General features: G+C 59.2%; 45 protein-coding genes and 2 pseudogenes (2 of these 47 only partly in view). 13 read left to right on the top strand and 34 right to left on the bottom strand.

The genetic code is table 11. The features are described from left to right. The 15 genes and pseudogenes from LCW13_RS06680 to LCW13_RS06745 form a co-directional block, all read right to left on the bottom strand. Positions 1-1,112, bottom strand: a protein-coding gene (locus tag LCW13_RS06680) for an IS3 family transposase (protein ID WP_225348121.1) whose coding sequence is annotated in 2 segments (ribosomal slippage) — positions 1-857 and positions 857-1,112 — 1,176 coding nt in all (it extends 63 nt beyond the left edge of the window). Because the reading frame shifts where the segments join, the coding sequence is not laid out codon by codon here. A 60-nt stretch (positions 1,113-1,172) separates the two neighbouring features. Next, on the bottom strand, positions 1,173-1,397 hold the full coding sequence (locus LCW13_RS06685; protein ID WP_087720112.1) for a hypothetical protein: 225 nt from the start codon (positions 1,395-1,397) through the stop codon (positions 1,173-1,175). 105 nt (positions 1,398-1,502) lie between these two features. Next, on the bottom strand, positions 1,503-1,961 hold the full coding sequence (locus LCW13_RS06690; RefSeq protein ID WP_043337196.1) for a hypothetical protein: 459 nt from the start codon (positions 1,959-1,961) through the stop codon (positions 1,503-1,505). Positions 1,962-2,027: 66 nt separating this feature from the next. Next, positions 2,028-3,431: a DUF3141 domain-containing protein gene (locus LCW13_RS06695; RefSeq protein ID WP_209443825.1), complete on the bottom strand. Its 1,404-nt coding sequence runs from the start codon at positions 3,429-3,431 to the stop codon at positions 2,028-2,030. Beyond that, on the bottom strand, positions 3,428-3,727 hold the full coding sequence (locus LCW13_RS17435; protein WP_209443826.1) for a DUF3141 domain-containing protein: 300 nt from the start codon (positions 3,725-3,727) through the stop codon (positions 3,428-3,430). Before LCW13_RS17435 ends, LCW13_RS06695 begins: the two co-directional genes overlap by 4 nt. Positions 3,728-3,776: 49 nt before the next feature. Further along, positions 3,777-3,983, bottom strand: a pseudogene (locus tag LCW13_RS06700) (hypothetical protein); the annotation flags it as partial. Between the two features lie 84 nt (positions 3,984-4,067). Further along, the gene (locus LCW13_RS06705; RefSeq protein WP_043337201.1) at positions 4,068-4,727 is read right to left on the bottom strand and encodes a methyltransferase family protein; all 660 of its coding nucleotides are present in this window, start codon (positions 4,725-4,727) and stop codon (positions 4,068-4,070) included. Further along, on the bottom strand, positions 4,720-4,965 hold the full coding sequence (locus LCW13_RS06710) for a DUF2933 domain-containing protein (RefSeq protein WP_052384922.1): 246 nt from the start codon (positions 4,963-4,965) through the stop codon (positions 4,720-4,722). Before LCW13_RS06710 ends, LCW13_RS06705 begins: the two co-directional genes overlap by 8 nt. Before the next feature lie 2 nt (positions 4,966-4,967). Then, positions 4,968-7,376: a copper-transporting P-type ATPase gene (locus tag LCW13_RS06715; RefSeq protein ID WP_225347871.1), complete on the bottom strand. Its 2,409-nt coding sequence runs from the start codon at positions 7,374-7,376 to the stop codon at positions 4,968-4,970. Between the two features lie 100 nt (positions 7,377-7,476). After that, the gene (locus tag LCW13_RS06720; RefSeq protein ID WP_043337204.1) at positions 7,477-7,731 is read right to left on the bottom strand and encodes an SHOCT domain-containing protein; all 255 of its coding nucleotides are present in this window, start codon (positions 7,729-7,731) and stop codon (positions 7,477-7,479) included. Between the two features lie 201 nt (positions 7,732-7,932). Further along, the gene (locus LCW13_RS06725; protein ID WP_225347873.1) at positions 7,933-8,271 is read right to left on the bottom strand and encodes a DUF5676 family membrane protein; all 339 of its coding nucleotides are present in this window, start codon (positions 8,269-8,271) and stop codon (positions 7,933-7,935) included. Then, positions 8,264-8,617, bottom strand: coding sequence for a YHS domain-containing protein (locus tag LCW13_RS06730; RefSeq protein ID WP_052384923.1), 354 nt, complete (start codon positions 8,615-8,617; stop codon positions 8,264-8,266). The genes LCW13_RS06725 and LCW13_RS06730 overlap by 8 nt, the downstream gene beginning before the upstream one ends. A 1,006-nt stretch (positions 8,618-9,623) precedes the next feature. Next, a protein-coding gene (locus LCW13_RS06735) for an IS3 family transposase (RefSeq protein ID WP_225347874.1) occupies positions 9,624-10,759 on the bottom strand; the annotation gives its coding sequence in 2 pieces (ribosomal slippage) (positions 9,624-10,486 and positions 10,486-10,759; 1,137 coding nt in all). Between the two features lie 70 nt (positions 10,760-10,829). Beyond that, positions 10,830-11,863 (bottom strand): annotated as a pseudogene (locus LCW13_RS06740) (IS3 family transposase); the annotation flags it as partial. A 286-nt stretch (positions 11,864-12,149) separates the two neighbouring features. Next, complete coding sequence (locus LCW13_RS06745; RefSeq protein ID WP_024953445.1) at positions 12,150-12,608, bottom strand: META domain-containing protein; 459 nt, start codon at positions 12,606-12,608, stop codon at positions 12,150-12,152. 198 nt (positions 12,609-12,806) lie between these two features. Here LCW13_RS06745 and LCW13_RS06750 point away from each other — a divergent pair, with 198 nt between their 5' ends. The 5 genes from LCW13_RS06750 (at position 12,807) to LCW13_RS06770 (ending at position 18,009) form a co-directional block, all read left to right on the top strand. Further along, a complete protein-coding gene (locus tag LCW13_RS06750) occupies positions 12,807-13,802 on the top strand; it encodes an ion transporter (RefSeq protein WP_024953446.1) in 996 nt (331 codons plus the stop codon). 426 nt (positions 13,803-14,228) lie between these two features. Next, entirely contained in the window at positions 14,229-14,960 is a 732-nt protein-coding gene (locus tag LCW13_RS06755; protein ID WP_225347875.1) for a TauD/TfdA dioxygenase family protein, read from the top strand. 271 nt (positions 14,961-15,231) lie between these two features. After that, complete coding sequence (gene egtB / locus LCW13_RS06760; protein WP_024953448.1) at positions 15,232-16,551, top strand: ergothioneine biosynthesis protein EgtB; 1,320 nt, start codon at positions 15,232-15,234, stop codon at positions 16,549-16,551. A 90-nt stretch (positions 16,552-16,641) separates the two neighbouring features. Beyond that, the gene (locus LCW13_RS06765; protein ID WP_024953449.1) at positions 16,642-16,983 is read left to right on the top strand and encodes a DUF427 domain-containing protein; all 342 of its coding nucleotides are present in this window, start codon (positions 16,642-16,644) and stop codon (positions 16,981-16,983) included. A 258-nt stretch (positions 16,984-17,241) separates the two neighbouring features. Continuing rightward, a complete protein-coding gene (locus LCW13_RS06770) occupies positions 17,242-18,009 on the top strand; it encodes a nuclease-related domain-containing protein (RefSeq protein ID WP_225347876.1) in 768 nt (255 codons plus the stop codon). A 59-nt stretch (positions 18,010-18,068) separates the two neighbouring features. On the opposite strand, the gene LCW13_RS06775 is transcribed toward LCW13_RS06770, so the two are convergent. The 7 genes from LCW13_RS06775 to LCW13_RS06805 all read right to left on the bottom strand — a co-directional run bounded on the left by LCW13_RS06775 (position 18,069) and on the right by LCW13_RS06805 (position 28,823). Beyond that, a complete protein-coding gene (locus LCW13_RS06775; RefSeq protein ID WP_052384808.1) occupies positions 18,069-19,361 on the bottom strand; it encodes a type II toxin-antitoxin system HipA family toxin in 1,293 nt (430 codons plus the stop codon). Further along, positions 19,358-19,600 (bottom strand): helix-turn-helix domain-containing protein, encoded by a 243-nt coding sequence (locus tag LCW13_RS06780; RefSeq protein ID WP_084589588.1) that lies wholly within the window; start codon positions 19,598-19,600, stop codon positions 19,358-19,360. The genes LCW13_RS06775 and LCW13_RS06780 overlap by 4 nt, the downstream gene beginning before the upstream one ends. A 445-nt stretch (positions 19,601-20,045) precedes the next feature. Next, positions 20,046-22,658 (bottom strand): site-specific integrase, encoded by a 2,613-nt coding sequence (locus LCW13_RS06785; RefSeq protein WP_153635475.1) that lies wholly within the window; start codon positions 22,656-22,658, stop codon positions 20,046-20,048. Further along, on the bottom strand, positions 22,655-25,144 hold the full coding sequence (locus tag LCW13_RS06790; RefSeq protein ID WP_153635476.1) for a hypothetical protein: 2,490 nt from the start codon (positions 25,142-25,144) through the stop codon (positions 22,655-22,657). The genes LCW13_RS06785 and LCW13_RS06790 overlap by 4 nt, the downstream gene beginning before the upstream one ends. 134 nt (positions 25,145-25,278) lie before the next feature. Then, a complete protein-coding gene (locus LCW13_RS06795; RefSeq protein ID WP_225347877.1) occupies positions 25,279-26,103 on the bottom strand; it encodes a hypothetical protein in 825 nt (274 codons plus the stop codon). Between the two features lie 364 nt (positions 26,104-26,467). After that, positions 26,468-27,415 carry a site-specific integrase gene (locus LCW13_RS06800; protein WP_043335828.1) on the bottom strand — a complete coding sequence of 316 codons (948 nt, stop codon included), beginning with the start codon at positions 27,413-27,415 and terminating at the stop codon, positions 26,468-26,470. Between the two features lie 334 nt (positions 27,416-27,749). Next, positions 27,750-28,823 (bottom strand): DEAD/DEAH box helicase, encoded by a 1,074-nt coding sequence (locus LCW13_RS06805; protein ID WP_225347878.1) that lies wholly within the window; start codon positions 28,821-28,823, stop codon positions 27,750-27,752. A gap of 109 nt (positions 28,824-28,932) precedes the next feature. Between LCW13_RS06805 and LCW13_RS06810 the strand changes: the two genes are divergently transcribed. Next, the gene (locus LCW13_RS06810) at positions 28,933-30,267 is read left to right on the top strand and encodes an aspartate aminotransferase family protein (RefSeq protein ID WP_225347879.1); all 1,335 of its coding nucleotides are present in this window, start codon (positions 28,933-28,935) and stop codon (positions 30,265-30,267) included. Positions 30,268-30,664: 397 nt separating this feature from the next. Here LCW13_RS06810 and LCW13_RS06815 read toward each other — a convergent pair whose 3' ends face one another. Beyond that, on the bottom strand, positions 30,665-32,692 hold the full coding sequence (locus LCW13_RS06815) for a TonB-dependent receptor domain-containing protein (protein WP_225347880.1): 2,028 nt from the start codon (positions 32,690-32,692) through the stop codon (positions 30,665-30,667). A gap of 357 nt (positions 32,693-33,049) precedes the next feature. Here LCW13_RS06815 and LCW13_RS06820 point away from each other — a divergent pair, with 357 nt between their 5' ends. Further along, positions 33,050-33,928, top strand: a complete 879-nt coding sequence (locus tag LCW13_RS06820) for an ABC transporter substrate-binding protein (protein ID WP_024952241.1) — start codon at positions 33,050-33,052, stop codon at positions 33,926-33,928. Between the two features lie 106 nt (positions 33,929-34,034). On the opposite strand, the gene LCW13_RS06825 is transcribed toward LCW13_RS06820, so the two are convergent. The 11 genes from LCW13_RS06825 to LCW13_RS06875 all read right to left on the bottom strand — a co-directional run bounded on the left by LCW13_RS06825 (position 34,035) and on the right by LCW13_RS06875 (position 48,999). Continuing rightward, positions 34,035-35,027 (bottom strand): nucleoid-associated protein, encoded by a 993-nt coding sequence (locus LCW13_RS06825; protein ID WP_024952240.1) that lies wholly within the window; start codon positions 35,025-35,027, stop codon positions 34,035-34,037. Positions 35,028-35,107: 80 nt separating this feature from the next. Then, a complete protein-coding gene (locus tag LCW13_RS06830) occupies positions 35,108-36,163 on the bottom strand; it encodes a LacI family DNA-binding transcriptional regulator (RefSeq protein WP_176426456.1) in 1,056 nt (351 codons plus the stop codon). 145 nt (positions 36,164-36,308) lie between these two features. Beyond that, a complete protein-coding gene (locus LCW13_RS06835) occupies positions 36,309-38,027 on the bottom strand; it encodes an alpha-amylase family glycosyl hydrolase (RefSeq protein WP_088743466.1) in 1,719 nt (572 codons plus the stop codon). Between the two features lie 136 nt (positions 38,028-38,163). Then, a complete protein-coding gene (locus LCW13_RS06840) occupies positions 38,164-39,435 on the bottom strand; it encodes an ABC transporter substrate-binding protein (protein ID WP_404813681.1) in 1,272 nt (423 codons plus the stop codon). A 125-nt stretch (positions 39,436-39,560) separates the two neighbouring features. Next, the gene (locus tag LCW13_RS06845) at positions 39,561-41,228 is read right to left on the bottom strand and encodes an alpha-amylase family glycosyl hydrolase (protein WP_404813678.1); all 1,668 of its coding nucleotides are present in this window, start codon (positions 41,226-41,228) and stop codon (positions 39,561-39,563) included. Between the two features lie 38 nt (positions 41,229-41,266). Further along, the gene (locus LCW13_RS06850) at positions 41,267-42,916 is read right to left on the bottom strand and encodes an alpha-amylase family glycosyl hydrolase (protein WP_024950906.1); all 1,650 of its coding nucleotides are present in this window, start codon (positions 42,914-42,916) and stop codon (positions 41,267-41,269) included. A gap of 151 nt (positions 42,917-43,067) precedes the next feature. Then, complete coding sequence (locus LCW13_RS06855; protein WP_175090554.1) at positions 43,068-44,174, bottom strand: ABC transporter ATP-binding protein; 1,107 nt, start codon at positions 44,172-44,174, stop codon at positions 43,068-43,070. 45 nt (positions 44,175-44,219) lie between these two features. Further along, the gene (locus LCW13_RS06860; protein WP_175090568.1) at positions 44,220-45,860 is read right to left on the bottom strand and encodes an alpha-glucosidase family protein; all 1,641 of its coding nucleotides are present in this window, start codon (positions 45,858-45,860) and stop codon (positions 44,220-44,222) included. 26 nt (positions 45,861-45,886) lie between these two features. After that, positions 45,887-46,729, bottom strand: a complete 843-nt coding sequence (locus LCW13_RS06865; protein ID WP_084208934.1) for a carbohydrate ABC transporter permease — start codon at positions 46,727-46,729, stop codon at positions 45,887-45,889. Positions 46,730-46,740: 11 nt separating this feature from the next. Then, positions 46,741-47,715 (bottom strand): carbohydrate ABC transporter permease, encoded by a 975-nt coding sequence (locus LCW13_RS06870; protein WP_175090552.1) that lies wholly within the window; start codon positions 47,713-47,715, stop codon positions 46,741-46,743. A 15-nt stretch (positions 47,716-47,730) separates the two neighbouring features. Then, positions 47,731-48,999: an ABC transporter substrate-binding protein gene (locus LCW13_RS06875; protein WP_225347884.1), complete on the bottom strand. Its 1,269-nt coding sequence runs from the start codon at positions 48,997-48,999 to the stop codon at positions 47,731-47,733. Between the two features lie 423 nt (positions 49,000-49,422). On the opposite strand from LCW13_RS06875, the gene LCW13_RS06880 reads away from it, so the two are divergent. The 6 genes from LCW13_RS06880 to LCW13_RS06905 all read left to right on the top strand — a co-directional run. Further along, the gene (locus LCW13_RS06880; protein WP_107335101.1) at positions 49,423-50,922 is read left to right on the top strand and encodes a carbohydrate porin; all 1,500 of its coding nucleotides are present in this window, start codon (positions 49,423-49,425) and stop codon (positions 50,920-50,922) included. Between the two features lie 638 nt (positions 50,923-51,560). Beyond that, positions 51,561-51,755 (top strand): CsbD family protein, encoded by a 195-nt coding sequence (locus LCW13_RS06885; protein ID WP_043334054.1) that lies wholly within the window; start codon positions 51,561-51,563, stop codon positions 51,753-51,755. A gap of 674 nt (positions 51,756-52,429) precedes the next feature. Further along, on the top strand, positions 52,430-53,461 hold the full coding sequence (locus LCW13_RS06890) for a LacI family DNA-binding transcriptional regulator (RefSeq protein ID WP_225347885.1): 1,032 nt from the start codon (positions 52,430-52,432) through the stop codon (positions 53,459-53,461). Between the two features lie 375 nt (positions 53,462-53,836). Continuing rightward, positions 53,837-54,976 carry a Gfo/Idh/MocA family protein gene (locus tag LCW13_RS06895; RefSeq protein ID WP_225347887.1) on the top strand — a complete coding sequence of 380 codons (1,140 nt, stop codon included), beginning with the start codon at positions 53,837-53,839 and terminating at the stop codon, positions 54,974-54,976. Between the two features lie 138 nt (positions 54,977-55,114). Then, the gene (gene araD / locus LCW13_RS06900; RefSeq protein WP_225347888.1) at positions 55,115-56,842 is read left to right on the top strand and encodes an L-arabinonate dehydratase; all 1,728 of its coding nucleotides are present in this window, start codon (positions 55,115-55,117) and stop codon (positions 56,840-56,842) included. Positions 56,843-56,962: 120 nt separating this feature from the next. Continuing rightward, positions 56,963-57,671, top strand: the 5' portion of a protein-coding gene (locus tag LCW13_RS06905; RefSeq protein WP_215824245.1) for an SMP-30/gluconolactonase/LRE family protein. The gene runs 248 nt beyond the window's last position; only the first 709 of its 957 coding nucleotides appear in the window; it begins with the start codon at positions 56,963-56,965; the stop codon falls past the right edge of the window.

Genomic DNA, 57,671 nt, shown 5'->3' on the forward strand with positions numbered 1-57,671 from the left:
TATCCCATCGTTATGCTTGTGCGGCCTGAGGCTGCTGTAGTAACCGATCATATAATCAGTGACAGATCGCTTCGCCGCAGCGACATCGGGATAGCCGATCTCTGGTATCCATTCCGTTTTCAGGCTTCTGAAGAAGCGCTCTGTTGGGGCATTGTCCCAGCAATTGCCACGGCGACTGAGACTCAGCGTCATTCGGTAGCGCCAAAGCATCTGCCGGAATGCCCGGCTGGTGTACTGGCAACCCTGATCCGAATGAAACAGGATATTCCGTGGCTCTCCACGCGATTCGTAGGCCATGGTCAGCGCTTTCTTTACCAGCTCCGTGTTCGGCGATAGGGACAATGCCCACCCCACGGGTTTACGAGCATACAAGTCGATGACCACTGCCAGATAAGCCCAGCGTGCCCCTGTCCAAATATAGGTAATGTCGCCGGTCCATACCTGATTGGGCTTCTTTACATCGAACTCCCGATCAAGAACATTCGGTATATCCAGGTGTGGCTGATCAGCCTTCTTGTAGGCGTGCCTCGGCGGCTGCGAACTCATCAGCCCCAGCTGCTTCATCCGCCTGCTGGCCCGATAACGACTCAACTGTATTCCTGCCTGCGTGACCATTTTTGCGATGCTGCGAGCGCCGGCAGAGCCGTTACTGACGGTATGCGCCTCGACAACCTGATCCAGCAGCTTCTGCTCAGTCTCACAAGGTCTTCTATCCCGACCACGCCAAGCCCGGTAGCTACTGCGATGCACCCCAAACACCTGACACAAGTGCTGCACCGCGTAGCTCTCTTCAAGTCGCTCGATTATCGAGAATTGCTCAGGGAGTCCGACATCAAGAGAGCGGTAGCCTTTTTTAATATTGCCTTCTCTTCTTCCACTCGCCGCAGCTTGCGCTTCAGTTCCTGGATCTCACGCTGTTCCGGCGTCAGAGCCTCACCTTTCAGCGGCGCCTTGCCTGCTCGCTCAGCCCGAAGCCTGCGTACCCAATATTCCATGGTGGATTTGCCAACTCCCATGGCCTCACACGCCGCCTTCAGCGTGTAACCCTGATCGACCACGAGTTGGGCCGCTTCCAAGCGAAATTCCGGGCTGAACGTTCTCTTCTTCGTCATCATCTGCACCTGACTGTCTCTGTGAGTGATCATACACTCAAAATCAGGTGGCCAGATTCACTATGCCACTACACACCCGATCGCCGCGGCGGCCTCGACGATCTCGGTGGGACGGCCGATGAGCACCGGCTCGGCGATGCCCAGCCTCGCCGCCTCGCGAAGCGTCTCCAGCACGGCGGCCTGGGCCGCGTTGACCACGGCGACGCGGATCGGGTTACCGCCACCGGCTCGCTGAATCAGATCATCGAGCGTCGCAAGGGCCACTGGCGTTGCCGTCTGGGTCATGTCACCTCCTGGGTGTTGGTTAATGTGCGCTGCACGTGCCGGGCGATCATCCGTTCTTCATTAGTGGCTACGACCTCTGCTTAGACGGCCCTGTAGCGTCGACATCTATAGATCCCGAGCCCGGTTGATCTGCTGGGACAGACGCATCGCCTCGTGTTCCTCCAGCTTCAAGAGCTCGCGAACGAGATCCCGAGCCTCGGGGATGTCGGCGCGTCCTTCCAGGTAGCGGTATAGCGCGATGACCTGATCGTGCAGCGAGAAGACTTCCCGGCTGATGTCTTCGAAGCCCATCTCGGCATAGGGCAAATTGCACGCCTGATGGGGTTTGATGGGCGCATGCGACAGATAATCGTAGACCCAGGTGTTTAGGGCCTTGGGGTCGGCCTGCTTCTCGAAGCTGGCCACGGTGTGCTCCAGGACCGCCTCGTGATCGGCGAGATACTCCAGCAGTGATTTGGCCCGTGCCTCCTCCTGCCGGGTGGCACAGTGCCTGAAGCACTCGGCCAACTGGGCATGCAGCTGGCGAGTCCAGTCGATCAGGTCATGAAAGGTCTCGATCTTCATTTATTGCTCTCCATTAGTGGGTTGCTCTATAGGTATTGGCTGTAAACCGGGTCGGCTTCGACTGGGTCACTCGTTCTCGCTCCACCATCCCCCGCCGTAGAGGCTGCGAAACCCCATCTCGTACATGCTGTCGCGGGTCGTGCCGGCAAGCTCCAGCGTCGAGGCGATAGAGTCGCTCAACAGCGTCTCCCATTGCCGATAGGGGGTGTCACTATCGATCGGCGCCGGTGCGGTCTCTACCATCTCGGCCAGCCACTTCACACCGGTCATCCAGGGGGAGAAGCGTTCCGAGTACATCAGCCGGCTGGTCCGCGCCGGATGCAGTTGACGCAGCACCTCGGCTGACCAGGGGGTGGTGTAAAACCGCACCCAGGGCCCGACGAAGGTCTCGTAGAGGGCCACATTGTGCTCGGAGAGCGCTCGCACCCCTTCGAACGCCGGGGCCCGGTCGGGAAAGTTCATGTCTTCCACGCGGCGCTCCTCGAAGCGCACCTGGAACTGGGGCTTGTGACAGTCGGGGTCGCCGGTGGGGTTGTCGATGCGCATCTCGTAGAGGCCAGGGGCCAGGTCATTCAGATTGCCGACGCTCTCGAGGATCGCTCGGTGCTCGAGGCGCGCCACCTTGGAGGAGACGAAGATGCCCAGATGCCCGACGTGGGGATTGAGCAGGTAGACGATACGCTGGTCGGCGGCCTTGAGTGCCGCGGTATCGGGATAGACCGCGGGGATCCAGTTGAGCGCCTGATGGGGCGGGGTGATGTTGTCGCCGCCGGAGGCGAAGATCACCAGGGGGTTGCGGATGCGCTTGAGGTCGACGCTACAGCCGGGGCAGACCTCGAGCTCGCCACGCTCCAGCTTGTTGCCGACGAAAAGGTTCTCGACGATGGCAACGATCTCCTCTTTGCTCAGGCTATAGAAGCCCGTCCACCAGCGCTCGAACTCGAGGAAGCGTTCGCGCTGGCCGTCGATGTCGGCGAACAGCTGATAGTCCTTCTGCCACAGGGTATTCGCAGGCTTGAGGGCTTCGAAGTTGGTGGCGAGGTTCGCACCGTCGAAGCGCCCGTCTCCCAGGTCGGCCATCAGGTGCGTCAGCCAGGCACCGCCAAGCAGGCCGCCGGCGAGGCGCATGGGATTGACGCCGGATTCGCCGGACCAGTAGGAGAGCGGCGAGCCGTTCAGCACCGCCGGCCCGACCAGACCCTCGCAGTCGGCGGAGAGCAGCGCGATGGCCCAGCCCGCCTGGCAGTTACCGTAGAGCACCGGCGGCTGGCCGGGGTGGCGCTCGGCCAGCGTCTCGACGAAGCGGCGCAGGACGTGCAGCACGTCCTCCAGTGTCTGGCCGGGGACGGGCTCGGGGAAGAAGATCACGAAGTAGACCGGGTGTCCCTCGTGGAGCGCCATGCCCACCTCGGAGTCGCGCTTGAAGCCGCCGATGCCTGGGCCGTGGCCGGCACGCGGGTCGACGATCATCCTGGCGGCCTAGTCTCGTCGAGGCAGTCCTCCAGGCAGTCCTCGCCGACCCGGGTGATGCGCAGCAGGGCATAGTTGGCGGGGCGCGCCAGTCGACGGCCATCCACGAGCATCTCGTAATCGAAGTCGAGCAGTGGCGGCTTGCCCGCCTGCTCATGCTCGAGCATGTTGTCCGCGCGCTCACACAGCGTGTCCAGGTAGCGTACGCCGCGTCGCCACAGGTCGGTCTGATAGGCGAGTAGCTCCGTGGCCGGGTGGCTCGGGAGGGTGCCTTCTTCGGGCTCGGGTGCGGTCATCGGGGCGTCCATCTCTGGTGGGGCGGTGGGTTGGCGCTTGCGCGGGGTTTTATGAGCCGTGGGTGGCTTGGTGGTGGATGTTTTGGCGGTCATAGTGGATACCTCTCAGTGTCAGGATGTCGTGGGCGCCGATCTCGATCCGGGACTCGGACAGGAAGCGGTACGGCGGAACCTTCAGGTTGATCGGCGCCGGCACCGCCTTGAACACGCGTCCGGCGAAGTCGAACTGGGAGCCGTGGCAGGGGCAGAAGAAGCCCCGGGCGAGTCGTCGCTGACGACCACGATCGTGCCGACGAGAAAAACGTCTGCTTTTCATGACTGCACCTCTGGGATTTTGTCCTTACAGGCGCCAGCCACTCGTACTCGCCATCCGCAGGTGCGGAATGAAGCGTGGCGTGCGGGCCGCGTAGGTCTGCCATTTGTCGCCAAACTGGCGCGCTACGTCGCGCTCTTCGTGGATCGCCAGTCGTGAGTACATCCACACCAATACCGGGAACATGACCAGGGTCAGCAGGGTGGGCCACTGCAGCAGGAAGCCGGTCATCACCAGCACGAAGCCGGCGTACTGGGGATGCCGGACATGGGCATAGAGCCCGGTGGTGGCCAGTTCTCCCCGCCGCTGGGCGGTATAGAGTGACCGCCAGCCGGCGGCGATGAGCCAGAAACCCGCGGCGATGAACACCATGCTCAGCAGATGGAACGGCCCGAAATGCGGGTTGGCCTGCCAGCCGAACAGCATCTCCAGCAGGTGGCCCGCATCGTGGCTGAACCAGTCCACCTCCGGGTGGCGCGACTGCAGCCAGCCGGAGAGGAAGTAGAGGGTCAGCGGGAAGCCGTACATCTCCGTGAACAGCGCCACCAGGAAGGCGCTGAAGGCCCCGAACGAGCGCCAGTCGCGGCGCGTCTGCGGCTTGAAGAAGCTGAAGGCGAAGAAGATGAAGATCGCCGAGTTGAGAATGACCAGGCCCCACAGCCCATAGGCGGGTACGTCATCACTCATCGCGTCCTCCCTTGTGATCATCATGCCCGCCATGACCCCCGTGGCCTCCATGTCCGCCGTGCATGAACACATGCATTAGCGGACAGGCGAGCAGGATCAGCCAGGGCAGGGCACCGAGCAGGTGCACCTTGTGCTCCTCCCAGAGCAGGAAGCCCATCACCGCCAGGGCGATCGCCACCATGAGCCAGAAGCTGCCTTTGCTGGGTCCTCGCTCCAGCCACCCCTTTTCGTCATGCATGATCAAATCCTCACCCGGCGCAGGCGCAGCGAATTCATCACCACCGACAGCGAAGACGCGCTCATCGCGAAGGCGGCGAACATCGGCCCGATCAGGATGCCGAGGAACGGATAGAGGATCCCGGCGGCGATCGGTACGCCGGCCCCGTTGTAGACCAGGGCGAAGAACAGGTTCTGCTTGATGTTGCGCATGGTGGCCAGCGACAACTTGCGGGCCCGAACGATGCCGTCGAGGTTGCCCTTGACCAGCGTGAAGCCGGCGCTTTCGATCGCCACGTCGGCGCCGGTGCCCATGGCGATGCCCACATCGGCCTGGGCCAGGGCGGGAGCGTCGTTCACCCCGTCGCCCGCCATGGCCACCTTGCGGCCTTGTTCCTGCAATTCGCGGATGATGCGGGCCTTGTCCTCGGGCAGCACGTCGGCGCGGATCTCATCGATACCCAGTCGCCCGGCCACCGCCTTGGCCGTCCGCTCGTTGTCGCCGGTGGCCATGATGATGCGAAAGCCAAGTTTGTGCAGCGCCTTCAGGGCCTCGGGGGTGGTCTCCTTCACCGGGTCGGCGACGCTGACCAGGCCGGCGATCTGGCCATCGAGCACGACGAACATCACCGTTTCGCCTTCATCGCGGCGGGCGTTCGCGGTCTCGGAGATCCGGCCGCCATCGAGGCCCAGTTCGGCCATCAGCTTGGCGTTGCCGAGGGCCACCGACTGGCCGTCCACGACCCCCTTGACGCCCATGCCGGTCACGGCTTCGAAATCGGTGGCATCGGCGAGGGATACGCCACGTTCTTCGGCGCCGGCGACGATGGCCTCGGCCAGTGGGTGTTCCGAGCCACGTTCGAGGCTGGCCGCCAGGCGCAATACCTCGGCCTCGTCATGCCCTTCCTCGGGCAGCACCGCCACCAGCTTCGGCTTGCCTTCGGTCAGGGTGCCGGTCTTGTCGACCATCAGCGTATCGACCTTGGCGAAGCCTTCCAGCGCCTCGGCATTCTTGATCAGTACGCCGGCCTGCGCGCCGCGTCCGGTGGCCGTCATGATCGACATCGGCGTGGCCAGCCCCAGTGCACAGGGGCAGGCGATGATCAGCACCGCCACCGCCGAGACCAGCGCATAGGACAGCGCCGGCGCCGGCCCCCAGATCGCCCAGGCGATGAAGGAGAGGATGGCGACGCCGATCACCGCGGGCACGAACTTGCCCGCCACCTTGTCGGCGAATTTCTGGATCGGTGCGCGGCTGCGCTGGGCGGCAGCCACCATCTCGACGATCTGGCTGAGCATGGTGTCGGCGCCGATGCGGGTGGCCTCCATGACCAGGCTGCCGTTGCCGTTGATCGTGGCCCCGGTGACCTTGTCGTCTTTGACCTTTTCCACCGGCACCGGCTCGCCCGAGATCATCGACTCGTCGATCGAGGAGCGGCCCTCGACCACCACGCCGTCCACCGGCACCTTGTCGCCGGGGCGCACCCGCAGGTGGTCGCCCACCTGCACGTCTTCCAGCGCGACCTCTTCTTCGCTGCCGTCGGGCCGGATCACCCGCGCGGTCTTGGCGGCCATGTCCATCAGCGCGCGGATCGCCTTGCCGGTGCCTTCACGGGCGCGCAACTCCATCACCTGACCCAGCAGTACCAGGGTGACGATCACCGCCGCGGCCTCGAAATAGACGCCGACGGTGCCGTCTTCCCGGCGAAAGCCGTCGGGGAAGACGCCCGGCACCAGCACCGCCACGATGCTGAACAGATAGGCCGCGCCGACCCCCATGCCGATCAGGCTGAACATGTTGAGGTTCATGGTGCGGAAGGAGTTGTAGCCGCGCACGAAGAACGGCCAGCCCGACCACAGGATCACCGGCGTGCTGAGCACCAGCTCGATCCACATCGCGTTGCGTTCACCGAAGAAGTCGCGAATGGCCCCGAGGCCCAGGTAGGGGCTCATCGTCAGAATCAGGACCGGAAGCGTGAGCACGGCCGCGACCCAGAAGCGTCGGGTAAAATCGACCAGCTCGGGATTCGGCCCTTCATCGCCGACCGTCGCCGATTCCAGCTCCAGACCCATACCGCACAGGGGGCAGGCACCGGGAGTGGTTTGGCGCACCTCGGGGTGCATCGGGCAGGTGTAGACGGCGCCGGCATGCCCGGCCGGCACCTTGTCGTACTTGCCGCCGTGGGCCGGCGCGGAGGCCCCATGACCATGCCCGTCATGCGTCTGCGAGTCGTCGCTTCCCACGGGCACGAGGTGCATGCCGCACTTGGGGCAGTCACCCGGCTGGTCGGAGACGACCTCCGGGTGCATCGGGCAGGTGTATTGGGCGTCACCCTGGCTGCCGGCGGCGTGTTGGTCCGTATCGCCGCTGCCTAGTGTCGGTGCCTCGTGCGAGGCATGCCCGTGACAATGGTCGTGTTGGTGTTGCGTCATGGAATCGTCTCCGTCGCTTCCGCGTCTTGATTCAACCTCGTGGCCCTATCTCGATAGGGTCGAAACTAATAGTGCCGTATCCAATAATCAGGAGGTGCGATCAAAGCAGAAGATCGCGCTTGCGTTGCTCGTACTCCTCGCGGTCGATTTCTCCCCGGGCGTAGCGTTCTTGAAGAAGGTCCAGGGCCGTTGGCCGCCGTTGAGAAAATGGCTCGCCCCGGCCTCGGGTCAGGCCACGCACCAGGAGAACGGCCAAGGCAATGACGATGCCCCAGAACAACACCATCATGAGCCCGCCGAAGAGCATATGCCCCCAGCCGTAACTCCCCATATACGCCATCATGTCGCCCCACATGGTCGGATCTCCTTTTCTTGTTACTTACTTTGCCCTGACGTCAGGCTAAAGCCTGCGGGTAACCCAAGGGTCAAGAGAAGGTAGAGATGAAAGTAGGCGGCTCTTGATCCCGGACAGTTTCCGACCTCTTCAGTGGAATGGAATCAACGCCGCACGCATGCGTTGAGGCCTTCGGTATTGAGTGATGGATTCGTTCATGGCCTACGCTCCGCTGTGTCGGTTGAGGCGTGTGACAAAGAAGTTGTATAGCGGGCCGAAGACCAGGGCGATGTACCAGCCGTAGCCGAAACTTTCGACCAGCCCCAGGAAGAAGCTTGACCAGCTGAGCCAAGTGAAGCCTGGCAACAAGCGCAGCCAGCTCTTATACATCGCCTGGTCGGGAAACAGCAGATCGAAGCCGACGCAAAGGATGAAGGTTACGGCCAGGAACAGCCCCAGGCTCATCCCGAGTGCGATCATGGGAATCCGCGGCGTTGCCTGAACCGGCAAGCGAGTTCCTGAACGGGGCTTGGCTGTCAACGGAGCATTGGCATCAGGCATCTTTGTTCTCCGGTTGGAGGGGCGAGGCCGTTGCACCAGGGACGAGATACTGTTCGGGCGCGGCCTCGAAGCGCTCCCGGCAGTCACGAGAGCAGAAGTAAAAGACGTGGCCATCGTGGACGCTTGGCTTGGCCCCTTTCGTTCTGACGGTCTTGCCGCAGACGGGGTCGACGTCCTCGGCTGGCGGAATCCACTCCAGCCCTTCAGTTGCACGTTGATTCCCTGGGCTATCGTTGTCGTGTTTGGTCCTGCCATGGCTGTGCCCCATGACGTGGGCGCCACAGCCGAACCGCATCATCAAGAAGAGGATTGCTGCCCAAAGCAGGAAGTAAAACAGTGCGTCCATAAAGTCTTCCTCGTGACGTCCGCTAAGCCGTACCCGATACCGAGCACTCGGGTGTGGTTGCGAATGTGCATGCACTTCTCATGGTGGGAAGAGTCTCTGCACACACAGCGGCCACTCCGGCAGTTGCCTGGATCAATGTGGGGCGGGCACGGGTTTTCTCCCACGCGGCCACGGCTGGAAGCGCGAGATGGAGATACGAGGTCGACTTAGACTCTGTAGCGTTGGGTCAAAAGGTAGACAGGAACCGAGGAGGGTGAGGGAGGGGCACTTGGCGAGCCGCTGGCGGTGACAACCCGGGGCGCTATGGCCGGGGCCGTCATGCTCAAGGGAAGGGGCTCGAGCTCCAAGTCCTGGCGCTCCAGGCGCAACAGGGCGCTGCCGACATTACGAGTGCCATGGCCATGGTGGCATCGCGGTTGAGGATAGTCTGCGTTGATGAACTCGGTGTTCGAGTGCGTATCTGCGTGAGGCTCAACGCCAACCTGGCCAGACTCAGTAGAGGAGGGAGCATCTGCCGAGGAGGGGTCATCTGCCATTGTGGCGGCGCTAGAGAGCAGTAGCACCATGCCCAGCAGGATGACCAGACCAAAGCGATGCCAGGCGGTGGCAGACCGCGAGGATTGCTTAGGAAATGACGTGTGCCTGGCCATGCGGCAGGGCTCCTGCAGAGTGATGTATATCTTAACCTAGCGCAGATTCGAACCTTGTCCATTGACACGGATCAAGACGGAGCTTGCCGTAAGCTGCAGCGGCCTCATTGAAGTGGTGACCTGGGCGAATGGCTGGGATGTAGTGGTCAAGTGTTTTTGGCCACCGAGCTTTGAGCATTCCAGTAGTTCTTTTCTGCCAAGTTCGGCGGTATCCCATCGTTATGCTTGTGCGGCCTGAGGCTGCTGTAGTAACCGATCATATAATCAGTGACAGATCGCTTCGCCGCAGTGAAGTGGACCCCATCCTTTGGACCACCTGACGGGTCGTCTAAGCTCGGATCAGGTCATCATCGGCGTCAGGCCGCCTGGATCAGTGGTTGAGAGAAGTACACTTCATCAGGTGTAGCATCGTCTAGCCCTTGGTGGGGCCGCTCTGTGTTGTACCAAGCGAAGTAACGCTTCAGATCCCCTCGCAAGTGGGCGCCGCTCTCGAAAGCCTTCAGATAAACGCACTCATACTTCACACTGCGCCAGAGTCGTTCCACGAATATGTTGTCCTGATAGCATCCCTTGCCGTCCATGCTGATCCGGACATCATGGGCTTCCAGAACTTCGGTGAACGACTGGCTGGTGAACTGACAGCCTTGATCTGTATTGAATATCTCGGGCTTTCCATAACACGCCAAGGCTTCCTCCAAAGCATCGATACAGAAGTCCGTATCCAGGGTGTTGGAGACCCGCCAGGCCAACACGCGACGGCTGTGCCAGTCCATGATGGCCACCAGGTACATGAACCCGCGCGCCAAAGGAATATAGGTGATATCGGTCGCCCATACCTGATTGGGGCGGTCGATGACTCGCCCCCGCAGCAAGTCAGGATAGATCCGATGTCCTGTACCTGGCCGGCTAGTGCATGGCTTCGGATAAATAGCCTGTAGTCCCATCCCGCGCATCAATCGCTGGACGCGCTTGCGGCTCACTGCGTGGCCCAAGCGATTGAGATAGGCTGACATCCTTCGTGAGCCATAGACCGGTGTGCGCAGATGTTCCGCGTCGATCAGACGCATTAACTCCAGATCATAGGCCCGTAGCGCCTTGCGCTGATAGTACATCGAGGAGCGACTGATACCGAGTAGCTGGCATTGACGTCGGAGGCTGATGCCGGGCGCTTGCGGCTCGACCATTGTCAGGCGCTGGGCCCGACTCAACGATCGAGCCTGCGTGACAAAAAATCCCGTTCCACCGTCAGCTTGCCGATCTCGCGATAGAGCGTATCGATCTCCTCCTGGGTCTTCTGGGCGGTTTTACTGGAACTTTTGCCCTCGAAGACGCCGGTGGCGTTGTCCAGCAGGTCGCGCTTCCACTGACTCACCATGGTTGGGTGGATCTCGAAGCGGGCTGCGATCTCTGACGTGGTCTGTTCCCCCTTGAGGGCAGTAAGGGCTACCTTGGCTTTGAACTCACTGCTGTACTGTCGACGTTTCCTGCTCATGATCAAGCTCTCCTGGTCGGTATGATCAGAGCTTAGCGCCTGGTCCGAATTCTGGGGTCCACTTCACAGCGACATCGGGATAGCCGATCTCTGGTATCCATTCCGTTTTCAGGCTTCTGAAGAAGCGCTCTGTTGGGGCATTGTCCCAGCAATTGCCACGGCGACTGAGACTCAGCGTCATTCGGTAGCGCCAAAGCATCTGCCGGAATGCCCGGCTGGTGTACTGGCAACCCTGATCCGAATGAAACAGGATATTCCGTGGCTCTCCACGCGATTCGTAGGCCATGGTCAGCGCTTTCTTTACCAGCTCCGTGTTCGGCGATAGGGACAATGCCCACCCCACGGGTTTACGAGCATACAAGTCGATGACCACTGCCAGATAAGCCCAGCGTGCCCCTGTCCAAATATAGGTAATGTCGCCGGTCCATACCTGATTGGGCTTCTTTACATCGAACTCCCGATCAAGAACATTCGGTATATCCAGGTGTGGCTGATCAGCCTTCTTGTAGGCGTGCCTCGGCGGCTGCGAACTCATCAGCCCCAGCTGCTTCATCCGCCTGCTGGCCCGATAACGACTCAACTGTATTCCTGCCTGCGTGACCATTTTTGCGATGCTGCGAGCGCCGGCAGAGCCGTTACTGACGGTATGCGCCTCGACAACCTGATCCAGCAGCTTCTGCTCAGTCTCACAAGGTCTTCTATCCCGACCACGCCAAGCCCGGTAGCTACTGCGATGCACCCCAAACACCTGACACAAGTGCTGCACCGCGTAGCTCTCTTCAAGTCGCTCGATTATCGAGAATTGCTCAGGGAGTCCGACATCAAGAGAGCGGTAGCCTTTTTTAATATTGCCTTCTCTTCTTCCACTCGCCGCAGCTTGCGCTTCAGTTCCTGGATCTCACGCTGTTCCGGCGTCAGAGCCTCACCTTTCAGCGGCGCCTTGCCTGCCCGCTCAGCGCGAAGCCTGCGAACCCAATACTCCATGGTGGATTTGCCAACCCCCATGGCCTCACACGCCGCCTTCAGCGTGTAGCCCTGGTCGACCACGAGCTGGGCCGCTTCCATGCGAAATTCCGGGCTAAACGTTCTCTTCTTCGTCATCATCTGCACCTGATTGTCTCTGTGAGCCATCATACACTCAAAGTCAGGTGGCCAGATTCACTGTGCCACTACAGGTATAGACCTTTACCAGAAACAATTCGCCGTCTGATAAAGGCGTAGCCGAGGTGAGTCCCTTCATGCTCCCGGCAGTCCGAAGATGCGAGATGGGGAATACCCTGCGGCGTGGATGTCGCAAAAAGACCGGAGCGGGACGAGTGATTCAGGCGCGATGAAGCAGTGCAAGCATTTCTTCTCGTCCCGACACCTTGTCACTGGAGCTTGTGAGTCCTCAATAGAGATGGACTGTCTGGAAACGGGCACGCGACGCCCCTTGTGCATCCATCAGCGTCAGTGTCTTGCCTTCTATCTGCCAGCCCGACACGTCATTGAGTGTCGCGAGGAAATCGCGTTCGAGCGTTGCTACTTCACCGGGACATGCCATTCGCGTGATGGCCAGGCGGCCGAAGCCGAGTTCTTGCGCATCATGGTGATATTCCCCCATCAGGCGATTGCAGCCGGTGGAGCCGGCTACTCGCGAGTCTTGTGTATGTAAGACGATATGGGCTTCACGCTTGCCTTCCACCACGGGTGTTGGCTGGTTGTCGAGTGTCACCAGCTTCCAATAGGTGTTCTCCAGTGGCTCGTCGACACCTTGATAATCCTCAGAGGATTGAGCGCCTGCGCAGCCGCCCAGGGTGAGTGCTGCGCTCATCACGGCGGCCCATGTCATCACTTGCGCTTGTTTCATGCGGGTGTCTCCCTCACTAATAGGGTGTCTACGGCGATTCGGGGCTGGGCTCCGGTAGCGCTGCAAGCCCTCGCAGATAGCGTCATCGCCAGTGTGGTCAGCTGATGCGCGGTCATCGCCAGCGTGGTCATCTGAAGCGTTGTAGGCTGAGTCAGGAAGACGCGTTACGCATTCTGAAACAATCGCCAAGGAGTTGTCATGCCAGCCACCCGCACGCCCTCGTCCGCCAGGGAGCGGATACATCTGTGGTGGGATCTGTTCATCATCGTGCTCGTGATCGCCAATCTGGCATTGCTGCTATTCGATAGTCTCTTCCTGATTCCCCCGCTGAACACGGCCTTCGAGGCCGTGACACCCGGGTTGCATGCGGCCTATGAGCAGAATATCCACGCCAATTTCCTCTCTATCGACCTGGCATTCGTCGCCGTCTTCCTGCTCGATGTGCTGGCGGGGTGGGCAGTGGCCATTGCGGAGCGGCGCTACCACCGCTGGTTCTTCTATCCCTTCGTGCACTGGTACGACGTGCTGGGGTGTATCCCGCTGAGCGGCTTCCGCCTGTTGCGTGTGTTGCGTGTGATCTCGCTGTTGTTCCGCCTGCAACGTCTCGGCTTGATCGATGTTCGCCGCTGGTACCTCTACGGGGTGGCGGCCAAGTATCTCGATATTCTGCTGGAGGAGCTGACGGACCGTATCTCCCTGCGCATGCTCGATAACGTCCAGCAGCAGTTGCGCGACAGCGATGACCTCTCATCTTCGGTGATCGAGCGTGTCGTGGAGCCTCGCAAGCAGGCCTTGATCCGTGAAATTACCCAGCGCCTCGAGACCATGGCGGGGGATGTCTATACCCAGAATCGCGACGATACCCTGCGCTATGTGCGGGGCCTGGTCAGTCGCACCCTCGCCGAGAGTCCGGAGCTTCAGCGTGTCTCGCGCCTGCCCATGGGCACCCAGCTTACGAAAGGGCTGGAAAGCTCGCTGTCGGATCTGGCCTGCCATCTCGTCGATGAAGCGCTGGTCGGCCTGCGTTCCAAGGAGTTCTCGGCGCTGGTGGGGCACCTGGCAGAGAGTGGTTTCGATGCTTGGTCGCGCACTGACCCGAGGACGGAGCAGATCACCGAGCAGGTGCTGATCGACATGCTGGATCTGCTCAAGGAGCGGATCGCCGTGAAGAGTTGGCAGAAGAAATACGAGTGACGTGATGCACCAGCGTCATCCTGATAGGTAACTCGCGGCGTTCGGGATGAGATGGGGCGAGGTTTGGCGCACGGGAATGTGTTTGCGAGAATGCTGATACATTCATCCCACGCCGAGAGTCTGTGAGCCGCGAGTGTCGTCGCGCAGCGATAGCGCGGCCTGATGACACATCAGCGTCTCGCCAGCGTGGGAGCCGCGACAGGAGGTCAGTGTCATGGCGAATCCAACACGCACTGAGGTAGCCGAGTCAGCACCGGGCGTTCCGTTCGACCCGGCACAGGTGGCTGTCATCCAGCAATTCGGCGGCAGCATCACACCGCTGGAGCCGATAGGCGCCGAGGTGAGGGGAATCGATCTGTCCGCTCAGGACGCGCCGCCCGCGCCAGTTGCTGGTGGGGCGGCAAGGAGCTGCACAGTACCCATGGGATGCATCCGGCCACGCCCGATGGCAACCGGCACATCTTCCGGCTGTCGAACGATCGCCGTCACGGCATTCCCGGCGTCGGGCCGCAGTGGCATAACGACGGCAGCTTCAATACCGATACGTTCTCGCACTCCGGCTACCACATCATCCGCCCGGCCGAGAACGGCGGCGGTACCTGCTTTGCTCATCAGGGCGCGGCCCATGACGCCTTGTCTGCCGAGCGTCAGGCCTTCTGGCGCCGTCTTGCTTCGGTGAATTCCTCCTCCGGGGCCGTACATCCCGTGGTACACGAGCACCCCATCACCGGTCGCAAGTGCATCTGGCTTCATCTGGGCATGACCGGCGCAGTGATCGAGAAGCTACCCGATCAGGATGCCTTCCGGCTGCTGACCGCCGAAGAGCTGACGCAGCTCTGCCGTGAGTACAACGCCATCCTGAATGCCGGCTTCACCGAGGGTTACGCCCTCGACTTCGAGTACCAGGAAAACGACTGCGTGTTCATCGATAACCTGGCGGTCGCTCATAGGGCCGCGCCCGGCGCGCACTTGCCGGCACAGGAGCAAGGCTTGCGGATCATGCATCGCAGTACCGTGCGTGGCACTCAGGATCTGGCACCTGGCTTCGGACTGCCGCTGCAGGTGGATATCCATGGCCCCAGCCCGCTGGAGAATGGTGTATGGCAGGGCGGCGGTATCGGCTTTCGTTGGGAAGAGAATATTCCGATGCAGAACTGAGGCTGGCGCGCTCAGGTAAGACACTTGCAGCGGGACGTGCGTTACAGCGAAGTGAAGGCTAGGGCAGATCAGGGGTAGATCAAGGTGCAGACCTAGTTTCAGAGGAAAGACCAGAGTCCGTGAAGAGTTGGCATTAGCAACACGAGTGATAGGGTGGGGATATCACCCCGACCAAGCGCTGATGGGGCTGGGGAGGCACGTCAGCCGTGCTGGCCAAGAGCCTGTCCGATCACGTTTCAGGGAGAGAACCAGACTCGTAAAGGAAGCCATCATGTCATCTGCCCATGACACCGTCATCGAAAGACCCGATAGCCTGCATGCCAAGGAGTGGCTACGCGCGTACCAGCGGGTACGCGCCGCCACCGAGGCGATCTGTGCGCCGCTGCATAAGGAAGACTACATGGTGCAGAGCATGGCAGATGTCAGCCCGCCCAAGTGGCACATCGCCCATGTCACCTGGTTCTTCGAAGCCTTCATCCTGAAGCCGTTTCAGCCGGACTATCAGACGCTCGACCCCGCCTACGATCACCTCTTCAACTCCTACTACGAGACCCATGGCGTACCGTTCCCGCGCGCCGAGCGTGGCACGATCTCGCGCCCGACCGTCGACGATGTCTATCGCTATCGCGCGCACGTCGATCAGGCCATGCAAGCGCTGCTTGAGAATCCGCCACGGGAACATCTGCCCGAGATTCTTCGCCGCTTGGAGCTGGGGCTGCCGCATGAGCAGCAGCATCAGGAGCTGCTGTTGATGGACATCAAGCACATTCTGGCGCAGAACCCACTGTGTCCGGCCTATCGGGATGATCTGACTCCGGGATTGGCACCAGCCCCTGCGCAGGAGGTGCCGTCGCTTGGATGGCTGGCCTATCCAGCCGGGGTTCGCGAGATCGGCCATGATGCAGCCGAAGGTGGCTTCGCCTACGACAACGAGATGGGCCGACACCGTCAGTTCGTCGAAGCGTTCGAGATGGCCGACCGTCCGGTGACCAACGGCGAGTTTCTCGCCTTTATGCAGGACGGCGGATACGCCACCCCCGAGCACTGGCTGGCGGATGGCTGGGCGACGGTCAAGGCGGAAGGCTGGCCGGCGCCGCTTTATTGGGTCGAGCGCGACGGCGTCTGGCATCACTACACGCTAGGTGGCCTGGTGCCGGTGGATCTGAATGCGCCGGTCTGCCATGTCAGCTTCTTCGAGGCCGATGCCTACGCCCAGTGGGCGGGCGCGCGCCTGCCCACCGAGGCCGAGTGGGAGACAGTCGGTCAGGATGTCCCTCTCTCTGGTAACTTCGTCGATCAGGATTATCTACAGCCAGTCGCGGCCGCGAGCTCCGAAGGCATGCCGAGTCAGATGTTCGGCGATGTCTGGGAGTGGACGGGCAGTGCCTATCGCCCGTATCCGGGCTTTCGCAAACTGCCGGGCAGCCTGGGGGAGTACAACGGCAAGTTCATGTCCGGTCAGATGGTGCTCCGTGGGGGTTGCTGCGCCACGTCTGCCGATCATATCCGCGCGACCTATCGCAACTTCTTCCCGCCCGAGGCGCGCTGGGCGTTCTCCGGCTTTCGGCTCGCCAGGGACGGTGGGGTCTGAGGGTCTGACTCTTTCAGAACGCGCCTCAAGGCACTTTCATCTGCCGCTTTCATCTGCCGCTTTCACCCGCCAACCCGTAAAGGAGTCTTCATGGCCGACCACCTCGAACCGCGTATCACGCTGCACCCGCTATCCTCGCGGGTGCGAATCCTGGTCGGTGAGACGGTGATCGCTGACACTGGCAACGCGCTGGAATTGCGCGAGAAGGGCTATCCGCCGAGGCTCTACTTGCCGCGCGCCGATGTGGCGATGGCGGAGCTCTCGGTTTCTCACACCGTCACTCATTGTCCGTTCAAGGGCGACAGTACCTATTACTCGCTGCCGGATCTTCCTGATATCGCCTGGAGTTACGATCACCCCATCGAGGAGGTGCAGGCGATCGCCGGGCGGCTGGCGTTCGATACCGACAAGGTCATGTTGGAGGTGGAGTGATTCAGACGAACGGCTCGTCGCCAACCTGATTCTCTCGTCGATGCACAACGCTCCGTCGTGCTCTGCTTCAGAGATAAACCGATAGAGAACAGTAGCTTGGCGTTCGCCAGATGGTTAGAATCCTGCAGTTTGCTGCACCGCGCTCCTCCATCGGGCGCGGTGCAGCATTACCTTTCCCTTATCAAGGCTCAGTACTCCGGTTGGACGAATCACCTCGCTTGATTCCTTTCCGTACAGGCTGCACCAGGAGTCATGACAGTGGTTGTCCCTTCGAACATCGCGCCGGTGATGAGTGTACTGCTATGCCTCGTGCTGGCCTCCTGCGTCAGTCGTTATCTCAAGTCTCCCCGCATGAAAGGTCGCATTGGCGAGTGGCGAGTGCGCTGGATGGCGCGTCGACTCGGCAAGCAGGGCTATCGGGCCTTGCACAATGTCACCCTCAAGACCGAGAGCGGCACCACCCAGATCGATCATGTGCTGCTGTCGCGTTTCGGCTGCTTCGTGTTGGAAACCAAGAACATGAAAGGCTGGATCTTCGGCAGTGAGCACGAGGCGAACTGGACCCAGCAGTTTCCTCGACAGTCGTTCAGCTTCCAGAACCCGCTACGTCAGAACTACAAGCATCTCAAGGCACTGGAGACGACGCTTGGCGTGACTCCCGAGCATCTGCATTCGGTGATCGTCTTCGTCGGCAACGCCAGGCTCAAGGGTGAGATGCCAGCCAACGTGACGCGCGGTACTGACTTCGTTTCCTTCGTACAGTCGTTCAAGGCCCCCATCTTCAGCGAGGCGCAGGTCGAGGCCATGCATGAGGCGCTGCTGACGGGGCGGCTGGCGCCGACTCGGGCGACGCAGCGTGCTCATGTGCAGCATCTCAAGCAGCGCAATGATCCACAGGCGAGACGTGAATGCCCGAAATGCGGTAGCCGTATGGTGCTGCGTACTGCCAAAGCAGGTGTACGTGAGGGCCAGCAGTTCTGGGGATGCTCGGCCTATCCGGAGTGTCGCGCGACACAGGCGGTGTGATGACTGCCTTCACGGCCCCGAACGAGGCAACATCCAAACTTGAATTTCGCTGACAGGCACTACCATCGCTCGGCACGGCGGCACTGCTTTTGAATGTGTTGACGTTGCTGCTGCAACCTCGTCCAGCCTTTGCCTTCGAGACCGGCTTGCTGTAGCTGCTCCTTGAGTATGACTGAGTCGGATAGATCAGCGAGCATGGTAACCATCTGTTGAATTTGGCGCTTCACAAACGGATAACTGAATCGGCACTCCTCCGAAAAGGCCTGCCAATCGCGCGGTAGCAGCTGCATCGAATTGAACTCCCCGCCGAGGGAGAAGGCCATGTCTGAATCGTAACCGAGCACTATGGTGCCAACGAGGTCATAGGCTGGGGCGATCTGCCAACGACCTCGGGAGTCCTGTAACAAGGACACGTTCTTGGCATGGCCGTCACTGTTGCCAACCAGCACATTGAATATTTGCCAGCGAAGCAGCTGCTGAATGGATGCCGCTGAGGGTCGGCAGGCTTCGCGGACTGTTTGCACGATCTCTCCGAAACGTGGCCCACCGTAAGCCTGGTATTTCTGATTCCGCGACACGCCCATGGCCTGACACAGATCCTCCTGATGCAAACGCTCGACGTGTCCGCTTTCAATACCCAAGCGGTCGTAGCGTTCGACCATCAAGTAAGGATGTCGGCCGGCATAGACCATCGTGGTCCTCGGGCAGGCTATTCCCCCCAAGCGTGCCAGATTGTTCAGATACAGCTCATTCAGAATGACTTGCTCACGCCCTTCGACGGCGAATTTCAAAATATGGGTAGAGGGTTCGATTCCGATAGGTAAGTAGAGTGTATCGTTCCACAGTCGCACAGGGATCTTGTCCTGCGCGCCGGCCAGCGAAAGACGAGGGCGTTTGGCCAGAGCTCCTTCATTCATCAGGGCATACCGCTCGCGAGCACCTGCCCATTGCGCAAGTCGATCGAGCGGCAACTCGCGGTAGTTGTCATCGAGGGATGACGGTAGGGTTCTTGACGGCGGCATGTGATCGCTCGGAAGGATCGTCAGCGCACCAGCACAATCGCCGCCGATGGTCGCCAGTAGCGAGAAGTCGTCGTCTGGTATACCCAGGCGCTTGATCAGCGCCGCCCGGGCTTGCTCTTCAGGCAGCAAATTTGCGAACCAGTGATGCGCCAGAAGGTCTTGGGGCTGCCAAGCCTTTTGGCTTAGAGGCAAGCTGTACGAAATGGCATGCCCGTTCTGTCGCCAGGTATCGTTGTATTCGAAGCCCATCAGTCGGCCATCCGTGCCGCGCCACAACGTCCCTACATGCTGCGTGTCGCGCCATACGTTCAACGAATCCGGCAATATCATGATTCGGATCCCTCCGGTGGAACAGCGGACAGCTCGATGCCTAGCGTATCAAGTACGATCAATATGCGACCCAACCCGCAGCTGTCACGGCCGTTTTCCAACTCACTCAGAAAGCGAATGCTCAACCCGCAAAGACCTGCGAGGGTTTCAAGATTTAGCCCTTGCTGCTTGCGAGCGCGGCGAATCAACTTGCCAAGCGTTGCGGCATCATGAATGGGAACTGCTTGCGATAGGGGCATGCTAAGACCTTTCACGATAAGAAAGCGGGTTGTTGTAAACAATTTAGTATACTTAAAAATTTCCCTATAGGGATAATTGGGTGGATATACTGGAGTAGTCCTGAATTTTTCCCTATAGGGAAAATAGTTGGTGTGCGGGTTGCAAGTGCTGCAATTTTTCCCTTTCAGGACAATTTGGGGCGATCAGTCTGTCAAAGTGTCAAGGAGATCATCGCACCACGCATGAACTGCTAATGCTCCATCCGTGTGTACAGGCTCGGACAGCCTACTGTACCTCCTGACTCATCCTGGTTGCCGAGCGTGAGATGGCGCAGGTGGACTCTGAGTGCAACACCGCAAGTGATGGAGGGTGATACATCGGGGTTGGGCTATCTCTAGCCCGTCGACCACCTGCGCTTCGGCTTCGATAGGCGACAGCCAGTATGCGAGTATGCGATCTTCGCCTTCAGCGTCGCTTCATCAGCTCCAGAAGTACCTCACCATGTATCTCACCCAGCACATGCGTGTAGTGATGTGTCAGTGTTTGAGAGTTGCGGTGCCCGATCAACTTGGCGAGTAACTCGAGACGGTGACCTCGTGCCTTGGCATCTCTTTCCAGTACGTCGTAGACCGCTCGGCGGCAGTTCGCCAGTGCTGCAGGAGTGAAGGACCAATGTCCTCGGCAGGTGGAGGAAAGGCGATCCAGAAGCTGAGGGTAGTCGTCGCTGTAGAGGCGCAGTACGAGCCACGAGATTGCATTGTGCCTCAAGAGATGAAAGTCGAAGTGGATGTCCTCCAGCTCCAATCCGGGTGTGAGAGCACCGCGGAGAGACTGCCGGGCCCATGCCATGAGCGGGGTCAGCAAGCTCTCTCTTGAATAGCCCAGCGGAGAGCTTTCTGGCCCCAGCAAGGCAATGTTCTTCAAACGCTGCTGGCCAGCAAAGGACTCTCGGCGCCTATCAATCCATTCTTTCACCAGCGTCATCAATTCTGGGGATATCAAAAGGTGAAGAGGAACGCTGCGACGAGCATTTGCGGTCTTCCCAGCATGGATTTCTACGTAACAGTAGGTGGGGCCGTCATCTCCCGGCTGATTGATGATGACGTCATGCAGTGTCAATGCCATGACTTCTCCAGCTCTCAGGCCCCCGTAGTAGCCAAGGAGGAAGGCGATCAGCCAGCTGCGCCGCAATCCACTCCGTCTTCGGGAGAGCGCCCGGGTCAGATGTTCCGCCTCGTGCGGCATGATCAGATGTGTACGCAATGTACTGATGAAGCGACCTCCCTCACCCTGCACGGGGGGAATACCCGTTAATCGATCGTTACCTTGGCAGAAGCTGATGAACTGATTGAACGTCTGGAAGAAGTTGTGGGACGTCGAAGTGTCCCAGCCTTTCTGAGTCGGTAGCTGTTCGCTGATCGCCTCCATCAGTTCTCCATCCCAGAGCGTCAACCATGGGATATCGGGCAACATCATCATGGAGGTGGGCGTCAGACGACTCAGGTAAGTTCTGAGCGTGCTGGCTTTGTTGCCTTGAGTGCTCGATTGATAAGACAGCCATAGCAGTATCCAGAGTGGATAGCTGTCTTCGCCCAGCATGTGTATCAGCTTCTTCGCGTAGCGAGACGTAATGGCGTCATGCCGCTGGATCGCAGATTCCCCTCTGGGGGTTATCAGACCTTCATGCTCCAGTTCGGTGATATACGCATACAGTTGGTTGCCTGCTTTCACATACCAGTCTGTTGATAGTTGATCCTGCCTGTATCGAGGGGAGGTTGATGGTGACGATTCGTTACTCCTGACGCCTCCTCCCATAAGGAGTTCAGGGGTGTGAAGATCGGTCTCGATGTCTTCCGGTTCAGAGGCATCCATGGCGCCGGAAGCGCTTGACGTACCGGAGGTAGGGAGGGATGCCGCCGATAAAAAGAGGCTTTCGTCATGCTGCCAAGGAGAACGCCAGCTACACACCGGCAGGGGATAGCGCCGAAGCAGCTGTGACCAGAGGGGCGCAGGGCCCAACAATGTCGTGCACCGAAAGGCATGACGAAGCAATGATCGGACACTCTTCAGCGAAGCGGAGGAACCAGTCCTGCGTGGTGCCTGGCTATCTAGCAGCTGTGACAGACCGGTGACCAAGAGCTGATCCAGATGGGCAGCTCGCGCTTCCAATGGACTGTTTAGATCCAGCGTAGCATCCGAGGAGAACCACCATACATCTGCTCGCTGAGAGGAGGGGGCTGATGATGGGGCAGGGGACTGACGGCAAGCCCTGAGTAGCCTCCTGAGATGATTCGGGATTTTTAGCCGGTAATGGGCTGGATGTGTTCGAGATAACCCTGGCAGGCAGCCGATGAACCAATGGTGGGGACCGCGCTTGGTGTTCAGGCGTGGCAGATGCTCTGAGCTCAAGTTCAGCAAAGTATGGCGAATCACTTCTTCCTCCATCCCCAGCAGGGTACCCATGCTCAAGGCCAGGAAGAGAAGAGACTGCTCTGGCGTGCATTGGTTAGCGGGAATGCTCTGCAGGGCGCGTACCGAATCCAGCACCCGTTGCTGAACCTTGATATCTCGTGATGAGGTAGCCGCGGATGAGGGTCTGACCGGACGCTTGATACTGGTCGGAATCGTAGCCTCGAAGTCAGGCTCTCGGTTGAGATGAGTCAGTACAAGCGCGACTTCCTTGGTGACCTTTCGGGAGCTGAAGTCGAGTTCAGCTTCCTTGGTAAGCTGGATGGCGTTGCGAATCAAGGCTTGTACAGCTCGCTGGTTCAAGCGTGTGGCATTGTGTCGAGCGCGAGACGGCTTGGTGGAAGGCGCACTTTGCGCTCTAGCCTGTGCTCTGGTTACCTTTTTCTTATGCCGTCGCCAGGCGTAGCGTGCGACATTCTTGCGGAAATGTCTGAGCTCTTCAGATGAGGAGAAAAGGGGATGAGCTGGATCATCCCAGCGACGGAATATCCTACCCAGTGTTTTCGAAAGCTCGATCGGAGACAGCTTCGGAGTTGTAAGCTCTTGGTGCGTGGCCTGGGCAGGTACATCGGTTTTCTTCCGAAGATCAATGGTGGTAACAGCGCTCATCCTCTATCTCCTTGAATGGCTGGTCCGGCGTGCTCAATGGGCCATGGGAGGTCGTCTCTGTGAAGCAGATCCGGTGTCAAGCCGCATAGTCTGGCGATATCGGTTAGTGCGCTTCGTGTCGCCGATTGAATCAGGCTCCGATCACTGGCCGGGGATTGGAGTGAGTGCCCCTGGGTGGTGTGCCCAGCGAGTGCGCTAAATTCAGCGTGAGAAAGTCGCGATTGGAGCGCGGTGAGCATGCTGTGGCGCGTGATATTGGAAGGCTGGTGGCCCCACTGGCTCAATTCAGTTGCCAAAGGCGAAGGCATGAATGTTGGAAGATCCTTGAGCCACTGTCGCCAGTCAGCATGCTGCATGCGTTGCTGCGTCAACATCATTGTCGAGGCATTGAACTTCCATTGAACGGGGTAGGCGACTTGTTCATGCCTAAGAAAGTCTGCTTTGCCACCGTGGCGTTTCCACCATCGTTGCCATTCCTCCCGCCACTCATGCTGAAGCCGGAGCAATGTGCCAAGGGCAGGGACAAGTGGAATTTGGCGGCTTTCCTGTGCCCGAGCCGAATCCTTGTCGCGTAGCCAGAGCGTATTTTCCAGCTGCTCACATTGGGTTTTGGATCCAATTGGGCGAGCCAAGGTGCAGAGCTGCCATGCAAGTAAGGTCAGCGCTCCCAGTATCTGACCTTGCCGGGCAATGGCTTCGCCGACTGCCCGTAAGTCGCGACTACGATTCCCTTGTGAGGTAATCAATGAGGTAACCAGCATGGCGTGGTTCTTGGTAAGTTGCGTCAGCAAATGAAGCGGACGTTTGAAATAGCTCGGCTCCTGGGCTTTTGTGGATCCCACGGTGTGATCTTCGCGAGGTGTACGACAGTCTTCTTCTAATAAGGGAAATAGGCCAAGCGCAGCTTGAGCCGAGAGAAAAGCCTTCTGAATCTTGTGCAGAGGTATCGTTCGATACGTTGCCGGGGCAGAGAGCGAAAGCGGGAGCTCGCCTCGCAACCAGGTCGCGATCACTTCATCTTCACAGGCAGGTATCACCCAATGATGATGACTGGCGGACACGCGTCTCAACGTCAGAGTACTTCCGGGACGGTTATCCCCCCAGCGCTTGAGTTTTTTCTCGATCAGTGATTTCAGTGCTTTGAAGGGCTGGGCGCCGGGGAGCCATGCCTTTTCGGCCATGAGTGACTGATTGAGAGCGTTGGGCAAGGGCAACGTGATGATGGTTTCGTTAGGTGCCTTGTTGACAGAGTAATGGAGTAGCCCCTCCTCCGGTGACCAGCTGGGAACTTGATCCAGTGTCTGGCAGATGATCCACTCACGATTGCTATCGCTATTGAGGGGCAGCTTGGGGGATCGGGAGATTACCGTCGTCTGCAGCAAGCGCTCAGGTGCTATTCCACTGCAAAGTAGAATGCTAAGAAATGCCAAGGCTTGTCGGTTTGCAATAGCACTCTCAGATTCTATGAGAAATTCCTCATCTTTCGGTGGTTGGAAGATACGTAAAGCTGCTAGAACCTCTTCTTGTGGGCGTAGGCTGATGTCTGCAGATGTCTTGAGACTGCGGGCCTGTTGCAAGAGCTGTACGCTCTCAAGGTGAAGCGCCTGATCGCCTTGTGAAAGCAGCGTGTTATGGAATAGCTCTTTCACTGGGTCGAGGGGTGAGATACTGCTTTGGTTCAGATCATTAGATGATGATTCATTCTGATGTTCATTGTCATCCGTGAGCTCTTCATCATCCTCTATTAAGGCATGGTCAAGTGCTTGGATTGACCTGTCAAGGGAGCGATAGTCGGTATATTCAGCATGAATTTTGTAAGATTTGTCACTGGCCCAAAGTGGCGAATCACGAAGAATGGTATCGACATGTTGACGTCTTTTTTGATTTTCATTGCGAGCTCTATGCTGTTTTCTTATTGGGCTACGAGTGAGCTGGCTCGACTGATAAATTTCGTCAAGCAAAGCGCGTGTCGCTTTCTTATTGCGCAGATGGTTGGGATGCTCCGATGGACGATCAGTTGCTTTATCATAGGCATGAAGAAACTGTTCGAGCAGCTCCAAATCAGCATCGGAAAAATGCTCCGGAGGAGGAACTAACTGCTCTCCCAGGGTAGGGGAAATGGGTCTGGGGAAACTGTTTTGAATATCATCCAGGTCGCCCCAGTTAAGTAGCCGCTTAAGCGCCTTTCTAAGCTCAAGTATCTGGGTGTAATATTTGATGGCAGAGCCACGTCTTACAGTACGACGTGGCTGACAAAAAATCAGTCTAAGCAGCTTTCGGATACTGCTTACGCGAGGATCAGTGAGCGATATAAATCGGTAGTTCACCGTGTAATGAAGGCAGTGAGACATTCTATGATTTCGATGTGACTCATCTTCCATAAAAAATTGGCTTTCTAGAAACTCTTCTACTTGGGGCACAAGGTCTGGCTCCGAGTAATCGGCGGCAAAGAGGCGAGCACTGAGGCGATATTCTGAGGCAATCAAGGGTGGGAGGCTCCTCTTGAGCCACTCCGGTACAAGGGGCCAGCGGGACCCGATCGCATTGAGGTCGTAATTAGCCAATATTTGGTCAGGTAGTTGGTGTTCACTCACGTGAAAGCCTCCTGTTTATCAGTCAATCAAAGCTCATAAAGCCAATCAATTTGCGAATCTGAGTCGTTTTCCCTCTTATTGTTCGAGTACTTGTTTTTTTCTTTTATATTGCTTTGCTTGTTGGTATCTGATTCCTGCTTCCTATTATCTTTTCTTTTGCTATGGGTGTTCTTCTTACTTGTTTTAGCGACAGTGGCGCCGTTTGCTATATTTCTATCTTTAGATGCATTACTTTGACTTTTATTAGCGCTATCCGTTATTGTGTTCATAAACTTTCTAATCGAGTCAGTGGAATAGCGATATTTGAACATTGATGAGATTTGCTTGTGTGTTATTGGCAAGTTTTGTTGAGTGACTACATTGCTCCATGCGTATTGTAATCTTTCATCACTAATGAAGTTTCTGAGTATATTGTTCCATAACTTCTTCTCGTTAATATTGATATCGCCAGTGGTATGTAGGTTGTGGATATTGATCCATTCCCAGCCAAGCTCGAGCAGAGGCTGTAGCACCTGGTAATAGAATCTCACCACCTGGACTTCATCTTCGTTGAGTCTGCCGATATCGATCTCGATGCAAAATACACTTTGTGAGACGGGCACTTTCTGTGTGGATACGATGGCTTTGATGACATGAAAATTCACGAACTCCTCGGAAGTGTGAGTCGACTGAACGTTGCTGCGGAAGCGGACAGGCGCTATGGGCAGGCTCTCTGTCGCGACCGTTGGTCGAAAAGCATGCTCCTCGTTCATAAGCTCGGCGGTGTCCACCTCGAGTACTCGCTGATAGATGACAAGCGTCTTGTCAGCGCTGATTTTCACTAGTGACGGTGTATAGGTAGCATCTGGCATATTGATGACTCCAACGATAGGCAAAGGGGGGCCGAGACGTATGAGAGAATCATTCGTCGAGTTCATGTCCAGCAAACGCGAGTAACTTTGAGTAGTGATGATCAGTCGAGTAATACACCCGACCTGTAGAACGATATCTCTGAGAGTACTACCTCCTGATATGTCTAATCTGAATCAATGTGTACTAATAGCATAACTCAAGTAGCAAGAATCTACTGCATCAGTTAACCGTCAAAATCGACCGTTTCGCGAGCATTAGGGCTTTTTAGCGTCAATATTGGTAGTGATTTTTTATTATGACTTTGCGTTTGATTGCTTTTCTCAATTCATCGATTATTGAACGGTAATGTACTGTTCGTGTTTATCAAAAGTCATTGGCACTGTTTTCGAAGGGGTCTGCGACCCGAATATACTCCGTCAAGGTGCTGAGATGCCTGTGACCTGTTACGCGTTGTATCTGCTCCAGGCTCTTCCCCCGCAGATGAGCTTCAGTGATCAGGCCAGCACGCATGCTATGTGTGCTGAATCCCCGTGAAGCCAGGTTTGACCGCTCAAGCCCTCTGATCAACGCATTCTGAAATGCAGTTCGAGAGAGTTTCGAGCCTCCTGGCCTGCCGCCCAGCGAGACGCTGCGAAATACCGCACCTCTCTGGATATGGGCGGCTTCTAGCCAGCGATACAGGAGATTGACTGGGCAGTAGGGGAGCGAGGTATCCGCATGGTGAATGGCTTTGACTTCATGTCGTCCTTCTTGATTGGTCTTGCTGCGGGCGAGCCTGACCAACACGCCTCGTGTATCCCATGTGAGGTGCTCGACACGAAGGTTGAGGACTTCGCTGTAACGAAATGCTCCATAGAACGTCAGGCAGAACATGGCGGCGTCGCGCAGATCTCGCAACTCGCTCAAATTCAGGCTATTCAGCAGCTGATGCAGATCGTCTCTCATCAAGGCTGGTGCACGTTTCACCGGCACTTCATTGAGGCGTGCACAGCCGCGCATGACCCCCTTGATCATTTGCTCATTGCCCAAGGTGGGGCAATTCATGACAAGGTGCCAACGCCGTAACGAGCACAGCTGCCGCTTGAGCGTATTCGGTTTATAGCCGTCCTCGAAACACCGGGTGAGATAGTTGGCTATCTCCGTGTCGGTGCTGGGGAGGGTGCCGCCACGTCTGAGAAACATCCGTATGTCGCTTTGGAAGGCTCGGATGGTACTCGGTGCAAGGCTTGCCATTATCAGCTTTCGTGCCGAGACCGTCAGGCAAAGTCCCGGCAGAGAGTCCTGGTTTCCCTGATAGGGGATCACTTGCATTGCCTGATGTCTTCGTCTTTGAGGCGGGTGAATGCCTGTCGGTGGTCTGGACACCATGAGGGATCTCCATCGATGTCGAAAAGTTGGAATGATGGCCGACATGCGCTTGTGAGGCGGCCAACCAATTTCACGCTATCACTCTTCGTAAATCAGCCAACCCGAAATGCATGCCTCAGAAGGCATGGAAAGTCGAGAGTCACGCATGCTTAGGGTTATTGGAGGGATACCACTAGCAAGTGCATGATATGTGAGTGTTATCTCTGGGATGAGGTTGAAGAAAAGTGAAATCATCTGCCTGGTCGTGCAGGCGGTGCAGCCGAATCGCTGCCTGTGGTCAGAGCGATACCAGGCGCGCCAAGAAGGCGTTGGAGAACGCCACATCATTTGCCAGATCGAGAGTCATCTCTCGTATTCCCTCTGATAGGCTCACACACTCACTCATGGGGGCCTGAGCATGTGGCGCGCCATGCATTTCAATCGTGGGGAGTTCTCCGCTCGTGCCAGGGTCGTTGGAGGCTATCGAATCTGTGGCTGGATAGACGATTGGGGCGGGTGTTGTCGGGGAAGAGAAGGGATCCAGTTGGATCGCAGCATGCTCGTCGGGTAAGTCGTCAAACAGCCGGTAGGCGTAGTGCCGTAACGTGCTTTCGTTGAGTGCATAGAAATAGCACGCATCATCTTGTGCATGTCGACGCCGTATGATTCGGCCTAGCACCTGACGAAAATACTGTTCGGTCCTGACGTGGCTGAGGTAGCAACATACCTGCAAGCGGGGAATGTCGATCCCTTCACTGACCATGTTGACGGAGACAATCCACGAGGTATGGCCGTAGCGAAAGGCCTCAAGTCGTGCGTGCGCCCCTTCCGTCTGGCTGGTTACCAGACACACCGTCTGTCCCATCTGTTTCAGACAATCAGCGATGTCTTCCGCATGGGAAATGTTGGATGCCACCACCAATCCTGCGGCGGTCGGGTCTTTCTCCTGAAGCTGTCGCAAGCGTTGGCAGCTGACGTCCAGCAAATGCTGCTGAGGCCCCGGGTGACGCAGCAAGGCGGCGTAATGCACCCCTGGATGACGCAACAGGGCTGGGATGCTTTGGTAATACAGTGTCTCACGCTGCGCCTGCTGTTCTGCCACCAGACGTATGTCGTCATTATCTATCAGGTATATCTGGGGAGTACGGCAGACATCATCCTGGATGGCATCACGCAGGGGATAAGTGAAGTCTGGGATCAGCGCGAGGCGGTCACTGTCCGCCGATGGCAGGGTTGGCGCCGATGGCTCGGACGCTGAGGCGTCTTCATGGCTCGGTGCCATATAACGCAGCATCGGAAGGCAACTGCCATCAGTGCGCCAAGGAGTGCCTGACAAGGCGAGCGTAAAGCGAACATCGCGCTCCAATGCCAAGAGTGCCAATCCCCATTGATTGGCGCCGGTGGCTGCCGAGCTGGTGTAGGCGTTTTTTGCGGCGCATGCTGTCGCGCCGGCGGCATGGTGGCTTTGTGAGGATGGCGTGATGGAAAAGGTACGCGGGATTCTGGATCAGAACGCCTTCAGCATGGCGCACATCGACAAGGCAGATGCGCGAATCGGCGCACTGGTACGCAAGCGGCTGGAAACGGTAGGGCCTACGTCCATGCTCTTCTATGAGGAGCCGCTGCACATCGTCCGGGGGGAGCGGGTCTGGTTGTTCGATGATCAAGGCAAGCGCTACCTGGATGTCTATAACAATGTGCCGTCGATCGGCCACTGCCATCCTCGCGTGGTCCAGGCGGTCGCCGAGCAGATGGGGACCCTTAACGTGCACAACCGCTACCTGCACGAAGGTATTCATCGCTATGCAGAGCGCGTATTGGACACGCTGCCGACAGCGCTCAATCGGCTGGTCATGATGTGTACCGGGAGTGAAAGCAACGACATGGCGCTGAGGCTGGCGCGTGGCTGGACGGGCCGGCAGGGTATCATCGTCACCGAGGCGGCCTATCACGGCAACACGGCGGCCGTGACCGAGGTGTCACCGTCTTCCTACAAGCAGGGCACGCCACCGGATCATGTCCATATCCTGCCGATTTCCGAGATGTCCCAGCAATCGGACCCCGCAGCCTGGCTCACTGAGCAGGTACGGCATGGTATTGAGCAGCTGGATGCTCGGGGCTACGGATGTGCGGCCTTGCTGGTGGACTCGATCTTTTCCAGCGATGGCATCTACGCGGACCCCGACGGTTTTCTAAAGCCCGCGGTCGAGATGCTGCAGGCACAGGGAGGGCTATTCATCGCTGATGAGGTCCAGCCCGGCTTCGGGCGCACGGGGCAGGGGATGTGGGGCTTCTCGCGCCACGGCGTGAGGCCGGATGTGGTGACCATGGGCAAACCGATGGGCAATGGCTTCCCGATGTCCGGGCTGGCGGCACGTGAGGAGTTGCTGGCGGTGCTGAACGCCGATGTGGGCTACTTCAATACCTTCGGCGGCTCACCGGTGGCCGTGGCGGCGGGCACGGCGGTGCTGGACGTGATCGCCGAGGAAGACCTGATGGCCAATGCCACACGTCAAGGCGAGTACTTCAAGCGACAGCTCCAAGATATTCAGGCACGTTTCGAGGAGGTGAGCGATGTACGAGGCGCCGGGCTGTTCCTGGGATTGGATCTCTGTGACCCGACGCGTGACGGAGCGCCGGACGCCCAGCGCACCACGGCGTTGATCAACGACCTCAAGCGCAATGGCGTCTTGATCGGCGGGGCCGGCAAGTCCGGCAGTACCTTGAAGATTCGCCCGCCACTGTGCATCGAACGCTCGGAAGCCGACCTCTTCCTGGACAGGTTTGAGCAATCCTTGAGAACGACTTCCAGGTAACCCACTCGCAATACGTCATGGATCATCGGTGAATAACTCCGCTTCGGTGCGGCAGGTTGCAATTGATAAGCAGGGTATTGCACTGGCTCGTGAGCTAATGGCTCATGATGTAATTGCTGCAGGCGTCTGGCGAGACTTTTCGATGAGGTGATATGCGCTTCTTCCTTGGCCTATTACGTGATTCATCGGCCTGGGGGCAACGCTTGCCAAGGTGCAAGCCTTCCGCGAGCGGTTGCTGGAGGAAAGTGGCAGCGAGTCTCGTGGATCTGATGGAAGCTGCTGATGAAGACACCGGCCCGTCATGACTGACGTCTTGTTTTAAAACCATGAGCTGCAACGCATCAAGGGGAGCCTCGGCTCCCCTTGATGCGTAAGCATGAGTGGATCTAGTCGAGGGTCAGAAGTCCATGGTCAGCCCAAGGTTCAACCGGCGGCCATCCAGCACCACGCCGTAGGTGTCATTGGTGACTTCCTTGTCAGCGATGTTGTAGAGGCCAGCCTTGACGCGAGCGCTCTCGTTCAAGGCATAGACGACACCCACATCGAAGAAGGTATAGCTCGGCGTGCCTTCGCTCATGCTGGTACGTGACAGGTAATCACTGGTTTCGCCACGGTAGTTCCCCTGTGCCCACAGGTTGAGGTCGTGAGTAGCCTGCCAGTCGAGTGCCACGTTGAGCATATGTTCCGGGACCTTGTTCAAGGGCTCGCCCTTGAATTCACCACTTTTCTGCTCGGAGTCGGTGTAGGTGTAACTGGAACTCAGGTTCACGCTTGGCGTGATGGCATAGTCCAGTGACAGCTCGATACCCTGCATGACAGCTTCGTCGATGTTGCGGTAGGTGCTGACGAAATAGTAATCAGTGCCGGCATAGCTGCACTCGCGGAAGGCGGGATCGGAGAAACCTTCATCAGGGCCCTGGCAGAGGCGGTCTTCGGAGATCTTGTCCTTGAACTGGGTGTAGAACAGGGTGGCGCCGGCGCTGAGCGTGCCTGACTGGTTCTGGAAGACGGTGCCCAGCTCATAATTGGTACTGGTTTCCGGATCCAGCTCCTCGTTACCGATGATGACAGCGCTGCCCCGACCGGTTAGACGACCGAAGCCCTCTGTCGCAGCGGATAGACTCGGTTGGCTGTAGCCCGTGGAGACCCCGCCCTTGAGTGTCCATTGCGGATCAAGGTGATAATTGGCGTAGACGCGCGGCGAGAGATGTCCGCCAAACAGCTCGTCATCGTCGTAGCGCAAGCCGGTGGTGACGTTGAGGTCCTCGGTCAGACTCCATTCCATCTCGACGAATAGCGCCGCGATCCAGCGATCGACGTTATCGACGGCCCCCGGGACATTCGAATCCAGCAAACCATTGGTCTCATCGGTCAGCTGCTCGAATTTGTACTGACCGCCGAAGGTCAGCATATGGTCGCCCCAGAAGTACGTGGTCTGGTTGTTGAGCGTGGTGACTTCTTCGCGTTTCTCATCATCGGAATCCAGCACGTTCTCCGAGATGTCGTGCTGCAGATAGGTGTCCGTGAGGAAGCTGCCGTAACTTCCCTTGTGGCCAAGGGTATAGACATCCTTGTCGTAGCGATAACGACTGGTTTCGGAATCATCTGCGATGCTCACGCCAGCATTGTGAGTGTATTCTTTCTTGGAGGCGGTATAGCCGAGCGTGAACGCATTGTCCTCATCTGGTGTCAGCGTGAACTCGGCACCTCCTTGACGTGTGTCGCTGTCGGGCATGCTTTCAGCATTGTCGCTACCGCCCTGGTAATCGCTCTCTTCATAACCGGTCCAGTTTCCGTGGACCTTGAGACCGAGCAGGCCTTCGATGAGCGGCCCGCTGGTATAGAAGCTCAGTTGCTGCCCGTCATTGCTGATGTCGTTGAGCGAATGGGTGTATTCCGTCGTGACAGACCCCGACCAATCATCCGCCACTTTTTTTGTGATGATGTTGATGACGCCGCCCATGGCTTGTGAGCCGTACAGCGATGACATCGGTCCGCGAATCACTTCCACTCGCTCGATCATCGAGATTGGGGGGAGGCCAATCTGCTTGCCTTCATCATTGCCATTGGTATTGACGGAGCGGCCAGCCGAGAGAGGGCGGCCATCGATCATGTAAAGCGTGTAGCTGTTGTCCATCCCTCGAATACTGATGTCCTGAGAATTCCCGCCCCCCGTGACATAGACGCCAGGCACATTATCCATGGCATCTGTGATGTCCGTGTACGACTGCTTGTTGAGCTGCTCGCCGGTAATGACCGAGATACTGGCAGGGGCATCCGAGATCACCTGTTCGTAGCCGGAAGCTGTCACCACCACAGGTTCCAACTGGCTGGAGTCGTCAGCCTGTACGCCAGCAGGTAGGCAAGCGGCGGCGATACCGATAGCCAAGGCCGATCGAGCAAAGGGGAGTGCGGGGACTGTCATGTTCCTGGATCCTTGAGGTCGCGATTATGTCGTTATTGAGCCACGAGTTTTTTAGGGTTGTGGGCCACTGAGTGCTCTGTTGACGTCGACTTCGGGTTGGGAATACGACAGGCATCATCGCATCAGTGTCGATCTTTTTTTCGTGTTTAAGAAAACAAATGATAAACATTCGTATTTTTTAGTTTAGGTGTGTTTCTTTGTTGACAGAGTTGCGTTCTACGCAACCCTTGGTGATGGCATGGAGTCGTTCGTAAATTGCGGGTTATGCAACGCACAGTTGCATGATTTTGAGGAAATAGTCGTGCTAGGATCGCAAACACAAATGATATTAATTATTATTCAATAAAGGGAATGTCGATGAACGTCACTGGGCTCACCTTGTCTGTCTCTACTCTGTTGTTGGCTGCTTTACCCTTGAGTGCACAGGCACACGAAGTCGCCGGGGGAGAGCATGGCCCTTCCGTCGTGAGTCTGGACTGGGGCGCTGCCGATACGCTGGATGAGCTGGGCTTGGCCGAGCATCTCGTCGGGGTTCCACATCAGTCTGCACCCGCCTATGTGTCGCATTTGATCAAAGATCGAGCAGATGTCGGCGGACTCAAGGAGCCTGATGTCGAGGCGATCGCGGGATTGGAGCCGGACCTGATTCTGGTCACCGGCCGTCAGTCTGGATCGCTTGAGGCGCTCAAGGCTGTGGCGGAGACGCGTGATGTCACTCTCGAAGAAGGCAATTACTTCGAAGCATTTAGTGACAAGGTGCTGAGCCTGGCGTCCCCGTATCATGCTGAGGAAAAGGCGCACGATCATCTTGCAGCGCTTGAGTCTGCAATCGATACGGCACGGGAGGGGCTCGTTAACGATCTTCGAGTGCTGGTCGTGACTCACAATGACGGTCGCTATGCTTTGCGTAACGAGCCGGTAGTGACTGAGCTGCTGCAGATCGAACAGCCGGCGTTGCCGGATTCCGTGGAGCCGGTCAGCCGTGGTGCGCGTACTTTCTACCCGCTGACGCCAGCGAATATTGCCGAGATGGCGCCGAATGCTCTTTATGTGGTCGATCGCAGTGCTGCCATTGGCCAGACCCCGATGGATGCTGACGCGCTTGAGGCCGCGCTGGCCGATGCTGGCGGCGCGGACATTGGTGTCACCGTGCTATCCCCGGGGCTTTGGTATCTCTCCGGCAATGGCTTGCAGAGTGTACGTGCTCAGATGAATGAAGTTCTCGAAGGGCTGTAAAGGCCGGGGCACACGGTTTCTTGTCAGACACACGAAGGCCAGGCATCTGCCTGGCCTTCGTGTGTCTGCCGGGTGTGCATCAGGTGATGTCGTCTGATCAGAGGCTTCAGCGTTGCTTGAGCTGATCGCGCAGGCCCGTCGGGACCTGCTTGATGATCAGACGGTCACTCGCTTCATCGTATTCCACCGAGTCGCCCAGCAGGTGCGAATCAAAGCTGATCGAGACGCCCGCGGCGCGCCCGGTGAAACGCTTGAACTGGTTGAGCGTCTTCTTGTCCGGCGGGATTTCCGGTGACAGCCCATAGTCGCTGTTGCGAATGTGGTCGTAGAAGGCCTGCGGGTGCTCTTCATCGATCAGCTCAGACAACTGATCCAGCGTGATTGGCTCGCCGAGCTTGGCCTGATCAGTGGCGTAGTCGACCAGGGTATCGGTTTTCTCGCGACTGGCCTCCTCGGCCATGTCTTCCTTCTCGACGTAGTCGCTGAAGGCCTTGAGCAGGGTGCGGGTTTCCTGACCGGCATCCCGCTGCTCCTGTGCGCCCAGCGTTTCGGCGAAGGCCTCGGCGAGCTTGGTGCGTCCGCGATCGCGCGCCCAGGACAGATAGGGGTGAGACGTCGAGCTGCCTTGCCATTGACTGATATCCAGTCGTGCGGCCAGCGACATCTGGGTCATGTTGAGCTGTCGGGCGGGGGTTACCGCGAGGGACTCGTCGATCGCGAAGCCGTCACGATGGTGCAGCAACGCCATGAACAGGTGACGCGTCTCGCCCTGTTGGTGATCCACCACCAGCAGATGACCGCCTGTCGGGAGGTTGTCATCGATCAACGGCATGAGTCGACCGGCAAGCGTCTGGGTCAGGCTCGCGAAATCGCTATCACCTGCGAGGAAAGACGCCAGCTCGGCGGGGAAGGCGGCAGGTGCGTCTTCATTGAAACGGCCCCAGTTCTTGGCCTTGCCGTGGTAGGCATCATTGAGCCCGGACACCAGATCCTCCAGTGCATCGGATGCCGGCAGGGCAGTGGCGGCAGGCACCAGCTGGGCCGGCGTCTCGCTATTGCCCTTGTCGATACGGTGAATGATGCTGTGCAGGATCGGCATGGAAACCTCCCTCGGCTGCGATGAACGGGCTGGGGATGATACCTGCCACGCCCCATAGCGTCACTCCTGGCGACACCTCCTCACGGACAGGTCTCGCCCTGGATCAGCTGTGTCGAGAGCCGGTGTGATGACGCGGGCTCCAGCCCCAGAATCATTCGCGCGGCAAGGCGGCCTTTCTCGGTACTGTCCTGGTGGACGGTGGTCAGGCGCGGTGACCGATATTGTCCTTCCTCGATGCCATCGAAGCCGGTGATACGCAGATCCTCGGGAATTCGGATGCCACGTTGTTCGGCCAGGGTCACGGCGGTCAGAGCAATACGGTCTGACATGCACAGCAGGAGGTCTGGCCGCTCGCCGGCCGGCAGGTCGAGTATCTCTGCCAGCACCGGCGCGCAGACCTCATAGGTGTTTTCCTCGATGTTCCACATCGCGACGTCTTCCAAAGCCACCTCTCGCTCAGTCAGGGCGCGATGAAAACCTGCCAGACGTGAGCGGGTGATTGTCTGACCCGTCGGAATCAGCGCGTGGGCATCGGTGATGGGGCCATTGCAGGGCGTGTCGGTCAGGCGCAGGTTGACGATGCCGATACGACTGGCGGGTGTCTGCAAGGCATGTTGCGCGATGGCGTAGCAGGCGGGCTCATCATCCACATGGATGGCGGGGTGATCGCCCAGATCGAAGTCGACGGCCACGATAGGCTTGTGACCCGCACTCTGGAGTTCTTCCACCAGCGCCATGCTGGCCATCAGCCCGTAGACGATGAAGCCATCGGCGATGCTGGAAGACCCGGGCACCTGGGAGGCATTCTGGCGGCCTGAAAGCAGCAGTAGGGTATGGCCGTGAGCATCCAGCACTTCCGCGATGCCCGACAGCAGTTCGCTGGCGACGGCGTCCTTGAGGCTGTAGGTCAGCGTCTCCGCGAGTACCACGGCGATGATCCGTGAGCGCCCCGTGCGCAGACTGCGCGCCTTGGCGTCCGGGCCACGGTAGCCAAGGCGTCTGGCCTCCTCGAGCACCCGCTCGCGCAATGCTGGCGAGAGCTGGTCGGGGCGGTTGAAGGCGTTGGAGACGCTGGCGGTGGAGACGCCGAGTTGTGCGGCTAGCTCCTTGAGAGTGATGCGGCGAGGCGATGACACAGGCGTCGGGTTCCTGAAGATGAAAAGCTTGAACGATTAAGTGCAGAGATAGCATATCGCCACGTACCAGAAATGCCCAGAAAGTGAGGGAGTTGGCCGAACGAGCGGTCAACTGCGCACAAGGTGTCCAGCCGGGCAACGCTTGCTAGCGGTCCTGCACATGCGGGGTATCGGTTGGCACGACCAGCCAGACAGCCATCCCCGGCAACAGCCTCAATTGGCCTGCTTCAAGCGAGGGCGTTGCCATGCCGGGCAACGAGACGATCTCTATCGGGACATGACGCTGGCCAAGAGGCGTTCGGAAGCCCAGCAGGGTCGGCAGATCGAGCATGACGGGGGCGTTGTCGTGTTCCGGGTCGTGACTTGTTTCGTGTGCCAGATTGGCCAGGCACACCATCTGCTGGTAAGGGGTGTGACGTATCACACCAAAGATACCCTTCGGCAATTCGGACGGGGAGATGAGCATCTGTTGCCCCGTCTTCAGCGTCGCATTCTTGCGACGCAGTTCCAGCAGCTTGCGAACGCGATTCAGCAGGCTCTCGGACGCCTCTTGTTGCAGCGAGACCGCCTGTGACTGATGAGGGGCATGGACGGGAAGCCAGGGCGACAGGGAGTCAGCGCAGAAACCACCATTGCGTTGAGGCTCCCACACCATGGGCGTGCGACAGCCATCGCGTCCCTTGACCTCGGGCCATAGCGCGATTCCGAAGGGGTCCTGCAGCTCGGCGTAGCTCAGCTCCGCTTCCTCGAATCCAAGCTCTTCGCCCTGATAGAGGCAGAGGCTGCCCCGCAATGAGCAGAGTACCGTCAGAGCCAGCAAGGCGCGTGCGCTCCCCCAGCGGCTGGCACTGCGCGGAACATCATGATTGGACAATGCCCAGCACGGCCAGGCGTCTTCGCCATGCTCGGCAAAGCGTGCCAGAACGGCGTGCAAGTCCACGGCATCGCCCGTGCTGTTGAGCAGGTCGAAGGTGTAGGCCATATGCAGGCGGTGCTGGCCCGCGGTGTAGGCTGCCATGGCGGGAAGCGGGTCGCTGCCTCCGACCTCGCCGACGCTGGTGGCGCCGGGGTATTCCTCCAGCAGGGCACGAATCTCTTCCAGATAGTCGAGATTCTCTGGCTGATCCGCATTGTGTTTCAGCAGTTGATAGCTGCGGGGATGCCCACGGCTACGGTAGTCGTCCGAGGACGGCGGATTGTCCGTCAGCGCCTGGTCATGGAAATAGAAGTTGGCGGTGTCGAAGCGGAACCCGTCGACGCCCAGCTCCAGCCAGAAGCGCAGATTGTCGAGCTGTGCCTGACGCACCTCCGGATGATGAAAGTTCAGGTCCGGCTGGCTGGCGAGAAAGTTGTGCAGATAATACTGGCAGCGCCGTGAATCGAAGGTCCAGGCCGGGCCACCGAAGGCGGCTAACCAGTTGTTGGGCGCACCGCCGTCCGGGCGCGGGTCCGCCCAGACATACCAGTCAGCCTTGGCATTGTCCCAGGATTGGCGACTTTCCCGGAACCACGCATGCTGATCGGAGCTGTGTGACAGCACCTGATCAATGATGACGCCCAGCCCGAGCTCATGTGCGCGGGCGACGAGCCGCGAGAAGTCCTCCAGAGTGCCGAACAGGGGATCGATGTCACGGTAGTCCGAGACGTCATAGCCGAAGTCCTGCATGGGCGAGGTGAAGATGGGGGAGACCCAGATGGCGTCCACCCCCAGGGTCGCGAGGTAGTCCAGACGTTGGATGATGCCGGCAATATCGCCGACACCATCGCCATTGGCGTCCATGAAGCTGCGCGGATAGATCTGATAGAGCGTTGCGCCGCGCCACCAGTCGTGTGCGGCATGGCGATGGAGTTGGGTAGATGTCATTGCACGATCCTTGTTGTCGAGGCGGCAGGGGTCACGGGCATGCTAGAGCGCCGGAAAGGCCCCGCGTCTCTGCGCGAGACCTTCCGGGCGTCATCAGTCTGCAGGCGCAAGGCCTGGCGGGGTGAGGCCGTTGGCGTTACCAGCCGCGGCGTCCGATGCGGGTGAGTTCTCTCCCGAGCGCTTCCACCGCCTGAGCACCGGTCTCCTCGCCCGACAGCACCTGATGGGTGCGGTTGAAGAAGGCATTGGAGACGCGAGCGTAGGCATCGCCCGTCACCGAGGCCGGGCGCGCGACGCCGGTTCTGAGCGCTTCATAGAGCTCCCCCATCGAGGGGTTGCTCGCCAGCACCTCGTCATCCTGATAGAGGTGTTCGATGGTGGGGTTGCGCCCCATCTTCATGGCATGGGCCTTTTGCTGCGGGGCGGCGGTGATGTAGGCGACCAGCTCCGCTGCGGCCTGTGGGTGCTCCGAGTAGCGTGATACCGCAAGATTCCAACCGCCCAGGGTTGCGCGTGACTCGCCCTGCGGGCCATGCGGGAGGGGGGACATGCCGACCTTGCCTGCCACCGGACTGCCCTCGGCCTGGCTGAGCTTCCAGACATAGGGCCAGTTGCGCAGGAACAGCGCATTGCCCGACTGGAACAACCCACGTGACTCCTCCTCGGTATGATTCAGCGCACCTTCCGGAGCGATGCTGCCGATCCAGGAGGCGGCAAGATCGAGTGCCTCGGCGGCGCGCGAGTTGTCGATGGTGACCTCACCGGCATCATCCACCAGGGTGCCGCCGCCCTGGCTTGCGACCCACTCCAGTGCGTTGCAGGTCAGCCCCTCGTAGGCGCGCCCCTGGAAGCTGTATCCCCAGAAATCGGCATTGCCGGCGTCACGTTCCGCCGCCTGGATCGTGCGCGCCGTCTCGGTGAGTTGCTGCCAGGTCTCCGGCACCTGCTGGTCGTATTTTTCCAGCAGGTCCTTGCGGTAATAGAGCACGCCTGCGTCGGTGTACCAGGGCATGGCCACCAGACGTCCCTCTACGGTGCCGTTGTCGACCAGCGCGGGGAAGAAGCCCTCGGTGGCGTCGTCGGGCAGATAGCGGGAAAGGTCGACCAGGTGATCGTCGAGCAGCCCTGGCCACGCCATGTCGACGATCAGCACGTCGATGTCACTGGAGCCGCTGCTCAGCAGCTGCTGATACAGCGAGAGCTTCTCGGTGGTGTCGTTGGGAGTGGAGATCACATTGACACGATTGCCGGATTGCTCAGCCCATTGCTGGGCGAGCTCCGGGCACATGTCGGAATCTCCGCCAGGGCCACAGGCAATCGTGACCTCGGTGGCCAGTGCGAGGGGTGCCGTCAATGAGGCCCCGCTCAACAACAGGGCACCGGCGCTACCCTTGAGGGTCGTGAGCATCCGTTGGCGTGGGGTGCTGATAACAGAAGGCATGGCGTGCGACTCCATCATTGTGATTGTTGTTGCGGCGTCCGGGATGACCGTCATCCACCGAGCATCCCGTGAAGCATCGAATCTGCCAGGCGTCAGTTGAGGGCGAGCCACATGGCGCTGCCTGGCATCAGCGACAGGGGGTGGTGAGAGGCGTGTGTCGCCGTGACACCGGCGATCTCGAGGGTGGTCCAGGTGGTGATATCTGGCGCCAGTTGACTCGGGTCGATCACGCTCGGCGTATCGCCTGTCCCGAGGTGTGCCAGACACAGCAGGCGTTGCGCTCCATGCTGGCGCACGCTGGCGAAGACGTTGTCCGGGAGCCGCTCGGGAGCAATCAGGGTCTGATCGCCCTCGCGCAGCACCTGGCTGGTCCCGCGATAGCGCAGCAGGCGACGTGCTCGCGACAGGAAGCTGTCATCACGGTTTTCCTGCTGCGCCACCGACAATGGCAACTGGCGTGGGGAGACCGGTAACCAGGGCGTGGCCTCAACGCCGGACTTCGTCGCGCAGCGGCTGAACCCACCGTTCAGGCTGTCATCCCAGACCATCGGCGTGCGACAGCCATCGCGGCCCTTGATCTCGGGCCACAGGTTGATGCCGAAGGGGTCCTGCAGGTCCTCGAAGGCCAGCTCCGCTTCGGGAAGCCCCAGTTCTTCTCCCTGATAGAGGCACAGGCTGCCACGCAGCGAACACAACATCGTCAGGGCGAGCAGGGCGCGCGATTCTCCCCAGCTGGTCGCACTGCGTTCCACGTCATGATTGGACAGGGCCCAGCAAGGCCAGGTGTCTTCGCCTTGCTCGGCAAAGCGCGTCAGCACGTCGTAAAGCGCGCGGGCATCGCCATCACTGTTGAGCAGGTCAAAGGTGTAGGCCATGTGCAGGCGGCGTTGGCCGGCGGTATAGGCAGCCATGGTCGGGAGAGGGTCATTGCCGGCGATCTCGCCGACACTGGTGGTGCCCGGGTACTCATCGAGCAGGTCGCGGATGCGCTCCAGATACGCCAGATTCTCCGGTTGCTCGATATTGTGCTGCATCCGCTGATAGCTCTGCGGGTTGCCCGGGTTGACGCCTTCGCGCGCCATCGCCGGGTTGTCGGTCAAGGCGCGGTCATGGAAGTAGTAATTGACGACGTCGAAGCGGAAGCCGTCCACCCCCAGATCCAGCCAGAAGCGCAGGTTGTCCAGCTGCGCCTGGCGCACCTCGGGATGATGGAAATTCAGATCCGGCTGACTGGCCAGGAAGTTGTGCAGATAGTACTGGCGACGCTTGGCATCGAAGCTCCAGGCGCGACCACTGAAGGCTGCCATCCAGTTGTTGGGCGGGTTGCCATCCGGGAGCGGGTCGGCCCAGACATACCAGTCGGCCTTGGCGTTGTGGCGGTCCTGACGGCTTTGCTGGAACCAGACGTGTTGATCGGAGCTGTGAGACAGCACCTGGTCGATGATCACGCGCAACCCCAGCTGGTGGGCTTGCGAGACCAGGTGCTTGAAATCCTCCAGGTGGCCGAACATCGGGTCGACATCCCGATAGTCCGCGACGTCATAGCCGAAATCCTTCATCGGCGAGGTGAAGAAGGGGGACAGCCAGATGGCATCCACGCCGAGGCTGGCCACATGGGGCAGGCGCTCGATGATGCCGGCCAGGTCGCCGATGCCGTCGCCGTTGGCATCCATGAAACTGCGGGGGTAGATCTGATAGATCGTGGCACCACGCCACCAGTCGAGGCGTGCGTGAGGATCGAGTTGAGACAGGGTCATCATGACCTCCTTGTGAGTCGCGTGATCGGCAAGCGGGAGATTCAGTGCACCTCGCCAACACAGCGCGCGATGGCAACGCCGTGGGGCGGCAGCGTCAGGCGACCTGCCTGCCAGTGACCATTGATCATGCCGGGGGCATCCTCGAGGGCTTCCGCTCGCCAGGCGGTCTCCAGAGTCAGGGCCTGAGCAGAGAAGTTGAGCGCGATCAGCAACGACTCGCCGCCTGAGAGACGCGTGAAGCAGATGACTTCCTCATGCAGCGAGTGGAAGTGGATCTCTCCTCGGCTGAGGGCGGGGTGACGGCGGCGGAAGGCGAGCAGCTCCCGGCTGGCATTCAACAGCGATGCCGGGTCGTGTTCCTGATGGTCGACGGCCAAGGCATGATGGAAGTCGGGAACCGGCAACCAGGGAGACACGCGAGAGAAGCCCGCATGTGACTCACCGGCCTGCCACGGCATGGGCGTCCGGCAGCCGTCGCGTCCCTTGTAGCGTGGCCAGAAGGTGATGCCGGCGGGGTCCACCAACTGGTCATGGCGTAGCTGGGCTTCACTCAGCCCCAGTTCTTCGCCCTGATACAGACAGACGCTGCCGCGCTGGGTCAGCAGGAAGGCGAGATAGAGGCGCAGGCGCGCCGGCGAGGCTTCGGCGTCCCAGCGCGTTGCCAGACGTGTGACATCGTGATTTCCCAGCGCCCAGCACGGCCAGCCGTCCCCGATCTGCGCTTCCATCGTCTGTAGGGTCGCCAGGAGGTGGCCGGGTGAGGCGTTCTCGGTCAGCAGATCGAAGGAATAGGCCATGTGCAGCCGCTGGTCGCCCCGGGTGTACTCGGCCATGACGCGCAAGGAGTCATCGTCGCCGACCTCGCCAACGCTGGTGGTGCCGGGGTATTCATCGAGCAGACTCCGCAGCCGTTCGAGAACGGCGAGGTTCTCGGGTTGGGTCTTGTCGTGAAGATGTTGTTGATAGCCGTAGGGGTTGTCCGGGCGCACGCCAATGAAGCCCTCGGCGATCTCACGCCGCGGCGGGTTATCCTTTAGCTCACCATGTGTGCAGAAGTTGATGGCGTCCAGGCGGAAACCATCCACCCCCCGCTCCAGCCAGAATCGCACTTCTTCAAGAATGGCCGTCACGACTTCGGGGTGATGGAAGTTGAGGTCCGGCTGCTCGATCAGGAAGTTGTGCAGGTAGTACTGGCAGCGGCGAGTGTCCCATTGCCACGCGGAGCCCCCGAAGATCGATTGCCAGTTGGTGGGCGGTGCGCCATCGGGTCTGGGGTCTGCCCAGACATACCAGTCGGCGCGCGGGTTATCGCGGCTCTGGCGGCTTTCCTCGAACCACGGGTGGGCGTCGGAGGTGTGTGAGAGCACCTGATCGATGATGACTTTCAGGCCGCGCGCATGCGCTGCCTCGACCAGACGGTCGAAGTCCTCCAGGGTGCCGAACATCGGGTCGACATCGCGATAGTCGCTGATGTCATAGCCGAAGTCCTTCATGGGCGAGGTAAAGAAGGGGGATAGCCAGATCGCATCGACATTCAGCGAGGCGATGTAATCCAGGCGCTCGAGGATGCCCGGCAGATCACCGATGCCATCGCCATTGCTGTCCTGAAAGCTGCGCGGGTAGATCTGATAGATGACGGCGCCGCGCCACCAATCGTGGGCCGACACCTGGGTGTCTCGAATCGTGGACATGCGAGTCTCCTGGGCGGGAACCATGGCTCCCGCCCGTGGGGTCCTTGCGGAGAATGAAGCGGTTGGCCTGAGGCGCCGTGAGCAGGCGCTGGACACTCAGTCCTGGCTGCCAGGCCCTCGAGAAAAAGCCCTGCAGAACAGGCCCTGAACGTCAGGCTGCCTGGCGTTGCTGGGTCAGGCTCAGCGCGCGATCCTGGCTGTCGAAGAGATGCACGTGCTCCAGGTCCGGCACCAGCGCGACGCGTTGGCCGATCTTCCACTGACTGGGGGCTTCACTGCGGTGGATCAGCAGGCTGTCGCCGACTTTCGGATCCAGATAGACATAGACTTCGTTGCCCAGGTACTCGACGTTGACGATCTCGAAGGCGTTGTCGCCACGGGCCTCTTCCAGGCAGAGGTGTTCGGGACGAACCCCCAGCATCAGACGGCTACCAACGCGCTCGCTACCGGCATCGCGAGGCAGGCCCAGCTCGCCGATCCCGGCCGTCGTGATGCGACAGTTATTGGCATCGCTGCTCAATAGCTCCGCCGGCAGGAAGTTCATGGTCGGGGAGCCGATGAAGCCGGCCACGAAGCGGGTCGCCGGTGCCTGATAAAGTGTCTGGGGACTGCCGACCTGTTCGATACGGCCATCACGCAGTACCACGATCTTGTCGGCCAGGGTCATGGCTTCGACCTGGTCGTGGGTGACGTAGACCATGGTGGAGCCCAGGCGGTGGTGCAGGCGGGCGATCTCATTGCGCATCTGCACCCGCAGTGAGGCATCCAGGTTGGAGAGCGGCTCATCGAACAACAGGATCTTCGGCTCACGCGCCATGGCGCGCCCCATGGCGACGCGCTGTCGCTGGCCGCCGGAAAGCGCCTTGGGCTTGCGGTGCAGCAACTCCTCGAGCTGAAGGATGCGCGCCGTCTCCATCACGCGTTGTTCGACGCTTTCCTTGTCGGTCTTGGCAAGCTTGAGGCCGAAGGCCATGTTCTCGTACACCGTCATGTGCGGGTAGAGGGCATAGGACTGGAAGACCATGCCCACGCCGCGCTCACGCGGGGGGAGGTCATTGACCAGATCGTTGGCGATATGCATCTCACCCTCGGTGATCGATTCCAGCCCGGCGATCAGGCGCAGTAAGGTCGACTTGCCACAGCCTGACGGCCCGACGAAGACCACGAATTCTCCGCTGCCGATCTTCAGGTCCAGGTCCTTGATGATGTGCGTGCTGCCGAAGGTCTTGTTGATCTTGGAGAGGGTTACGCTTGTCATCTTGCGACTCCCAGCCGGTGCTCGGCACCGGCTTTCGAAAGAAGGTTAGTCGAGTGCCAGGAAGGCAGCCTGATAGGGCGGCAGTACCAGGCGCGCTGTCTGGGGCTGAGCCTCATCCAGTTCGGCAGTGAAACCCGTGCCCTTGAGAAGACGCGCGCCGCCTGCGTAGGCTTGCGGCAGCGCGGTACTTAGTTCAGTGCCTGTGAGATTGAACAGGCACAGCATGCGCTGACCGTCATGCTCACGCAGGAAGCCCAGAAGCTCGTCCCCCACGTCGACCAGTTGAATGTCCCCCTCACGCAAGACCGGATGCTGACGGCGGAAGTTCAGCAGAATCCGCGTGGCATGAAGCACAGAGTTAGCGTCGTCTTCCTGGTTGGCCACGGCCAGTGGCAGGTGGCGCTCATCGACCGGTAGCCAAGGCTCGACACTTGAGAAGTCCCCTTGCGCCGCTTGACGCCAGGGCATGGGGGTCCGGCAGCCATCACGGCCCTTGAACTCCGGCCACAGCACCTTGCCGTAAGGGTCCTGAATACGCTCGAAGGGCACCTCGGCTTCTGGCAGGCCCAGCTCCTCACCCTGGTAGAGGCAGACGCTGCCGCGCAGTGACAACACCATGGCCAGGGCGACCTTGGGGTAGGACACCGGGTCTTCGTGGGCCCCCCAACGGGTGGCGCTGCGCACCACGTCGTGGTTTGACAGGGCCCAGCATGGCCAGGCATCACCGGCCAGGCGCTGGAAGCGCTCGATGACTTCTCGGATATAGCCTGCGGAATGCGGCGCATTGAGCAGATCGAATCCGTAGGCCATGTGCAGCTTGTCGCCCCCAGCGGTGTATTCCGCCATGCGCTCCAGCGGCTTGTCGTCACCGATTTCACCGACCGTGGTGGTGCCGGGGTATTCATCCATCAGGGCACGTAGGTCTCTCAGGAAGTCGAGATTTTCCGGGCGGCTCAAGTCATAGACGTGGCGCTGCCAGGTATAGGGGTTGGAATCCGGCGCGCCCAGTGTCTTGGCTTCGCCTGCTGGCACTGGCGGATTGTCGCGCAGAGCCTGATCGTGGAAGTAGAAGTTGACGGTATCCAGTCGGAAGCCATCGACGCCGAGTTCCAGCCAGAAGCGCATGTTGTCGAGCTGAGCCTGACGGGCCTCCGGGTGATGGAAGTTCACGTCGGGCTGGCTGGTCAGGAAGTTATGCAGGTAATACTGCTGGCGGCGCGAATCGAAGGTCCAGGCCGAGCCGCCGAAGATCGACAGCCAGTTGTTGGGCGGCGTGCCATCGGGCTTGGGGTCTGCCCACACAAACCAGTCGGCCTTGTCATTCGTGCGGTCCTGACGGCTTTGCTGGAACCAGGGGTGCTGGTCGGAGGTGTGGCTGATCACCTGGTCGATCATGACCTTGAGATTGAGCGAGTGAGCGCGCTCCAGCAGGGCCTTGAAGTCCTCCAGGGTGCCGAACATCGGGTCGACATCACGGTAATCGCTGATGTCATACCCGAAGTCGAGCATCGGAGAGGTGAAGAAGGGCGACAGCCAGATGCCATCCACGCCCAGGGAGGCCACGTAATCGAGTCTGGCGGTGATGCCCGGCAGATCGCCGATCCCGTCGCCGTTGCTGTCCAGGAAGCTGCGCGGGTAGATCTGGTAGATGACGCCACCGCGCCACCAGTTGGAGGAGGTCTGCATTTGGGCTTCGAGCAATGACATGAAAATTATCCTTTGACGGCGCCGGCGGTCAGGCCGGATACGATGCGGCGCTGGAAGATCATCACCAGGATGACCAGCGGTATGGTGACGGTGACGGAGGCGGCCATGATGGGGCCCCAGGGGAGCTCATGCTGGCTGCCGCCGGAGATCAGGGCGATGGCGACCGGCACGGTGCGTTCGCTGTCGGTCAGCGTGAAGGTCAAGGCGAACAGGAACTCGTTCCAGGCCGCGATGAAGGCGAGCAACCCGGTGGTGGCCATGGCCGGCCACATCAGGGGCAGGAAGACCTTGGTGATGGTCTCCCACGGTGTGGCGCCGTCCATGATCGCGGCCTCTTCCAGTTCCATGGGCAGCTGACGCATGAAGGTCGTCAGTACCCAGACGGTGAAGGGCAGCGTGAAGATGGTGTAACTGAGAATCAGGCCACCGGGGTTGTTGTAGAGATTCAGGCTGCGAATCACCTCGAACAGCCCGGAGAGCACCGCGACCTGAGGGAACATCGAGACCCCGAGGATGATCAGCATCACGGTGGAGCGGCCGCGAAAGCGCACGCGCCCCAGCGCATAGGAGGCGGTGATGCCCAGCAGCAGCGCGATCAACACGACGCTCAAGGCGATCAGGATCGAGTTGCCGATCGCCTGTAGGAAGCTCTTCTGCGCAAAGATCTGGGCATAGTTGCTGAAGTCCAGAGAGGTCAGCCAGTAGTTGACCTCGAACAGCTCACTGGACGGTTTCAGTGAGGTGATCACCGCGTAATAGAAGGGGAACACGGCGTAGACGATGATGATGGCGATCAAGGCCCATTTGCCGACATGCTTGGCGAGTCGGGTCAGCTGGTAGCGGTTCATCGGAGTCTGATTCATTTCTCCACTCCCAGTTGGCGGCGGCCAAGGTAGAGGTAGACCACGACGGCCAGCGCGATGATCAGGAACAGCATCGTGGAGGCGGCACTGCCGTAGCCCACGTCCTGGAACTCCACCAGTTGCTGGCGGGCGTAGATGGACATGGTCATGGTGCTCGACGAGTTGGAGGTCAGCACATAGATGACATCGAAGACGCGCAGTGCATCGAGAAGGCGGAAGATCACAGCGACCAGCAGGGCCGGGGTGATCAATGGCAGGGTGACACGGAAGAACACCTTCACCGGGTGGATGCCATCGACCTCGGCGGCCTCATAGCAGTCCTTGGGCAGCATCTGCAGCGCGGCGAGTACCAGTAGTGCCACGAAGGGGATGGTCTTCCACACATCGACCATGATCACGGCCCACATCGAAAGATCGGCATCCGCCGTCCAGGCCAGTGGCGCATCGATCAGCCCCAGCCCCATCAACAGGTGGTTGATGATTCCGAACTGGTCATTGAGCATCCAGGCCCACATCTTGGCGGAGACGATGGTCGGGATGGCCCAGGGGATGAGCACCGCGGCGCGGACCAGCATGCGCCCCTTGAATTCGGCGTTGAGCAGCAGGGCCACGATGATGCCGAAGACAACTTCCAGCGACACCGAGATGACGCTGAAATAGACGGTGTTCCAGACGGAATTCCACCACACCGGGTCAGCCAGCAGGCCGTACCAGACGCCGTCGTCCTTCACGAGATAGTTTTCAAAGCCGATGAAGGCGGCGCCGGTCGTGTCCGAGAGCGAGGCATCGGTCAAGCTGAGGTAGAAGGTTCTCAGCAGTGGCCAGCCGGCCACCAGGGCCAGCGCGACCAGCATCGGCGCGAGATAGGTCCAGGCCGCACGTACCCGCTGGCGTCTGACCTTGGTACCGCGTTTGCGGGTCCGGGCCGAGGGCGTGTCCGTCGGCACTGACTCATTGAGCGTGGTTGTCATGCGAAACCTCCCGGGTTACCAGCGACGACGTTTGATGCGAGCCAGCTCGCCCTTCAGCTGAGCCACGGCCTGGGCGCCGCTCTGCTCGCCGCTCAGCACACTGTGGGTCGCATTGAAGAAGGCGTTGCTGACCTGGCCGTAGTTGTCACCGGTGACGGCAGACGGACGTGCCACGGCATTGGTGAAGGTGTCGTAGAGCGTGCCGAAGAAGGGCACGGCGGTGAGCACCTCTTCGTCCTGATACAGCGCCGTGAGGGTCGGGTTGTAGGCGGCCTGGATGGCCCGGCGTTTCTGCTCGGACTCACCGGTGAGGAAGGCCACCAGCTGCGAGGCGAGCTCGGGGTTCTCGCTGTACTTCGAGACCGCCAGGTTCCAGCCACCCAGCGCCGCCGCGCTTTCTCCCTCGGCACCGTGAGGCAGCTTGACCACCCCGACCTTGCCAGCCACCTTGCTGTCATCGCTCTGGGTCAGCGACCAGGCGTAGGGCCAGTTGCGCATGAAGACGGCGTTGCCGGACTGGAAGATGCCGCGGGCTTCTTCCTCGGAATAATTGAGCGCCCCTTGCGGGGTGATCTCGCCGATCCAGCTGGCGGCCAGGTCGAGAGCGGAGGCCGTATTGGGGTTGTCGACGGTGATCTCGCCATCGGCATCGACAATGGCGCCACCGTCGTTGCTGGCGACCCATTCCAGCGCATTGCAGGTCAGGCCCTCATAGGCACGCCCCTGGAAGACGTAACCCCACATCTTCTCGCTGCCGGCCTCGCGTTCCTTGGCCTGGATCTGCGTGGCAGTCTCTGTCAGCTCCTGCCATGTCTCGGGCGGTGCGAACCCGTACTTCTCCAGCAGGTCCTTGCGGTAGTAGAGCACCCCGGCATCCGTGAACCAGGGCATGGCCACCAGGCGGCCATCGACCGTGTTGTTGTCGATGATGGTCTTGAAGTGGCCCTGCGCTGCCTTTTCGCCGAGCGTCTGGTGCAGATCAAGCAGGTGATTGCCGAGCAGACCCGGCCAGACCACATCGATCTGCAAGACGTCGATGTCACCGGACTGCGCTGACAGAATCTGCTGATAGAGCGAGAGGCGTTCCGTCGAGGAATTGGGCGTGGAGACGATATCGACCTCATGGCCGGTCTTGTCTTCCCAGGCAGCGACGCCCTGTTCACAGAGTTCCAGTTCGGCCCCGACCGCACCGCAGGAGATGGTCAGGTCCGCGCCCAAGGCAGGGGCGGTGGTGGCCGCTCCCAGCAGGGCGAAGCTTGAGGCGATTAACGTCTTGCGTTGCATGGTGGATCCTCGTCACTTGTTGTTGTTTGACCCGCATCGGACGTCTGGGTGGGGGAGAGTCACAACGTCGTCCGATGGTGGTTTCTTAATCGATTAAGGCGTAGTCACAGTCAAGCGATTGGCGTCGATATCCGCAACCTGAACTTTGGTCTTGCTGTCACCGATATGTCGCCAGAAATGGGAGTTTTACGCGGTGATCGCTCCCCTTTGGTCGAATTTCGACATAAGTCGTGTGTCTGGAGCACCAGATTGCCACTAGGGTCTTAAACGATTAAGTGAATGTGGCCACCCCTCCAACGCCAACGCCAATGATTCGGGCGCCACTTCGCTGATCATCGCCAAGCGAGTGATTCGTCAACAACAACAAAGGCTCTCTTCAACATGACAACTCCCCCTCAGCACCCGCTCAAGACCCCACTTGTCATGGCCGTTGCCATAGCGGTCATGAGCACCAGTGGACTCGCCAATGCCGACGGGACAGGCGATATCGAGGCGCGGCTCGCAGAGCTGGAACAGCGTATCGATGACGCCGAACAACGGGCCAGAGCGGCTGAGCGTCGCGCCGCCGAGGCAGAGCGCGCGATGGCCGTTCAGCGCCAGTCGAATGAGGCTGATCAACCCGCGCGCGTGACCGCGCAGACCGAGGACCTCGAAGAGCGTCTGGCGGCCGTCGAGCGCCAGGCCAGTGGCGAAGAAGGTTTCTCCTTCAATGCCTATGCTCGCTCTGGGCTATTGATCGGCGAAGGAGGCAAGAGCATCGAAGGCGGCCCCTATCTCACGCCGGCGGGCTCGGTGGGCGGGGCGGTCGGGCGGCTGGGGAACGAGCCCGACACCTACGTCGAGTCGGTATTCAACTACAAGACCCGCTACGACAACGGGACGAAGGCGCTTTACCGCACCATGATTGCCGACGGAGTAGAGACCAGTAACGACTGGACCTCGGACGAATCCAGTCTGAACGTACGACAGGTCTTCGTGGAGTTGAGCGATCTGCCGAGCTTTACCGGCGCCTTCGAGAACTCCTCCATCTGGGCGGGCAAGCGCTTCGATCGGGACAACTTCGATATCCACTGGCTAGACAGCGATTTCATCTTCCTCGCCGGGACCGGCGCAGGTATCTACGACGTCCAGCTTGCCGATGACTGGAAAGCCAACTTCTCGGTCTACGGGCGCAGTTACAGTGAATACCCGACAGAGGACTCCGATACTGGCGGTAATACCGACAACCTGACGTTCACCATGAACAACTATGTCGGCCACTGGCAGTGGATGGTCAGTGCCCTGTCGGCGGCAGACAATGAAGAGCGCGCCATGGACACGGGGGCCGAAGCGGCCGATTCCGGCTTCCACACCATGCTGGCCTACCATGGCGACAGCTTCTTTGGCCTCGCCGATGGCAGCTTCAAGGCCGCCGTGCTGCATGGCCGCGGGCTCGGCGCGGAGACCAAGGTCATCGGGGCTGACGGGAACCTGACGGATGACGCCACCTCTACTCGCCTGGGGCTTTACGGCACGACCTATCTCGCACCCAAGTGGCGCTTCGCACCAGCCGTTCTGGCAGAGGTGAGCAAAGATCGCTACGACGACGGAGATGAGTATTCCTGGGCGACCTTCAATGCGCGTCTGGCCAATGAGCTGACGACGAATTTCGAGATGCAGTACGAGCTGAGCTATCAATGGATGGACCTGGACCCCGGCTCGACAGGCAATGCCGTGGAAGGCGGGTATCGCAAGTTCACCATTGCACCGACCTTCAAGCCTGAAGTCGGTGGCTTCTGGAAGCGTCCGGAAATTCGCCTGTTCGCGTCCTGGAGTGACTGGGATGAGGAGCTCAATGATTACTCCGAAGACGATGCCCTCGGGAGTGCAGGCTTCACGGGAGGCGAATGGGCCTTCGGTGTCCAGAGCGAGGTATGGTTCTAGGAGCAGGATGCCAAGCTGATCATCGCCTGCCAGTGTTTCGATCTTGCCCGCGGTCAGCCGCGGGTTTTTTGTAACACCATCGCTGGATGGTTGAGACGCTGACCGAAAACTGACGAGCGAGATCTTTTTCGTAATGCTGGAAGGAGCTGCTTAGGAAGTCGGCATGAATTTTCGGTGTCGTTGTCTCTTGATTGTGCAGCTTGATACCCATGATGCCTTTTCTGTATGAATTGCTTGTTGGGTATACGAGAGGCCAATAAAGGATAGGTTCATTGTAAGAATCGATCATCCGGCACCTTATAGTGAGTTGTTGATGGGTTATGCTGAATATTTCCTCCTTATATATTTAATGGCAGTTTTCATATTGATTTTTGAAGGCAGGGGAATGACAGTATGTCACGGAAAGATGAAGGGAACTTTCTGTCGATTATGTTGTATTGAGTCGGCTGGCTCGCGCTATATTTTATGTAAAGTCAGTGGTCGCGCCACCAATGAGGTGAAGCGGTAGGGCTGTTGTTGAGCCCTAATATCTGTGCTAGCTTATATTCGTGGCCTGCCATGAGGCTCAATCACAGCATGTGACTGGTCATTGGTTGATTTTTATTTGTCGCATTATCTGTTTGATTTAGGAGACTGCCATGAATAGTGATATCGCCGAAGGTAAGTGGAAGCAACTCAAAGGTAAGGTCCGCGAAGGTTGGGGAGAGCTTACAGATGAAGATGTCGACGAAATTGCGGGTCGCAAGGAGCACTTTGTCGGAAAGGTTCAAGAGCGTTATGGCATGAACAAAGAAGACGCTGAAAAGGAATGGAATAAACTGTCCGATTCGTAAAGCTTTTTTAATATATATTCCATGTTACCGATGCTTGCGCTTTGCAGGCATCGGTTTTTTGTGTCTGAGCTCCAGCAATCAGAGCAGCACGCATGGGATACAGGGGTTTAGAACATTCTCTCGAGAATACTTGGGATGGCTATTCGATAGCCGAGGCGCTGTCGAGAATGGTCATTCCGTTTCTCGACGCACCTTGCGTAGCTCAGTATTACTGACATTCTTGGAGACTGCCCCTTGGAGAAGTACTGGCGTGTCAAGCCATTGATATTCTCCTTGGTCCCTCGCCAGGTGGGGCTATAGAGGGCATAGCAATACATTTACTGTCAAAGCCCTTTGCACATCTTCGTGATTGGCGACCTCCGAGTCGTATCCAGGGTCATCGTCTGGGTGTGCCACGACGAGGCTCCAGCAACCGATGCATCGGCTGTTGCGTCAGTTCTACTGTGGTCCTGAGCCGTCGTGCTGCCAGAGATAGTCGCCAGGGTCGTGTTATCGAAAGGCGGCTATTGAATCCCTGGTGGCACACGTCAAAGCCAACGTGATATGGCTGTATTCTTCATCATACGCCTGCTGCATGCTTGCGTGATCCGCGGTATGGTCGGCCAATGATTATCCAATGTGGGGTGGAATGCCTTGATGAGATGTTGAGCATTGAGCCCCGTTAGGGAGTGAGCATGAAGAAGTCCGAGGACATATCCTCATCCAAGCGTGTCACCATCACTGAAGTTGCCAAGGAGGCCAACGTCTCGATTGCGGCGGTCTCTCGGGCAATGAATCCTGAAGGCAGCAGCTCCCCCGAGATGCGTAGCCGGATCCTGGCGGTAGCCGAGCGAATGGGGTACAAGCCGAATCGTCTGGCACGAGGCATCAAGTCGCAATCCAGCCTGATCGGGATTCTCGTGACCAATTTCGAGAACCCTGTCTACCTGGCGATTCTCAGCGAATTTTCTGCTGCGATTCAGCGGCATAACTGCCACACCTTGTTGATCAACGTGAATACCGAGAAAAGCATCTCGGAGGCTGTCTCGTTGGTGATGGAATATCATGTCGATGCCTTGATCGTCACTTCTGCATCGGTGCCGCCGGAGTTGGTCGAGGCCTGTGCGAAGCAGAATACGCCTGTGGCCATATTCGGGCGTGATGGAGAAGATTCCGGCGCCTGTGTGGTGACCTGTGACGATGTCGAGATGGGGCGCATGGCAGCAGATCATCTCATTGATCTCGGTTATCGTCGGCTGGCTTATGTGGGGGCGTCGACCAAGGAGCAGGCCACGCTGGATAGAAAGCGTGGCTTCATCGAGCGGCTGGAGCAGCGCGGGCTGACCTTGCATGGCGTGGGGGAAGGGTATCGCCACAGCTACGATGCGGGTTATGAAGCTACCTGTGAGTTGTTCGCAGAGGCGGAGGTCATTCCTGATAGCATCTTCTATTTTGACGATATCATGGCATGTGGCGGCATGGACGCCATACGTCATGAGTTCTCGCACCGCATACCACAGGATATCGGTATCGTCGGGGTGGATGACATTCGCTTTGCCTCAAGCAAATCCTATGATCTGACGACGATCTGCCAGCCATTCACGGAAATGGTCAACAAGACGGTGTCGTTGTTGTTCGCGCGCATCAAGCAAGGTGGCATGGCGCCCAGTCGGGTCATCATGCCGTGTCAGATCACGCAACGCGGGTCGACTCGTCACGTCAACTGACACGCGCACTGCAGAACGCTTGATAGTTTTCTCGTGAAATCTTCTCTGGTGGCGGAGCAGCACTCTCTTGGTAGTCCGCCTGGAATACTGGCGATTCGTTGGCACATCGGTGGATTTTCGTTCTTTCTCGTCCCTTGGTCTAAATGGCTTTGAAAACATTTTCAAAGCCGGTTTGGCTGCGCTAGGCTGCTTGATATGCAGCGTACCAAAGCCAAGGAAAAGCCCCTGTGGTACGCGATAGAACAATAACGCCATCCACGCCTGAAGCCGAGACGCCCAATGACTCAGCAGACACCGCCCTCATTCGATCACCGTTCAAGCTCACAGCAGACAGCGGAACACCAGTCGAGCACTTTGGCCCCCAAAGTGCTGCGCATGGGGATGATCGGGGGAGGCGTTCAGTCTTTCATCGGTCAGGTCCATCGTGCGGCGGCGCAGATGGATGGACGGTATCGTGTCGTCGCCGGTGCGCTGTCATCGAATCCCGAGCGTGCTCGCCAGCAGGCGGAACAACTCAACATCGCACGTGGTTATGGCGATGGTGAATCACTGCTACGCGAGGAAGCTGCCCGCGAAGATGGTGCTGAGGTGATCGCCATTCTCACGCCCAACGATAGTCACTTCGTCCTGGCCAAGCTGGCTCTGGAGCTGGGCTTTCATGTCGTCTGTGAAAAGCCGCTGGTCAATGATCCGGCTCAGGCTCGCGAGCTTGAAGCGATTGCCGAGCGGGCAGGGCTGCGCTTCTGCATGGCCTATGGCTATACCGGTTATCCCATGGTGCGTCAGGCACGCGCCATGATCGAGAATGGCGAGCTCGGTGAAATCCGTCAGCTGCAGTGTGACTACGTTCAGGGGCACCTGGCCTGCCTGACGGATGCGGAAAAGGCAGGCCACGACTGGCATATGGACCCCGCCATCGCGGGGGAGTCGATGATACTCAATGATATCGCGACCCACGCCTTTCATATGCTCGAGTATGTTTCCGGGCTTGAGACCAGTGAATTGAGTGCCGATGTCACGGCCAGCGTGGCCGGACGCGAAGCGCACGATAATGCCAACGTAATGTTGCGCTATGGCAATGGTGCCCGCGGCCTGATGTGGATTACCCAGGCGGCTGCCGGCGCCGAGCATGGCCTGAGCTTCCGGATCTTCGGCAGTCTCGGGGGGCTCGAATGGCATCAGGAAACCCCCAATCAGCTCCTGTTCCGCCGTCTTGATGGCGCTCCTGTGCTGCTCTCCAAAGGGGCAGCGGGACTTCATGAAGCCTCCACGCGCATCTCTCGTGTGGCCTTTGGACACCCCGAAGGTTATCGCGAAGCCTTTTCTTCCCTGTATAGCGACCTCCATGAGGACATCACTGCCTGCCAGCAGGGGACTGAGCCGCACCCATTGGCCTGCTGGTATCCCGACCTGCGCAGTGGTGTGCGTGGTGTCGAGTTCGCCGCCACCGCGCTCGACTCCAGTCGACGAAATGGCGATTGGGTGTCTCTCCCATCACGGCGGACAGTCAATTGACGCGCTGATTCGGCTGTGGAATTGAGATAGCCAATGCCACTTCATTCAGGAATGACGCAATGACGGGCCGCCCTCGAGGCAGCCGGTGCGGATTCTGCTACGCCATTGTTCGGTCAATTACGTTGTAAGGAGTACGGGATGAACAGGAAAGGGGTCGACGATCTGCGCAGTAATCGCTGGTTCAAGCAGGATGATCTGCGCTCTTTCGGGCATCGCTCTCGCGTCAAGCAGATGGGTTACTGGGGAGAGGAGTTCGTCGGCAAGCCGGTGATCGCCATCATCAATACCTGGAACGACCTCAATACCTGCCATTCTCACTTTCCTGAGCGGGTCAAGGATATCAAGCGTGGTATCACGGCAGCGGGGGGCTTTGCTGTCGAACTGCCTGCCATGTCATTGGGTGAGCAATTGATGAAACCCAGCGCCATGATGTATCGCAACATGCTGGCCATGGAAGTCGAGGAATTGCTGCGCAGCTACCCCGTGGATGGCGCCGTGGTCATGGGCGGGTGTGACAAGACCACGCCGGGCGTGCTCATGGGCGCGATCTCCATGAATCTGCCGACCATCTATGTCCCCGCTGGTGCCATGCTGCGCGGCAATTATCGTGGTCAGGTGTTGGGGAGCGGTACGGATGTCTGGAAGTACTGGGATGAGCGACGTATCGGCAACGTCAGTCAGAGTGACTGGAACGAGATCGAGAATGGGATTGCCCGCTCTCCGGGCACTTGCATGACCATGGGCACGGCGGCAACGCTGATGTCGATCGGTGAATCGCTGGGCATGAGCCTGCCGGGGGCCTCAAGCATCCCCGCGGTGGACGCCAATCACAACCGTATGTGCTACGCCAGCGGCAAGCGAGCGGTGGAAATGGTCTGGGAAGATCTCAAGCCGACCGATGTCATGAGCGAGGCCTCCTTTGATAACGCGATTGCTGTCGACATGGCGATCGGTGGTTCGACCAACGCCATCATCCACATCGTGGCCATGGCACGTCGTCTCGGAATCACGCTGCCGATGGAGCGCTTCAACGAGATATCGCGTCGTGTGCCGCTGGTGCTGAACCTCAAGCCTTCCGGCGAATATCTGATGGAAGACTTCTTCTATGCCGGAGGGCTTCCGGCGGTGATGACGAACATCGGCAGTGAGCTGAAGCTCTCCGCGATGACCGTGACCGGCCGCACCCTGGGCGACAACATCGAAGGCGCCAAGGTCTGGCGCCCGGAAGTCATTCTCCCGCTGGACACGCCGGTCAATGCCTCGGGCGGGACTGCCGTACTGACCGGCAGCCTGGCGCCGAAGGGGGCCATCATCAAGCCGACCGCGGCGGACCCTCGTCTGCATGTTCATCAAGGGCCTGCCTATGTGTTCGAGAATATCGCCGACCTCAAGGCGCGTATCGATGATGAAGACCTCCCGGTCACGGCTGACAGCATCATCGTGCTCAAGAATGGCGGACCGGTGGGCGGCCCCGGCATGCCGGAGTGGGGCATGATGCCGATTCCGGCCAAGCTGCTGAAACAGGGCGTGCGCGACATGCTGCGTATCTCCGACTCGCGCATGAGTGGCACCAGCTACGGGAGCTGCATTCTGCATGTGGCGCCGGAAGCCGCCGTCGGCGGCCCGTTGGCCATCGTCAAGACCGGCGACATCATCGCCGTGGATGTCCCCAATCGGCGGCTGGACCTGATGGTCGATGAGGAGGAGATCCAACGTCGACTGGCAGATTGGCAGCCGCCCAAGGACCGGCACCCTCATGGCTATGCCTCTCTCTACAAATCGCATGTCACCCAGGCGGATGAAGGCTGTGACTTCGACTTTGCCAATGGTGCCCCTGGCAGTACTCCTGAGCCCGATATCTATTGAGCGCCGCTGCCTGAAGCAGGGAGATAAGGTCGAGGGTATCGGGGGCAGAGAGATAGAAGGTGTAAGCCCGCAGGGGTATCCACGCATGTGCCATAGCCATCGTCGACGGGAGTCCAGGAAATGGCGGAAATCGAACTGTTGATAGAGAGCCGGGCGGAATTGGGTGAATCCCCGGTCTGGGATGCCAGTCGCAACAGCCTGTTATGGGCGGACCTTTATGCCCCGGCGATCGAGCGCTACTGCCTGAGTGATGGCAAGCGAGAGCGTCGCGTGCTGCCAGAGACCTTGGGTGCCTTCGGGCGCTGTGCCGATGGGCGTTTGATCGTTGCCATGCGTTCGGGTATCCATCTGCTCGATTTCGAGTCGGGTGCACTGGAGTTCCTGGCCTGCCCACCCGGTGAGCCGTTGGCTGGCACGCGCTTCAATGACGGCAAGGTCGCACCGAATGGACAGTTCGTGATCGGCACCATGGATGAAGCGAGCCGCTCCCGGCCGTTGGGGCATTTCTACTCGGTCACGCCTGCGGGCGAGACACATCGTCTGCAGTCAGGCCTCATTGTCGCCAATGGACTGGCCTGGAGTGCTGATGGACGGCGCATGCATTTTGCGGATACGCGGCGCGACACGATCCATGTCGCGGACTACTGCCCGGAAAATGGTGTCATGGGAACGCCGCGAGTGTTTGCCGAGACCCAGCCTGCACTGCACGGTCGCCCCGACGGTGGGGCGATGGATATGGCGGGAGGCTACTGGAGTGCAGGTGTCTTTGGCGGAGTCCTCAATTATTGGGATGCCCAGGGACGTCTGGCGCGCCAGGTCCGCCTGCCAT

The organism is Cobetia amphilecti (genome assembly GCF_020217465.1).
Classification (GTDB): Bacteria; Pseudomonadota; Gammaproteobacteria; order Pseudomonadales; family Halomonadaceae; genus Cobetia; species Cobetia amphilecti.

Excerpts from the sequence above, each read along its gene's own strand:
- LCW13_RS06835 (WP_088743466.1), bottom strand. The coding sequence starts at position 38,027 with ATGACATCTACCCAACTCCATCGCCATGCCGCACACGACTGGTGGCGC.
- LCW13_RS06845 (WP_404813678.1), bottom strand. The coding sequence starts at position 41,228 with ATGATGACCCTGTCTCAACTCGATCCTCACGCACGCCTCGACTGGTGG.
- LCW13_RS06825 (WP_024952240.1), bottom strand. The coding sequence starts at position 35,027 with ATGCCGATCCTGCACAGCATCATTCACCGTATCGACAAGGGCAATAGC.
- LCW13_RS06800 (WP_043335828.1), bottom strand. The coding sequence starts at position 27,415 with ATGCAAGTGATCCCCTATCAGGGAAACCAGGACTCTCTGCCGGGACTT.
- LCW13_RS06850 (WP_024950906.1), bottom strand. The coding sequence starts at position 42,916 with ATGTCCACGATTCGAGACACCCAGGTGTCGGCCCACGATTGGTGGCGC.
- LCW13_RS17435 (WP_209443826.1), bottom strand. The coding sequence starts at position 3,727 with ATGACCGCACCCGAGCCCGAAGAAGGCACCCTCCCGAGCCACCCGGCC.
- LCW13_RS06820 (WP_024952241.1), top strand. The coding sequence starts at position 33,050 with ATGAACGTCACTGGGCTCACCTTGTCTGTCTCTACTCTGTTGTTGGCT.
- LCW13_RS06690 (WP_043337196.1), bottom strand. The coding sequence starts at position 1,961 with ATGAAGATCGAGACCTTTCATGACCTGATCGACTGGACTCGCCAGCTG.
- LCW13_RS06765 (WP_024953449.1), top strand. The coding sequence starts at position 16,642 with ATGGCCGACCACCTCGAACCGCGTATCACGCTGCACCCGCTATCCTCG.
- LCW13_RS06855 (WP_175090554.1), bottom strand. The coding sequence starts at position 44,174 with ATGACAAGCGTAACCCTCTCCAAGATCAACAAGACCTTCGGCAGCACG.
- LCW13_RS06730 (WP_052384923.1), bottom strand. The coding sequence starts at position 8,617 with ATGGACGCACTGTTTTACTTCCTGCTTTGGGCAGCAATCCTCTTCTTG.
- LCW13_RS06795 (WP_225347877.1), bottom strand. The coding sequence starts at position 26,103 with ATGCCAGATGCTACCTATACACCGTCACTAGTGAAAATCAGCGCTGAC.
- LCW13_RS06860 (WP_175090568.1), bottom strand. The coding sequence starts at position 45,860 with ATGCAGACCTCCTCCAACTGGTGGCGCGGTGGCGTCATCTACCAGATC.
- LCW13_RS06715 (WP_225347871.1), bottom strand. The coding sequence starts at position 7,376 with ATGACGCAACACCAACACGACCATTGTCACGGGCATGCCTCGCACGAG.
- LCW13_RS06755 (WP_225347875.1), top strand. The coding sequence starts at position 14,229 with ATGCATCCGGCCACGCCCGATGGCAACCGGCACATCTTCCGGCTGTCG.
- LCW13_RS06840 (WP_404813681.1), bottom strand. The coding sequence starts at position 39,435 with ATGCTCACGACCCTCAAGGGTAGCGCCGGTGCCCTGTTGTTGAGCGGG.
- LCW13_RS06775 (WP_052384808.1), bottom strand. The coding sequence starts at position 19,361 with ATGATATTGCCGGATTCGTTGAACGTATGGCGCGACACGCAGCATGTA.
- LCW13_RS06880 (WP_107335101.1), top strand. The coding sequence starts at position 49,423 with ATGGCCGTTGCCATAGCGGTCATGAGCACCAGTGGACTCGCCAATGCC.
- LCW13_RS06885 (WP_043334054.1), top strand. The coding sequence starts at position 51,561 with ATGAATAGTGATATCGCCGAAGGTAAGTGGAAGCAACTCAAAGGTAAG.
- LCW13_RS06695 (WP_209443825.1), bottom strand. The coding sequence starts at position 3,431 with ATGATCGTCGACCCGCGTGCCGGCCACGGCCCAGGCATCGGCGGCTTC.
- araD (WP_225347888.1), top strand. The coding sequence starts at position 55,115 with ATGAACAGGAAAGGGGTCGACGATCTGCGCAGTAATCGCTGGTTCAAG.
- LCW13_RS06750 (WP_024953446.1), top strand. The coding sequence starts at position 12,807 with ATGCCAGCCACCCGCACGCCCTCGTCCGCCAGGGAGCGGATACATCTG.
- LCW13_RS06810 (WP_225347879.1), top strand. The coding sequence starts at position 28,933 with ATGGAAAAGGTACGCGGGATTCTGGATCAGAACGCCTTCAGCATGGCG.
- LCW13_RS06745 (WP_024953445.1), bottom strand. The coding sequence starts at position 12,608 with ATGAAACAAGCGCAAGTGATGACATGGGCCGCCGTGATGAGCGCAGCA.
- LCW13_RS06815 (WP_225347880.1), bottom strand. The coding sequence starts at position 32,692 with ATGACAGTCCCCGCACTCCCCTTTGCTCGATCGGCCTTGGCTATCGGT.
- LCW13_RS06725 (WP_225347873.1), bottom strand. The coding sequence starts at position 8,271 with ATGCCTGATGCCAATGCTCCGTTGACAGCCAAGCCCCGTTCAGGAACT.
- LCW13_RS06890 (WP_225347885.1), top strand. The coding sequence starts at position 52,430 with ATGAAGAAGTCCGAGGACATATCCTCATCCAAGCGTGTCACCATCACT.
- LCW13_RS06895 (WP_225347887.1), top strand. The coding sequence starts at position 53,837 with ATGGGGATGATCGGGGGAGGCGTTCAGTCTTTCATCGGTCAGGTCCAT.
- LCW13_RS06870 (WP_175090552.1), bottom strand. The coding sequence starts at position 47,715 with ATGACAACCACGCTCAATGAGTCAGTGCCGACGGACACGCCCTCGGCC.
- egtB (WP_024953448.1), top strand. The coding sequence starts at position 15,232 with ATGTCATCTGCCCATGACACCGTCATCGAAAGACCCGATAGCCTGCAT.
- LCW13_RS06785 (WP_153635475.1), bottom strand. The coding sequence starts at position 22,658 with ATGAGCGCTGTTACCACCATTGATCTTCGGAAGAAAACCGATGTACCT.
- LCW13_RS06875 (WP_225347884.1), bottom strand. The coding sequence starts at position 48,999 with ATGCAACGCAAGACGTTAATCGCCTCAAGCTTCGCCCTGCTGGGAGCG.
- LCW13_RS06710 (WP_052384922.1), bottom strand. The coding sequence starts at position 4,965 with ATGCATGACGAAAAGGGGTGGCTGGAGCGAGGACCCAGCAAAGGCAGC.
- LCW13_RS06720 (WP_043337204.1), bottom strand. The coding sequence starts at position 7,731 with ATGTGGGGCGACATGATGGCGTATATGGGGAGTTACGGCTGGGGGCAT.
- LCW13_RS06780 (WP_084589588.1), bottom strand. The coding sequence starts at position 19,600 with ATGCCCCTATCGCAAGCAGTTCCCATTCATGATGCCGCAACGCTTGGC.
- LCW13_RS06865 (WP_084208934.1), bottom strand. The coding sequence starts at position 46,729 with ATGAACCGCTACCAGCTGACCCGACTCGCCAAGCATGTCGGCAAATGG.
- LCW13_RS06685 (WP_087720112.1), bottom strand. The coding sequence starts at position 1,397 with ATGACCCAGACGGCAACGCCAGTGGCCCTTGCGACGCTCGATGATCTG.
- LCW13_RS06705 (WP_043337201.1), bottom strand. The coding sequence starts at position 4,727 with ATGAGTGATGACGTACCCGCCTATGGGCTGTGGGGCCTGGTCATTCTC.